The following is a 56,425-nucleotide window of genomic DNA, read 5'->3' on the forward strand; positions in this document are numbered from 1 at the left end:
GGGGGCATTATCCACATCAGTGTAAGGGGGTCATTTTTGGATGCCGATCACCCCGCTACGGGGTCAAAATTGCATGCCTGTTCACACGGCAAAACCCCTCCCGCCTTACGAGCTCTCTTTGCAGAATGGCCCCTTGTGTCTGCTCCAATGGCTGAGTCCCAGATTGGTTCCAGCCGCGCAGCCGTGCAGCGAAACCTTGCCTTGATGGAGGAAAAGGACTTGGTTCGTGAGGTGACAGGGCTGGGGCGGTTTCGAATGTGGCGGATTGCAACTTAGTATTTGCCTGGAATGTGGGCAGAAACACGCATAAGCGCGCTTATGGCAAATAATGCGCAGGGACCCGCTGTATGTTGTAAAAGCGAATTTTACGTCCCAGCACTTTGTCGATTGTGTTTTAGAGCTAGCTCCATCCATTCGCTTCCAAATTATGGGTGTTTGCATCAACCAGCCATCTATTTGGTCGGTGCGTTGGGTTTCGGGATCACTTTTTGAAATTCAATTCATTGGCGAGCTTTGAGGTTTCTCGTAATTCTGCCAGAGCTTCCTCTCTTTCTTTTATCTCGGCGCGAAGCTTATTTTCGAGGATTTTTGATATCCTTGCCCATTCGCGAAGCTGCGCTCTTGAGCCCCTGTTTTTATATATTTCTAACCAAACTCTTATATCTTCAAGCTTCATTCCGAACCGACGACCTCGCAAGATCAGCTTGAACCGCGCGATCTGTTTGCGATCATAACTTCGTTCACGCCCTTGTAGCGTGGGTTTGAGAAGTTCGAGATATTCGTAATACCGCAGGGTTCGGGGGGTGACGTCGAATTTCCCGACCATCTCTTTGAAGGTGAGCGTTTCGTCATCGGACTTGTTCATGGCGTCACTCCGTTCTGATATATGGTCGTGTTAGCGTCTCGTCGTCTAATCCTAACGTGAACTGGCGAATAACCCTTTGCTGGTTTTTCGATATGCGGACGGCGAATCCCCTGAAACCCGCCGGAAAAATCGCGACAGGCTGGCAGTTTCCGAAAAACCGAGGCGATCTGCAACTTCAGCCAGCGGTAAGTCGGATGTATCAAGAAGCTCCCGTGCGCGGCGCAAGCGCACGCTATCGATAATCTGGCGATAGCTCATCGACTGACTGGCAAGTTTTCGATGTAAAGAGCGTTCTGACAAATGAAGCGTTTCGGCCACTTCCGGCGCATTGGGAAAAACGCCGCGCACCTGCATCAACACCTGATAAACCGAATTTGCTGTTCCGGTATGCTTGGGGCCGGTTTCAAGCATATTCTCGCACAAAACACGATAGTTTACCGCAAGAAGGGCATTCGCCAGCGGCAGTTTCAGCGCGCCTGTTCCAGGATGAAAGTGAATGCAACTGCGCGGTGCGCGATACACGATTTCGGTTTGCCAGCGCGCTTCTAGGTTCATCCAGCCTTTCGGGCGGTCCAACGGGCATTCGATCAGACGGATGGGCAGGTTTTCTTGACGCAGGTCCCGGAAGAAGGTCGGGCCGGACCCAAGCAGCCGTTCATGAACAAAATCCAGAAGATCGGGCGGTACATACTGGTCGTCGGCAACAAACCCTGTTGCAAAACCTTCATCGTCCTCTGTGATGTCATATGCCAGCAGTGCGTATCCCAGCCCCTGCATTTGCGTGAAAACCCTCAGCCCCGCTGTCACATTCTCTGAAACTAGCGTGGCAAGCCCGATAGGGCCATACGAGATCAGGCTGTAACGCAGACCGGTGACAAAAGCGACACCTTCAATATGCGCTGTACTCCGGCAAAAGGCACGCAGGAATGTGAGTTCCTGAATACCGTCCAGCGTGCCCCATGGATCCGAGAGAAGGCTGAGCTGCAAACCTGCTTCTTTGAGCAATGGGTCAGGATCAATGCCGTGTTCGATCAGCACGTCACACATGAACTGGATGCTATGTTTGGGAAGACGCAGGTTTTGGAGCAAGCCCACCTTCATGACGATGACCTCAAAATTCTACTGATGGGTAAATAATATCGATTTGGCAGAAAATGTCAAATTTGTGGCGTTTTCGGACATTCCCTGCCAGTCCTAACCCTGCGATGCTTGATGCAAGAGATGGGGGAGGGTTAGGGACACGGTCGCGATCAGATGCACTTTTGCGCCATTTGCAAATCCATGATTTGTTACCGCCCGATTGCTGATCCGACGTATGATAAAACCCGCCAAACTTGCTGATAGTATTCTGCTTTTCCGGGAACGATTTATCCCGGGCAGCGCATCATTCGCCTTGCAGGAGAAACTTCTTGGGGCGTGAAACCGGGAGGAAAACTATGAAACGTCGGAATTTTCTACGCAGCGCCGGGGCGCTAACTTTGGCCAGTACCTTGCCTGCGCCAATGGTTCTGCGGGCCGCAACGCCCGAAGATTATCACATTGCGGGCATTCTGTCTTTCTCGGGCGCATACGGCTTGATCGGCAATGACATGCGCAAAGGCGCGGAACTTGCCGTGGCCATGCGGGGTGGCGAATTGTTGGGCAAAAAAGTCCGCTTCAGCTGGGAAGACGATGAAACCAAACCCCAGCCCGCCGTACAAAAAGCAAGCCGGCTGTTGGCGGAAGGCACGCAATTGATGTTTGGCGCGGTCAGCTCAGCGTCGACTCTGGCACTGCAAAGCCTGTCCACACAGCGCAAGGTGCCGCATCTGGTCACGATTTCCGCAGACGACAGCATTACCAAGATGGACGGTGCGCGTTACTCATTCCGTACGTCCAACACGTTGGCCATGGAAATGAACATGTGTGTTGAATTCGTAAAGAAACGCGGGATCAAGAGAGTATACGCGGTCACGGCTGATTATCAGGCCACGCGCAGCGCCTTTGACGACTTTGCCGCAAAAGCAAAAGCCGCCGGTGTCGAGATCGTCGGGAATGACTTTGCCCCGCTTGGCAACCGCGACTTTTCGGTCATCATCGACAAGATGGCGCGTTCGGACGCCGATGGTATTCTGGTTGTGGCAACGGGCAATGACGGCGTCACCTTCTGCAAGCAGGCAGGTCAGGTTGGGATGGGTCAGAACAAAGTGCTGTTCGGCCCCGTGCTTCAGGATGAAATCTTTGCAGCCGCGACAGGCGAGGCCGCATTGGGCGTGAACTCCGGCGTGCGTTATCACTTCTCGCTCGACAATCCGGCAAACGCCGAATTCGTGACGGCCTACCGTGACGCAAACGGTGACTACCCTTCGGCCTTCGCGGGCGAGGCATTTGACGGTCTTCGCTGGTGGATGGATGTCATCGAAGCGACTGACAGCTGGGATGTGGAAACCTGGGTCGATGCATTTGAAACATCGGTCTATGAAAATTCGGTCGAAGGGCGCAAGGAAATGCGCGCTTGTGACCATCAGGCCAAACAGGTCGGTCTTTGGGGTGAAGTTGTGAAGGGCGAGGCACCATTGCCGGACCTCACCATGAAAATCACCGAAGAGTTTTCGGCAAATAGCCTGTTTAGCGACTGTTAATCGATCCTCCCTGAACTGGGCGGCGCTGTTCCCTCGCGACATGCGTCGCCCGCTTTTTTGGGGTGAAACTGAGGAACCCTGAATATGTCCATTATCGTGATCGGGCTGAGTCTCAGCTTTCTGCTGTTTCTGCTGGCAGCGGGCTTGACCCTTATTTTTGGCATGTTGGGGGTGATCAACTTTGCCCATGGCGCGCTTTATATGCTTGGCGCGTTTGTCGGGTATCAAATTGTTCATATGACCGGATCGTTCTGGTTGGGACTGCTGTTTGCGCCGCTGATCGTCGCCTGTGTTGGTGCGCTGATCGAAATTTTGGCGCTGAAACAGGTCTATGACCGCGACCACATTTTTCAGCTTTTACTCACTTTCGGATTCATTCTGGTCATCGACGACGCGACAAAGATGATCTGGGGATTTGACTATAAGCAAGTGCCGACACCAGAAATCTTCATGGCACCGATTTCCATGTTTGGCAGTCAAATACCGTCATACCGGCTTTTTGTAATCGGTTTTGGTGCAGCGGTTTCTCTGGCACTGTTCTTGCTGCTGGACCGTAGCAAATGGGGCATGATTATTCGCGCCGCCAGTTCCGATCCGGAAATGGCTCAGACACTCGGTGTAAATGTAAACCGGGTTCGCACCGGCGTCTTTGCGCTTGGTGCGTATCTTGCGGCTCTTGGTGGCGTGGTTAGCGCACCGTTGGTGCCGATCGAACTGGGCATGGGATTCAGCGTTATCATCGACTGTTTTGTCGTGGTGATTATCGGCGGGCTTGGGAACATTCGCGGCGCAATCCTTGCGTCGTTGCTGTTGGGCATGACGCGGGCGGCCGGATATACCTACGCAACTGAATGGGTCGAACTACTTACCTTTGCCCTGTTGATCGGAACGCTGATGTTCCGGCCTGCGGGCTTGTTTAGCACAAAGGGGCGTTCGGCATGACACGCAGGATTATCGGTCAGGCCCTGATGGGCATTATTATCGCAGTTATGATTATCGTTCCGTTTTTTGTGCAGGATGAGCAATGGGTGAACCTTGTCAGCCTGATCCTGATCTGGGCCTTGTTCGCAATCGGCTTTGATCTGGTCTTCGGGGTGACAGGTATGCTGTCATTCGGCCATGCGGCGTTGTTCGGGGCAGGGGGTTATGCGCTCACAATCCTCACCCTCAGCTATGGCGTCGGTTTTATACCGGGCCTTTTTGCAGCGGCGATTGTCGGAGCGGTGCTGGCTTACCTGATGGGGCTTTTTGCGCTTCGGGTTTCGGGGCTTTTTTTTGCACTGCTGACACTGGCCCTGGCGCAGATGATGTACATCCTTGCGTCCAACAAGCTGCGCGCAATCACCGGCGGATTGGACGGTATTCCAGGCGTGCCGCGGCCTGACTTGTTCGGGATCAATTTCTACGACAACCACAACTATTATGGGTTTATCGTGGCGGTTTTCCTGATCGGACTGGCGCTGATGGCATTGCTGCGTGGGTCGCCATTCGGGCGGGCATTGCGCGCGGTACAGGCGAACGACGTGCGCGCCGCGCAACTCGGATACAACGTCCATAGCTTGCGCCAATCGGCGTTTATCGTTTCGGGTGCGTATGCAGGTGTTGCAGGAGCCCTGCTGGCATCGTTGATCTTCTACATCTCTCCGCAAATGCTGCATTGGTCCACATCGGGCGACGTTTTGATCATGACCGTGCTGGGCGGCAAAGGCACATTGCTAGGTCCGATTCTTGGCGTGGCCTTGTTTGAATTACTGAAAGAAGAACTGAGCCAAATCACCCAATATTGGTACGGCATCCTTGGTCTGGTGTTCATTTTTGCCACCATCTTCCTACGCAACGGTATTGCCGGAATGTTCCAAGGTGATCAGGACGAAGGAGACATGCAATGACTGCCGGATCATTGAGTTGCAACGATATTCAGGTCTCCTTCAGCGGGTTGAAAGCTGTCAACGGTGTGACGTTCGACTTCCAGCCGGGTCAGCTTTACGGGATTATCGGACCTAACGGTGCGGGCAAGACCACGTTGATGAATGCGCTTTCGGGTCATGCCAAGCTAAGCGGTGGTCAAGTGATGCTGGACGGGCGCGATGTAACGGGCCTGTCGGTGCATAAACGGACCCGCATCGGTCTGGGCCGCAGTTTCCAGATCACCAAGATCTTCGCCGGCATGTCGGTGCTTGAGAACCTTCAACTTGCTGCTTTTGCGCATCTGTACAGGTTGCAGCCCTTCTGGCTTCCGGCGGGCCGCTTTCCTGCAGTCAGGGAACGGGCCGAAAGCGTTCTCGAAGAGATCGGCCTGACGGTGATGGCGCACCGCCCCGCCGAAACCTTGTCTCACGGCGATCAACGCGCATTGGAAGTCGGGCTGGCATTGCTGAGCAACCCATCGGTCCTGTTGCTCGATGAACCATTGGCCGGTGTTGGACATGACCAGATCGGGCCTGCGATGGAGCTGATAAAACGGATCGTCAAGGGCCGCACCGTGCTGCTGATCGAACACAACATGGACGTTGTAATGCGGGTCTCCAGTGCTTTGGTCGTGATGGTTCAAGGGCAAATTCTGGCGTCTGGCAGCCCTGAAGAAATCCGCGCAAACGCCGAGGTGCGAGCGGCTTATCTGGGAGAAGAGGAATGAAGCTGCTTGCGTTGGAAAGCTGCAATGTCACTTATGGCAAGGCGCAGGCGTTGCATAGCGTGTCGATCGAAGTCGCACAGGGCGAAGTTGTTTCGCTGATCGGGCGCAATGGCGCAGGCAAAAGCACCATTCTCAAGACGATCATCGGTTTAAAGCAACCGGTTTCAGGGCGCAGAGTCTGGAAAGGGGACGACGTTACCGCGCGACTCCCGAACCAACTGGGCCGTCTGGGCATTGGGTATGTCCCCGAAGACAGGCGCATTTTTGACAATCTGACAGTGCATGAAAACCTGCGCATCGCAACCGTCATGGGACGCACTGGCGCATGGACCGAAACCCGGATTTTTGAAATGTTTCCGGTGCTGCTTGATCGCGCGTCACAGGCGGGAAACACGCTTTCGGGCGGCGAACAGCAAATGCTGGCGATTTCGCGCGCGCTTTTGACTAATCCGGAACTGTTGCTGCTGGACGAACCGACTGAAGGCCTTGCCCCGCTGATCGTTGATGAATTGGTCGATTCGATGCGGCGGATCAACGAAGAAGGTATGACGCTTTTGCTGGTTGAACAGAACCTGCGCGTGCCGATGAAATTGGCCCATCGACAGTACGTTGTCGACAACGGGACCGTCCAGTGGAGCGGCACGACAGCAGATTTGCTGGCCAACCGCGAAGAGATCGAAAAGCTCATCAGTGTATGAGTTCAGACTGGCAAGGCGGGAAAATCCCGGAAACCAAGATAGGAAACCGTTATGCGTGTGATCGATTTCTTCGACAGGGGTGTCGCAATCAACCCTAACGTGATCGCTTTGGAAGATGCTAAAATCGGCCGGAGTTACGGCGAAGTTCAGGAACGCACATATCGTTTCGCCAATGCCATCACTGCCGAAGGGTACGGACGCGACAAGATGGCCGGCGTTTACAGCCCCAACTGCGTGAGCGGCCTTGAAGTTATGCTGGGCTTGTTTCGTGCCGGCACGATCTGGGTTCCCGTCAATGCCAAGAACGGCGTAGAAGAAAACGCGTATATCCTGGATCATAATGATGTGGAGATTCTGTTTTATCACAGCGATCTTGCACCGGCGCTGGAACAATTGCGTGAACTTTGCCCAAAGATACAAAAATTCATCTGTCTGGATAAACAAGACGGCGCGGCACCATGGCTGGAAGACTGGATGGCCGCGGCCCCTTCAACCGATCCCGATGTGCCGCTTGGCCCTGATGATCTTGTCGGAATTTTATCCTCTGGTGGGACAACGGGGCGGCCCAAGGGGATCATGCTGACGCAGTTGAACTGGACCACGCTAATCGCGAACTATTATGCCAGTTTTGATGCCGGACCTGACCCTGTGCATTTGCTGATCACGCCTATGACCCACGCGTCAGGGGTGCTTGCCATTGCGTTGATGGCCGCTGGTGCGCGCAGCGTCATCCTGCCGGGATTTGATGCCGCCAACGTTCTAGACACAATTGAAAGCGAGGGAGTGACCCATCTGTTCCTGCCGCCGACCGCCGTTTACATGCTGTTGTCGCAACCGGAAGTTGCGCAACGTAGCTTTCCGTCATTGCGGTTCTTTCTTTATGCCGCCGCACCTATGGCCATTGACAAGCTGCGCCAATGCCTGAAGATTTTTGGGCCGGTCATGGCGCAGTGTTTCGGACAAGCAGAATCGCCGATGTTCTGCGCGCTGCTGACGGCAGAGGATCACAATGTTATCGGAGATCCGGCCCGCGAACACCGGCTTGCAAGTTGCGGCAGGCCCGCACTTTTGACACCGATGGCGATCATGGATGATGACGGTAACATTATGCCGCGTGGTGAGCATGGTGAAATTGTTGTGCGCGGAAATCTGGTGATGAAGGGGTATTACAAAAACCCCGAAGCAACCGCAGAGGTTTCCCAGTTCGGTTGGCACCATACCGGCGACATCGGGTATCTGGATGACGAGGGTTACCTTTATATCGTGGACCGCAAGAAAGACATGATCATTTCGGGCGGCTTCAACGTTTATCCCTCGGAAGTCGAGCAGGTGATCTGGTCGCATCCTGCCGTGCAGGATTGCGCGGTGATCGGTGTGCCTGACGAAAAATGGGGTGAAGCGATCAAGGCGGTGATCGAACTCAAACCCGATGCAACGGTGGAACCCGAAGCAATCATTGCATTGTGCAAGGAAAACCTTGGCAGCGTAAAGGCCCCCAAAACGGTTGACTTCTGGGATGAACTGCCGCGCAGCCCCGTTGGGAAAGTGCGCAAAAAGGACATCAGGGATACGTTCTGGCAGGGGCAAGCGCGCAGAATTTAGGGAGCAGAATTATGAACATCGCGTACATTTTGACACAGTCCGCGCGCGCCTATTGCGATCGACCTGCCGTCTGCTTGGGGTTGTCGACGTTCAGCACCTACACCCAATTACAGGACCGCAGCGCGGCCTTGGCCGCTGCGCTGAAACAGCGCAATCTGGTAAAAGGTGACCGTGTTCTGATCTTCATGGGCAACCGGCCCGAATATATCGAGATCCTGTTTGCCATCTGGACTGCCGGATGTGTTGCCGTTCCGTTGAATGCCAAACTGCACCCTAACGAAGTGACCTATATCCATGCTAACTGTGATGCCGCACTTGCCTTTACCGACCGGCCGGAAGACGTCGAAGGGTTTTCAGCAGTCATTGCGGTCGGTGGACCGGAATATAATGCGGCGTTACAAGCGTCAGCGGATTTGCAGCCTGCACACGCTGCGCAAACCGATCCGGCATGGATTTTTTATACCAGCGGCACGACGGGCCGCCCGAAAGGGGCGATACTGACCCACCGCAACCTCTGGACCATGACCACGAGTTTTCTGGCCGATATGTGTCCGGTTACGGAAATGTCGGCGGCGCTGCATCCGGCACCGCTGTCTCATGCGGCAGGGCTGTTTATGCTACCGTTTGCGCAGCGGGGCGCGGCGAATGTTGTGCCGCAAAGCGGTGGATTCGATCCGCATGAAATCGTGACGTTGCTGCATGAATATCCCCATTCATCTTTTTTTGTCGCACCCACGATGCTGACGCGTCTGACGGCCTGTCCTGCGCTTGACACGGCGGCCATCGAAAACCTTGATCTGTTGTTCTGCGGCGGTGCGCCGATTTATGTCGCAGACCTGCGCCGGGCGATGGCGCTGTTGGGCAACCGCATCTGGATCGGATACGGACAAGGCGAGGCACCATGTACGATCACTTATCTACCACCGCATATATTGAGCTGGGAAATTCCGGATAGTTGGCTGGGATCCGTCGGCATTCCACGCACCGGCGTCACGGTCTGTGTGGTGGATGAAACAGGCACACAATGCCCCCCAGATGTCGCGGGCGAAGTGATCGTCAGTGGCGATGTGGTGATGGCGGGATACTGGGGCAATGAAACGGCAACGGCGTCAGCCTTGCGGGACGGCTGGCTCCATACCGGCGACATTGGCAGCGTGGACGCCCACGGTTTCCTGACGCTCAAGGACCGGTCCAAGGACGTGATCATTTCTGGCGGGTCAAATATTTATCCGCGCGAGGTCGAAGAGGTGCTGCTGCGTCATTCCGGCGTGGTCGAAACTAATGTTGTTGGCCGCGAGGAGGCCGAATGGGGCGAGGAAGTCATCGCGTTTGTCGTGGCAGAGCCGGGCGTGACCGCACAGGCGCTGGACCGTTTTTGTCTGGATAACATAGCGCGGTTCAAGCGACCCAAGGCCTATTGCTTTGTTCTCGAACTGCCCAAAAGCAGCTACGGCAAAATACTTAAGACAGAGTTGCGCCAGATGCTGACCGACCCCGATACACAATTCGAAAAACCATAAAAAAGGAGACCCAAAATGACTGCCATTATTGCCGGTGTCGGCATGATCCCTTTTGCAAAACCGGGCGCATCGGCACCTTACGACGAGATGGGCGAGGTGGCGATCCGTCTTGCACTGGATGACGCCGGTATCGCGTTCGAAGACGTGCAACAGGCCTATGCCAGCTATGTTTACGGCGACAGCACAAGCGGGCAGCGTGTGATTTACCGCGTGGGCATGACGGGCATCCCGATTATCAACGTGAACAACAATTGTTCGAGCGGTTCAACAGCGCTTTTCCTCGCACGGCAGGCTGTCGAAAGCGGTGTGGCAGAATGTGTGCTGGCGGTGGGTTTTGAACAGATGGCCCCCGGTGCGTTGGGTGTTGTCTTTCCCGATCGCCCGTCACCGCTGGCGGAATTTGATGCCGCCACGGACCGGCTGATAGGGGACGTCGATCTGCCGATGACGCTTCGGTATTTCGGCGGTGCGGGCAAGGCGCATATGGAACGATTTGGTACGAAGATGGAGACATTCGCCAAAATTCGGGCCAAGGCTAGCCGCCATGCCGCGAACAACCCACTCTCGGTTTTCCGCAAGGAGATGACCACGCAGGATGTAATGGGTGCGCAGGTGATCTGGCCCGGTGTAATGACACGGCCAATGGCTTGTCCGCCCACCTGCGGCGCTGCGGCGGCGCTTGTGGTGTCCAAAGGGTTCGCTGAAAAAATGGGCCTTGATACAACTGTACAAATCCGCGCGCAGGCAATGACAACGGATAAACTGCTGGACCCTGAAACCGGCGACATGATCGAAGTGGTTGGCGCCAGGCTGAGCCGTGATGCCGCGCGCATGGTCTATGAAAAGGCGGGCGTGGGTCCTGACGATATCGACGTGATCGAATTGCATGACTGTTTCGCGCAGAACGAATTGATTTCCTACGAGGCCCTGGGGCTATGTGCCGAAGGTGATGGCGAAAAGTTGGTCGATGATGGCGACAACACCTTTGGCGGGAAATACGTCACGAACCCGTCTGGTGGTCTGCTGTCAAAGGGGCATCCACTGGGTGCTACGGGGCTGGCACAGTGTTTTGAGTTGACCAACCAACTGCGTGGAAAGGCAGAGAACCGGCAGGTCGATAATGCGCGGCTTGCCCTCCAGCATAACGTTGGGCTGGGCGGTGCGGCGGTTGTTACACTTTATGAAAGGATTACAGCATGACAAAACCACCAATGAGAGATCGTGACGATTTCGGCGTGGCACTTGTCACCGGTGCAGGTTCTGGCATCGGACAGGGGATTGCTTTGCGGCTGGCGGAGTTGGGCGCGAGGGTTGTTGTCACTGATATTGCCGAAACAGGCATAGCCGATACGGTCAAGCAGATCGAAGCGGCAGGTGGTACAGCGCTTGGGCAAAAGCTTGATGTGTCGGATCCGGCATCGGTGAATGCGGCATTTGACGAGACGGAACGCTGGGACAAATGCGTGGATGTGCTGGTGAACAATGCGGGTATCGTCGGGATTAATCCGTTCCTCGATTTTCCTTTGGAAGACTGGAACCGCGTTATGGCTATCAACCTGACAGGCAGCATGTTGTGCGCGCAACTTGCTGCGCGTGAAATGGTTCGTCAGCGATATGGCAGGATCATCAATATCACGTCGGTCAGCGGCATCCGCGCAGGGGTCGGGCGCACGGCTTACGGCACGTCCAAGGCGGCCTTGGTGGGGCTGACACGCCAGATTGCGCTTGAAGTTGCGGCGCATGGCGTCACGGCAAACGCGATTGCACCGGGCGCCATTACAACTCCGCTCACCGAAAGCACCTATACCGAAGAAACGGTTGCGCGCCTGTTGCCGATGATTCCGGCGGGTTACATGGCCGACCCTGCGGATATCGCGGCGGCAGTTGCCTATCTGGGCTCGCCTGATGCGCGATATGTGAACGGTGAAACACTGGTCGTTGATGGTGGATATGTCTGTGGCGGCATGATGCAGACTGGCTCGCTGGATCTGGGCACAAAAAGTTCGTCCTGAACACAAGGTGTCGCGCGGCGAGGCATTTTTTCATGTCGCGCGCATCATCGGGGAACGCACTATCTTGATGTCGCCGGATTGCTGATTCTCCGATCAAATCGGACGGGAGAAACCGACAACCTACAAGCCTATGTAACCTAACGTAAATTAGTTCTTGATTTGATTATATATTTTTGATTACTTACTGGTAAGTAAATAGAAAGACGCACGCATGACTCAAGCGAATGTACTGGTCGAATACCGTGGTCCGGTTGCGTGGCTGACGTTGAACAGGGCCAACAGTCTTAATGCACTTTCTGTCGACCTCATTGGGGAACTGCGCGCCGCGATAAGAGAGATCGCTGTGGCAAAACAGGTGCGCGCAATTGTGCTGACGGCTGCGGGGCGTGCGTTTTGCGCCGGTGCCAATCTGAAGGAAGTCCTCGCTGGTCTGGATGATGCCGATACGCAAAAGGGTGATTTTCTTGACGCTATCGGCGCGACGTTTCAAGCGCTGCGTGATTTGCCGAAACCGGTGATCGGCGGGCTGAATGGCATTACCGTTGCGGGCGGGCTGGAACTCGCGATGTGTTGCGATGTGCTGATTGCGGGCGAGAGCGCCAGAATTGGCGATGCTCATTCGAATTTTGGTGTGTTCCCTGGCGCAGGCGGCGCTGCTGTCTTGCCGTGCCGGATCGGACTCGCAAACGCGAAATACCTCTTGTTTTCGGGCCAAAGTCTACCAGCGCGCGAATTGATGCGCATGGGGCTGGTGCAGGAAGTGGTTGGTGATGACGCGCTTGAAGCGCGGCTGCACGAGTTCAGCCAGTTGCTGGCGACCAAAAGCCCGCTGGTCCTGTCGCAGATGAAGCGGGTAGCCAATGCATCCATCGAAATGACGCAGGTGGAGGCGCTGAAACAGGAACTTGCCGTGCTGCGCGAACATCTGAAATCCAACGATGCGGCCGAAGGACTTGCCGCATTCGGTGAAAAACGAAAGCCGGTTTTCACCGGCACATGAGCGGAGATTGAAATGACAAAAATTTACATTGCCGGGGTCGCGATGACCAAAATGGGACGCCTCGACGGGGCAACGGTAAAGTCGCTGACCTGCGAGGCTGTCGATGGCGCGATGGCGGACGCCGGCATTGGCAAGGATGACATTCAGGCTGCCTACTACGCGAACACAACACAGCGACATCTTGAGGCGCAGTTGATGATCCCGGGCCAGATCACCCTGCGCGAGATGGGATTTGAGGGCATCCCGATGGTAAACGTCGAAAATGCATGTGCCAGCGGGTCAACCGCGTTGAACCTTGCGGCTCAATTTCTCAAAGCAGGCGAGGGTGACGTGGCTTTGGCCGTTGGGGCCGAAAAAATGTGGACAGGTGACAAAGCTAAGATGTTCAGCTTTTTCGATGGCGCGTGGGATGTGTCCACCGTTGAGGAAAATACCGAAAAACTGATGGCGCTGGGCAAAGGCATCGACGTGCCGAATGACACCACTTCGGACAAGCCGTTTTCAGTCTTTATGGCGATTTACGGAGCGTTCGGGCTGGCGCATATGCGCACGTTCGGCACGACCCAAAAACAGATTGCTGCGATTGCAGCAAAGAACCACATGCATTCGGTTGAAAATGAAAAGGCGCAATTCCGCGCGCCTTATACCGTTGACGAAATATTAAGCGCACCACCGATCACTTATCCTTTGACCCTGCCAATGTGCGCCCCGATGAGCGATGGCGGTGCCGCTGCGGTTCTGATGACCGAGGCCGGATTGAAAAAGTTCGGGATCAGCCGGGATCGTGCCATCGAAGTGCGCGCCAGCGTGATCCAGACCGGATCAAACCGCGCGCCGGAGGATTATGAGAACCACCTGACCGCGATTGCGGCACGGCGGGCATATGAAATCGCCGGTATCGGTCCCCAAGACGTATCAGTTGCCGAAGTGCATGACGCAACAGCGGTGGGTGAGTTGATCCAGATCGAAAACCTTGGGCTGTTCCCATTTGGCGAAGGGGGTGCTGCATCCGAGCGCGGTGACACCTCCATCGGCGGGCGGGTGCCGGTGAACCCGTCGGGCGGGCTGGAATGCAAAGGCCACCCGATTGGCGCGACTGGGTTGGGCCAGGTTTACGAACTGGTATCGCAACTGCGCGGTGAATGTGGACCTAGACAGGTCGAAGGTGCGCGGATCGCCATCGCGGAAAATGGCGGCGGTTTGATCGGTATCGAAGAGGCCGTGGCCTCCATCCTTATTCTCGGGCGCTAGGAGCGAAAGATGTTCAAAACCGAAGAGCAGATAATGGCTTGCGATTCCTTGCGCCGGTTTCTGGATGACCAGATCGAACCGGAATACCTGAAGGTTAAGGATGCGCCGTTCGAAAAAGAAGTCATTCAGGGTTTCATGACGCGACTTGCCGAGTTCGGTCTGACATCGGCCCCGCATCCCGAAGAAGCGGGCGGTATGGGGCTGGATTGGACCACCCACCTGATGCTGTTCGAAGAGGTTGGTGTTACGGCAATAGATATCGCGCTGCCCATTCTGATCAACGTGGTGGCAGGTGAGATTCTGCTGAAGCTCGGGTCTGATGAGATTCGCAAAAAATATATCGGTCCGTTGCTTGCCGGTGAAATTACCGCGTCGATGGGCATATCGGAACCAAATGTCGGGTCCGATGTGGCCGCTGTCAAAACCCGAGCGCGGCGGGACGGCGATGACTGGGTGATCAATGGCGAAAAGACCTGGATCACCAATGGTCGCTTTTCGGATTTCCTGATATGCACCTGCGCCACCGATGAGGGCCTGACCCATATTCTAGTGGATCGCAAAGAGCATGGCTATGAAACCCGCGACATCAAAAAAATGGGTCTGAACGCACAATCCACGGCACAGATCTTTCTTGATGACGTGCGTGTGCCGATTGCAAACACGATAGGCGAGGTCGGCCGCGGCTTGCAGCAAACGCTTGTGGTGTTTGAACGGGCGCGCGTTCACATGGCCATGTGGGGAATCTCCCTGGCACGGCGCGCGTTGGAAGAGTCGATCAGATATGCGCAGGAACGCAACCAGCACGGCAAGCAGATAGCGGGTCACCAGCTCATCGCAGACAAGATCGCCGTAATGGCCACAGAGATTGATGCTGCGCGGCTTTTGACCCTCCGTGCCGCTGGCATGATCGACCGCGGCGAACGCTGCGACAAGGAATGTGCCATGGCCAAATGGTACGGCACGGAAATCGCAGTGAACGCAACGCGCCAAGCAGTGCAGATCCACGGTGGCAATGGTGTCACCACCGATTTTATCGTCGAACGGCTGGCGCGCGAGGCCATTATCGGGCCGATCCCGGACGGGACTACAGAAATACAAAAATTGCTGATCGCACGGACGCTTACCGGCGTGCAGGCATTCAAATAGGAGCGGTCATGGAAATCGAAGGCAAGACAATCATCGTCACCGGCGGGGCATCGGGTCTTGGCGCGGCGACGGCGAAATATCTGCGAGCACGCGGTGCCAAGATTGGTATTTTCGATATGTCGCAGGGCGCTGGCGATGCGCTGGTCAAGGAACTGGGTGCTTCAAACGCAATGTTCTGCAACGTCGATGTGACCGACGATGAAGGCGTGGACGCGGCAGTTGACGCCGTGGTTTCAAAATTCGGTGCGCTGCATGGGTGCATCAACTGCGCCGGGGTCGTCAGCCCGATGAAAGTGATCGACCGTGACGGCAAGGCCGCGTCGCTCGACACATTCCGCCGCACGGTTGATATCAATCTTGTCGGCACATTCAACGTAATGAGCAAAGCTGTTCAGCGGATGTTGTTGAATGAACCCGAAAACGGCGAAGAGCGCGGTGTTGTTGTCAACGTCTCCTCTGGTGCTGCGATGGAAGGGCAAATCGGCCAGCCGGCTTATTCGTCGTCAAAGGCGGGGGTGATGGGCCTTAACCTGCCTGCCGCGCGCGAACTGGGTGCCAAGGGCATTCGCGTCAACGCGATTGCACCCGGCCTGTTCGGCACGCCGATGGTCATGTCGCTGCCCGACAACGTGATCGCAAACCTCGAAGCCTCTGTCGAAGCGCCCAAGCGTGTCGGCCGGATGGAAGAATTCGCTCATTGCTGCGCCTTTCTGATCGAGAATTCATATATGAACGGCGAAACCGTGCGGCTTGATGCTGCCACGCGCCTGCAGGCGAGATAGGGCGATGCTGCAACGCTCAGGTCCCCTCAAAGGTGTACGCATTGTTGAAATGGCAGGTCTTGGCCCTGCGCCGTTTGCTGCGATGCATCTGGCTGATCTGGGCGCTGAAGTGGTGCGCATCGCGCGGCCCGGTCAGAAATTTCCGTTGCCGATTGATGCGAAATACAATCTGTTCAACCGCTCGCGCCGCAGCCTGACACTTGACCTGACAAAGGCCAGAGATGTCGACCGGCTCTGGCAGTTGATCGAACGTGCCGAGGTGCTGATCGAAGGGTTCAGGCCGGGCAAAATGGAAAAGCTGGGATTTGGTCCGGAACAGGTGCAGGCGCGCAATCCGGCCTTGGTCTATGGCCGATTGACCGGATGGGGACAGGAAGGGCCGCTGGCACATGCAGCGGGCCACGACATGAATTATGCCGCCATAACCGGTGCGGTTTGGGGTTTGGGCGATGCGGACCGCCCGCCACCTGCACCGATGAACCTGATCGCGGATCAGGGCGGCGGCGCGATGATGCTGAACGTTGGTATCCTTGCAGCCCTGACTCATGCGCGCGCCACGGGGCAGGGGCAGGTGGTCGATACGGCCATGACGGACGGGGTTAACCTGCTGATGACCATGCAGCACGGGTTGGTCGCATGTGGCGCTTGGTCTGATAAACGGTCTGGCGATTTTATCAACGGCGGCGTTGCGTGGTATCGTTGTTACGAAACGGGCGATGGCAAATATGTGTCCGTTGGATGTCTCGAACCGCAATTTTTTGCCGAACTTCTGGCACTTCTGGGCCTCACAGACGATCCGCGCTTTGCCGATCAATACGCACCCACCGCGCAGGCCAGTATGATGGACGCGCTTACGGAGATTTTCCTGACTGCGACCCAACAGGAATGGTGCGATATTCTGGAAGGCAGCGACGCGTGTTTCGCACCTGTGGTTTCTCTGGCTGACGCATCGGATCATGCGCATAATCGCGCCCGGGGCAGCTTTGTCACAGTAGGTGGCATCGAGATGCCGACGCCCGCACCGCGATTCTCGCGAACACAACCCGACACACCGACGACCGGAGATGCGGGAGAAATCAGCCTTGATGAAATCCTTGAACACTGGGGGAACAACGCATGACTGCCTTGTCTTTTGCCGATGCGATGCAGCTTTTTGTGGTCGGCCTGTCACAAGGGTGCCTTTATAGCCTGATCGCGATTGGTCTGGTGCTTGTGTATAAGGCGACTGAGCAGGTGAATTTTGCCCAAGGCGAATTCATGATGCTGGGGGCATTTGTCGGGTATCAGTTCATCGTGCTGATGGGGATGCCCTACTGGCTGGGTGCGATGTTGACATTGGTCTTCATGGGCGCATTCGGCTACGGCGTCGAAGCGCTTGTGGTGCGGCGCCTGACGGGCCAGCCGGTGTTCACTGTCTTTATCCTGACGCTGGCATTGGGTATCGCGCTCAGGGCGGTTGCAGGGATAATTTGGGGGTTTGGCAACTATTCGTTGCCTGCTCCGGTTGATGGCAATCTTACACTGGGCCCAGTGATCATTTCTTGGGCCAGCGTGTTGTCGATTGTTGTCACCGCGGTTGTCGCCAGCGCGCTGTACCTGTTTTTCCGTTACGCTCGGCAGGGTGTCGCCATGCAGGCGTTGTCCCTGAACCAGTTAGCAGCGTTCTACATGGGTATTCCTGTGAAACGGCTGACATCCTCGATCTGGGCAATGTCCGCGATCTTTGGCGGGATTGCCGGACTGCTCCTGGGGCCAATGACGTTGGTTTCGACGCAGATGGGTTTTATCGGGTTCAAGGCATTTGCAGGGGCAATTGTCGGTGGTTTCGGCTCCATCCCCGGTGCGGTGATCGGTTGCTTGCTGATCGGTGTGACGGAACCGTTTTTCGATATCATGTTCCCGACCCTCAAAGGAATTGGTGCCTACTTGATCATGTTCCTTGTGCTGTTGATCCGTCCGCAAGGCCTGCTGGCCCAAATTTATGCAAAGAAGGTCTAAGCCATGCGCGTAATTTTTCGCAAATCCTATGTTCAGGACATCCAGCTTTTCCGCGACCGTGGACAGGCATTCTGGTATCTGCTGTTTGCCGCGATCGCACTGGCCGCGCCGCTGTTTCTGGACGGCTATTTTCTGGATGAACTCTCATTCGTATTCATCTATGCTATCGCGGGTCTCGGGCTAATGGTGCTGACCGGATTTTCCGGGCAGGTGAGTTTCGGACAGGCGGCGTTTGTCGCAATCGGTGCCTACACTCACACGATCCTGCTGACCCGTTACAGCGTGCCGTGGCTTTTGTCGCTGCCGATAGCGGCGTTGGTGGCTGGGCTGGTCGGGTTGGCCGTCGGACGGATCTGCGGAAAGATGCACGGGCTGTATCTGGCGATTGCCACGCTTTCGATTGCGATTGTGACCGAACGGCTCATCGGTGGTGCGGGCGATTTCACAGGCGGTCATCGTGGCCTTTCGGTGCCGGAAATCAATATTCTCGGGCTGGCCATCGACGAAAGCTGGAAAGTTTATCTGCTGAATTTTGTCATCTTCGTGGGTTGTATCCTGATCGTTCGCAACCTGACACGCACAAGGTCGGGTCGCGCCATGATTGCGATCCGCGACTCCGAAGTGTCGGCGCGGGCGTTGGGAACCAATGTGGCCTTCTTCAAGGCATATGCGTTCTTCATCTCGGCAGTTTTTGCGGGCCTCGCGGGCGGGCTGCTGGCGCACGCCTTCTTCTACATCACGCCGGAAACCTTCGGAATGGGGGAATCCATCCGTCTGCTGTTGATGATCGTCGTCGGCGGGATCGGAACCATCCACGGCGCGGTTTTTGGGGCGTTCTTTATCGTGCTGCTGCCAACCGTGTTGAGCTGGGTCAAGATCGTGCTGCCCAGTGCAGTCGCCACGTCCGGCGGTTTCGATAGTCTTGCATTCGGTCTGATCCTGCTGGGGTTCATCCTGTTCGAACCTGACGGACTTTATGGACGCTGGACCAAGATCCATCACTATTTCAACGTGTTCCCGATGTACAAGAAGCGCAGTTTCCAGCGTCAGAAGACATTCCTCAAAACGGAGCGTTTAAGATGAACGGGTTGGAGATAGATAACGTATCGCTTTCCTTTGGTGGTTTGAAAGCGGTGGATGGCTTGAGCTTTTCAGTTGAACCGGGGTCGGTGTTCACCATCATTGGCCCCAATGGCGCGGGCAAAAGCACGGTGTTCAACCTCATCTGCCGGATTTACGATCCGTCGCAAGGCGACATCCGGTTCAACGGCAAAAGCCTGCGAAAAGCGAAATCCCATGAGGTAATCAACCACGGCATTGCGCGGACGTTCCAGAATATCGAACTGTTCGAACATGCGTCATTGCTTGATAACTTGCTGATCGGGCGCATCCGTCACGGCAAATTCGGGCCTCTGAGTGAGCTGTTTTTTACCCGTTCGCAGATGCGTCAGGAACTGGCCCACCGCCGCAAAGCCGAAGAAATAATCGAGTTTCTTGATCTCGAAGGCTACCGTCATGCACGGGTTGCGGATTTGCCGTATGGCGTGCGCAAAAAGACCGAAATGGCCCGCGCGTTGGTGTCGGAGCCAAAGATCCTGTTGCTGGACGAACCGTCAAGCGGACTGACCAGCGAGGAAACCGACGATACTGCTTTTGTGATTGAAGATATCCGCGAGGTCCTGGGTGTCACCGTTGTTATGATCGAACACGACATGAAACTGGTGAACAAAGTTTCGGACATGGTGCTGGCCATCAACGAAGGCCGGTTTCTTGCAAGCGGCAGCGCATCCGAAGTTCAAAGCGATCCCGATGTTCAGGCGGCATATCTGGGAGGGCAGGCAGCATGACCGAGGTACTGCGCGCCAGCAACGTCGAAACGATGTATGGCAGGGTGATGGCCATTCGCGGCATCAGCCTGACGGTCAAGGAAGGGTCGGTCGTTACGGTCATGGGCTCCAATGGGGCGGGCAAAACGACGATTTTGAAAACCATCTCCGGCGCGCTTGATCCGTTCAAGGGGCAGGTGGAATTTGAAGGGCGCGATATCACCGCGCTTGACCCAGATGTCATCGCGCGCGTCGGCATCGCCCATTCACCCGAAGGGCGCGAAGTGTTTTCCCTCTTGTCGGTCAAGGACAACCTGATGATGGGTGCCTATTGCCGCAAGGATCGCGATGAAGTGGCGCGTGACTTGGAAAAGGTGCTGGGCTGGTTTCCCGTGCTGCGCACCTTTCTGGAAAAGCAGGCGATCTATCTATCTGGCGGGCAACAACAGATGTTGGCTTTGGGTCGCGCGTTTATGCAGCGTCCGCGCGTGATGTTGCTGGACGAGCCGTCGCTGGGCCTGTCACCGCTCCTGATTTCCGAGATTTTCCAGATCATCAAACGGATCAACGTCGAAGAAGGCGTGACCATGTTGCTGGTTGAACAGAACGCCAGTGTTGCGCTGCCGGCCGCCGATTTCGGGTACGTCCTTGAAACCGGCCGGATCGTTATGGAAGGTGAACGCGACGTTCTCATGAAAAGTGCTGACATTCGCGAATTCTACCTTGGCATCAAAGCAGAAAGTGCGCGCGGCGACCGCCGCTGGAAAGCAAGAAAGACGTGGCGATGAACACAATGCAAGACCAATCCACCGCAGGATGGACGCCGCCGCCGGTCCAGATTGACGGCTGTGACACGTTCTCCAAACTGTTCCGGCAGAACTGCAAGAAGTTCGGCAACAAAATCGCAATCCGCGAAAAGGATTTCGGCATCTGGAAAGAATTCAGCTGGCTGGACTATTACGCATCCGCGCGCAGGGTCGGGTGTTCACTTATGGCGTTGGGCTACCGTGAAGGTGACGTGGCCGCGATCATTAGTGAAGACAACAAGGAGTGGGTGTTTGCCGACCTTGGCATCCAGTGCATCGGGGCCACGACTCACGGGCTATATCCTACTTTGCAGGAAAAGCAAGTTGCCTATCAGTTGAACGATAGCGGAGCGAAGGTGCTATTCGTTGAGGATGAAGAGCAGCTAGATAAGTATCTGGGTGTGGAGGACCAGCTTGATCATCTCGAAAAAGTTATCGTATTTGATATGGAAGGGTTGCGCAGTTTCCAGCATGACAAAGTCATAGGCTGGGAAGAATTTCTCGCACTGTCGGACGCTAAAATCGAAGAACTGAGCGTTGAATTTGAGCGCCGCGTTGATGCGGGCGATCCCGAAGATATCGCAACGCTGATCTATACGTCCGGCACAACCGGTGCTCCCAAAGGTGCCGCGATGTCGCACCGCTTCTTTCTAGCGCAATCGGATAATTACCCCGAATTGCCGCTCGGACCGGGCGATGAAGTTTTGACGTTCCTGCCGCTGTGTCACGCGGCCGAACGGATCCTGTCTGTCTGCGTGCCGATCCGTCACGGCATAACCATCAACATCGCGGAAAGCGGCGATACATTTGCCGCTGACATTCAGGAAGTCGCGCCAACATTCATCTTTGCGGTGCCGCGCGTGTGGGAAAAATTCTATTCCCGTATCAATTTTGTGATGAATGATGCCACCGCATTTGGCCGGTTTGCCTATGACCAAGCCCTGAAAACGGCTGGACGCAGGGAGGCATTGATTGCTGCGGGAAAATCTGTGCCGACGATGCTTAGGCTTAGGCATAAGGTGCTGGACTTTCTGGTGCTTCGAAATATCAGGGTCGAACTGGGACTGGCGCGCGCGCATACGATCGTATCGGGTGCGGCACCGATTTCAGCCCGACTGCTCAGCTGGTTCAATGCCCTTGGGGTGACAGTACAAGAGGCATATGGCCAGACCGAAACCGGCATTGTGACTGCAACCATACCGGGCAGATCACCGATCGGTTCCATCGGCCGGGCAATGCGCAATGTCGAAGCGAAACTGGCCGATGACGGTGAAATCCTCATTCGCTCATCCAGCAATTTTTCGGGTTATCTGAACCAGCCTGAAAAGACGGCGGAAACCGTGGTCGATGGCTGGGTCTATACGGGTGATGTTGGGACGATGGATGCCAATGGTGACCTAACTATTCTGGACCGCAAGAAGGACATCATCATCACCGCAGGCGGCAAGAACATTACGCCTTCGCAGTTGGAAAACGAGCTCAAATTCTCGCCCTATATTTCTGATGCGGTGATCATCGGGGACAAGCGCAAATACCTGAGCGTGCTGATCATGATCGACCACGAAAACGTTGAAAAATACGCGCAGGAAAAGCGTATCCCGTTTTCCAACTACAAATCCCTGTGCGCAAACACCCAAATCCAGGACTTGATCGAAGGCGAGGTGGAACAGGCGAACAGCGGTTTCGCGCCGGTCGAGCAGGTAAAGAAATTCCGGCTGATCGACGTACTTTTGACAGCCGAAGACGACGAGCTGACTCCGACGATGAAGCTTAAGCGCAACGAGATCGAGCGCAAATACAAAGACCTGATCGAAACGATGTATTGAAACACCAAAGGGAGAGACCAATGAAGAAACTAGCAACAGCACTTGCGTTTACCGCAATGACAGCCACCGGCGCGATGGCCGAGGGGCTGCAGGGCGTGACCGACGACATGATCACGCTTGGCACCTATACGGACCTAAGCGGGCCGTTGGCAGTCTGGGGTGTGCCCGAGGCGAATGGCCTGCGCATGCGCGTGGACGAGATCAATGCGGCGGGCGGCATTCACGGTCGCCAGCTTGAGATTATAATCGAGGACACGCAATATCAGGTGCCCCGCGCGATTCAGGTTGCAAACAAACTGATGCGCCGCGACCAGATTTTTGCGATGGTTGGCGCGCTTGGCACACCGATGAACCTAGCGATCATGCCGCAACAAATTGAAGCGGGAATTCCCAACATGTTCCCGATGTCGGCCGAGGTCGAGATGTATGAACCATTGGATCCGATGAAATACGCATTTTTTCGCAGCTATACAGACCAGTTTCGCGCGGGCGTTGCATACTTCAAGGAAAATGGTGATTTCTCAACACCCTGCATTGCGCAACTCGCAAATGAAGCTGGTGAATCAATGGCGCTTGGCGTCACGCAGCAATTGGCAGAGTATGACATGAAAGTCGCGGCCAAAACGGAGCATTCGGCAACCGAATCCGATATGCTCTCGTCTGTAACCACATTGAAAAACGCCGGTTGCGATATCGTGTTTCTGGCGGGTGGGGTGCGCGATACAATTCTAGTTGTTGCAACATCTAAAAAGCTTGGTTTTGAACCGACTTTCGTGACTGGAATGGTGTCCTATATGGATGCAGTTGCGACTGCCGCTGATGGCGCGATGGATGGTCTATATCTGGTATCGCCTTTTGTTTTTGCGAACGCAGGAGACTCCGAAGGGGAAGCAAAACGTATCCTGGAGAGTTACAGCGAAATTTACGGTGAAAAGATGGCCCCACAAGCGCAGCTTGGTTACGTTTTCATCGACCTGATTGCCGTGGCGCTCGAAGCTGCTGGTCGCGATCTGACGACCGAAGGATTTCTGGCCGCAACCGAAGCGATCACTAGCTATGTTGATCCGATCGGCGGCCAGTCGGTCAGCTTTGGCCCGGAAGACCATCAGGGCATCGAAAGTCTGATTATGGCAAAAGTCGAAGACGGTAAATGGACTATTGCGGCCCGCGGGCTCGACTACTAATCTGTCAGTGATAAATGCGGGCGGTGCTTCGGTTCCGCCCGTTGGTTTTGAAAGAGTAGCTTTGACTAGAATCCATTGGCACAAAAAAACCAAAGATGCCAAAGGCCAGCAAAAGCTGAAACGGCGGGCCATGCTCAATCTGGCCGCGCATTCGTTTTCAACAGTCGGATACAAACAGACATCGATGGATGACATCGCAGCGGCACTCGCAGTCACCAAGCCCGCGCTTTATTATTACGCCAAAAACAAAGAAGATATCCTGATGCAATGCGCCCGCATCTCGCTGGAGCGGGTCGAGCTATGCTTCACATCGGCAAAGGAAGTTCAGGGTAACGGGCTTGATCGTATCCGCGTATTCTTTAGAGTCTATGCGAACATGGTTGTGAGCGAATTCGGCTCTGCCTTGATGCGCGAAGCGCGGCGCAATCTGACCGGAGAAAATCAGAAGAATTTGCGTCAGACAATGATAGACGGTCAGAATTTTCTTGAAAGTATTATCGCAGAAGGGATCAAAGACGGTTCTATCCGCGATTGCGACTCAAAGCGCCTCGCACATGTGCTTTTTTCGGCCTTCAACCAGATGCCGATCTGGTATAATCCGAAAGGGCCGCTTAACCCAGAGAGTATTGCAGATGAAATGCTGGAACTAATCATCCATGGCGTGGGTGCGAAGAATACTTGATTCTAAATTTGTTGCCTATTCAAACAGCGCCGATTTTATTAAAGATTTAACATAAGATGGACTCTCGGATTTTTGAAGGAGCACTTTCATAATTAACATAAACTTCATTATGCGAATCTATCATGTACGCGGGTGCGCGCTACCCCCGACTGCGACTCTTGTTAGAAAACAAAAGGCGCAAGATAGAAGGTTGGCGGTACGCTGGGGTGCCGGTGAACGTGATGGCGCTCGACCATATTCCGCGAGTTCAAGCGCAATCCTTCTCCGATCCATGCATCCCGCTGGTCGAGGTGCCATAGAGTGTCACGCAGCATCTATTGCGGCATCTCCCCCGAAATCCGTTTGAGTCCGGCAGCGCGGGGATCATAGTGATAGCCCGTTATTGTGCCGTCCCTGATCTTTTCGACAGCGTCGTTGATTACAAAGAGAGGAACGAGGAACCATTCTCGCGGGACCACAGGCCTTCCAAAGCGATCCATGATCTCGATCTCGAGCCGTGCAGGTTCGAAAATGCGGTGGATCAGGTTCTCCAACTTGGACCGATTGATGTTGTAGAGCTCGTATGTCGCGACCACCTCGACATTCGCCATCAGAAACGTCGGCTGCAACTGCGCGCCGGCGATCCGCTTCTCGACGCTCATATTGGTAACGCCGATCTTGTGCACCAGTTCCCGGTTTTCCGTGACGAGTGGATGATCGGATTTGCTGCGAAGCACATAAATGATCCCGCTCGCCTCATCACCATCGATTGTCTGGTCCGAAAAAAGTGGGCCTGCCGATGGGTCAGTGATTCGGCGTCCCGCGCCGTCCTTGTTCAACGCGCGCTGGAGCGAGCGCATCAGCATGTTGCTCTCGGTGCCGTTGTCAAAAATCACCCGCAGACGAGCATCGGTACGACCTTGCTCATTCGTGATGGTCTCACCCTTTTCAGTAACATAGGCTTTCTGACCGCCGACGATGAAAAAGCGGCCCTTCTCAATCTCGGCTTTCATCTCGAAAGGGCGGGTCTCCCGCAAACCGCTATGCAGTTCTTTCTGGACCATCTCGAACAATGGCTTGAACTTCGAAAAATCTTCGCATTTTTCGCGATTGGCGACCTCGTCGGCGGCCTTTTTCTCGGCTGTAGAGCGGACATGCTTCAATTCTGTGAGTGGTGACTTGGCTACTTCTACGCCCAACTCAGCGAGCAGGGCATCGTCTTCTAGATCTTCGGCGCCCGACGTTGAGGCCGCAAAGGTTTCTGCAAGAAGACCTTGCTCGTCCAGTGGGGCAAGGAGATCGCGGCACTCCTGCAAGTCGCGGATCCGATCAAGACGCACGGCGTAGAGGCGTTCAAAGATATCAAGATCCTCCCCGTGTTGGGGAGGCTGGCCATGCTCCTCTGCAAATCGCGAGATTTCCTCAAAACCTGCGACGATGCGTTCTTCGCGTGGTGTGCGGCTGAGCTGCTTCTTGACTTCGACCTCGACGCCAAGCTCAGCAAGGAGGGCATCATCTTCGTCGGTGAAACTCTTAGCCATTGGCAGCTTCCTGCTTCATGCGCGCGAGATAAGCCACACCTTCGGCCATTTTCTTTTCCCACGGGTCCGGTGAAGTAATCGACGGCAGGCGGCCTCGCTCTTGCTTGAACTTGACGGCTCGCTTCGCAAGATCGCGCGCCTCATCCGGTGACAGTTGCACTTTTTTCGCCGAGATGACGGCCTGGACCTGCCGAAGGCTTTCCTCGCTCATAGTCTTTGCCAGAATCGAGTAGGCTTCGCCGAACGGGTTGATGCGATCAATCAGGTCGATGTCGAGTTCGCGCACGTCCATTGCGAATTTGCGCACCCCGTCGATCAAGGCGGTATTGCCGGTTGTTTCTGTGTCATCGCGGTTCGACAGCGCGATCTCTTTTGCCTTTTGGGTCAGGTTCAGCGCAGCAACTGCGTGTTGGCGCACCGCTTCCTGATCCTCTGCATCTAGCTCTGGGAACCTAGCACCGACAATCTTGCCCATGCGGACCTGCGTCAGTTCCTCCGGCACCAGCTCTTCGTCGAAGAGACCCCGTTCGATCGTAGTCTTGTCCTGAACGAAAGCTGTGATGACCTCATTGAGGTCCTCTTGGCAGATGCGCTTGGCTTCCTTGCTCTTGGGTTCGACCAGGCCTTTGATTTCGATCTGGAACTGCCCGCTGGCCTCGTCGAAGCCGACGTTTTCCTTGTTGGGATCATAGCCGCCCTCACCGTAATCAAACCCTTCGACAGGGCCACTTTTCACGGTCTTGGGTGTGAAGTTGAAACGCGGGGCCAGCACCTGTTCCATCAGCAGGCTCGCTGCGATCGCTTTCAGTGTATCGTTGACTGCCTCGGTCACGGCTTCGGCCGCGGCGTCGGGCTCCGCGATAAGGTTGGTGAAGCGCGCGCGCATCTTGCCCTCGGCATCGCGGGTGGCACGGCCGATGATCTGCACGATCTCCGTCAGGCTGGCGCGATAACCCACCGTCAGGGCGTGTTCGCACCAGATCCAGTCAAACCCTTCTTTCGCCATCCCGAGGGCGATGATGATGTCGACATGGTCGCGGTTGTTCTTATGCGCAGGGTCCTTCAGTGCGTTGGACACCTTGTCCCGCTTGGCCGGTTCATCATCGACCAGATCGGCGATGCGCAGCACCCGCTCCTCGGGCGTCTTGACCAGCTGAAAGCCTGTGATGGGATCCGCTCCCTGCCAATCGCCCAGGGCGTCAATGATATGCTCGACCTCGCGATGCTTGTCCTTGGTGCTTTCGCGCGAGTTCACGTTCGGGATGTGAAGGATCGTCTTCTCGGTCGGATCCAAAACCTTGAGAATGTCGTCCGCATAGGACCCGGAATAGAAGAAATAACCGATGTCAAGCGTCTTGAGGTATTTGTAGCCATTCAATTGCTGATAGTAGGTATAGGTGAAGGTATCGAACTTTGCCTCATCTTCGGGCGACAGAACGGCTTCGGCATCGCCGCGGAAATAGGACCCGGTCATCGCAACCAGATGCACCTTGTCGCGCGCGACAAGGGCGCCCAGATGCGTGCCCAGCTTATTATCAGGGTTGGCAGAGACGTGGTGAAACTCGTCTACCGCGATGAGCCGATCGTCAAACGCTTCAATCCCGAACTTGTCCACGGCGAACCGAAAGGTCGCGTGGGTGCAGACCAGAACCTTGTCGTCGCTCGCCAAGAACTTGCCGACAGCGCCCACTTTGCCATCATCCCCGCCGGGAGCGTTGCACAGGTTCCATCGCGGTTGCACGGTCCAGTCTGCCCAGAAGCCGTACTTGCTCAGTGGCTCGTCGTTGAAGCTGGACCCGATGGATTTTTCTGGCACCACGACGATGGCCTGACGCAGGCCCTGGTTGTATAGCTTGTCGAGTGCTATGAACATGAGCGCGCGGCTTTTGCCAGATGCCGGCGGCGACTTGATCAGCAGGTATTGCTCGCCCCGCTTCTCATAGGCACCCTCTTGCATTTCGCGCATGCCAAGCTCGTTCGATTTGGTCGAGCTTCCATTGGCCGCGTAATTGACAGAGACGGAAGGAACTTGCTTTGTCATGATGTTTTCCTTCTGAGGGGCGCAGAATCATTCGCTTTAGGGCAGGCAATCAAAACCCGATCAAGTAGCGATACCGCACCACGCCTATCGTAACAGTATGATTTATATGTATTTTCCAATTTACGCCCTCTAGCCCACATACGCACAATCAAAACCCGATCAAATGTTATCCCTGTCACGCCCATGAGGGGACATAGCCAGCACGAGGGCGTTCAGCATCCGCAGGACGGATCAGACCAGCATCCAGCGTTGCGCGAATAACCCGCGACGCCTGCGCAGCGTTCTGGTCGTCGATGCCGAGCCGCTCCCGAAGTGTCGCGTTCGTCATCTTCTGACCGCCTACGTATTTGAGCGCGGCATGTTGGTAACACGCTCGCACGGCTTCTTCCGGTGTCATGTCCGCAAAGCGGCGTGGTGCAAACAGAACCACGCGCACGGCGTCTCCCTCCATGCGGAAATCCGGTGGGGGCAACTGGTGTAGCTCAACCGCCGAGATCACCTTGTCGATGCCGGTGCCTTGTTCTTCGCAAAGTTTCATGCGCCGCATCAAGGAAGCAAGAGCTTCATTTCGGGAACGCGGGGGCGAGTCCAAAAACCGGTCGGGGCTAACCAAGGGGGCGCCCGGGTTCGTGATCTCCATGCGATCGCTGAATAACTCGATGAGTGGACCGGCACCGGTGATCGTCATGTCCTGGTGGATCAATGCGTTGGCGATCAATTCGCGGATCGCTATCGACGGGTAGAGCGGACGCTCCTCGCGGAATGCTTTACCAATCAATTCGTTGCGGGGCAGAAGGCCGTCGATGTAATCCACCAGCCCCTGAAATCCCGCTGCATAGCCGCGCTGGCCGTCCTGGCGGTGGCTCACGTCATCTGCACGTCCGGTGCCAGCATAGGCCACGAAACGAACCCCTTTGCGCTCTACAGAGGGGCCGAAATCGGAAAGTTTCTTGGCATACAGGATTGCGCCCAGATTGGTAATGTTCCAGCGGTCGCTTACATCTTTCTGGATCAGACGATCTGCCAATAGCTTGTCGAAGATCCCCTGCCTGTTATCCGGCAAGGGCTGGCCCGTAAGATCGAAGTAGTTGGCGTAATTCAGCCGCGCAAGAACGTCGTCGCCGGACAGGAACTGCGCCGCGACGCCTGTCTCCCAAGCGTAGGGCTGCAACTTGCTCCAGAGGGCACGCAGGCGTTCCGGATGGTCGGACAGGCGCGGCGTGGCACTGCCGATGCGCAAATAGGCGGTCCGGTCAAACTCTACCGGAGCGGTTGCGGCGGCGGGGATAGTCAGCAGGATCAGGCGCTGCCCGTCATGATCGACCTCTTCGAACCGGAACTCGATGCCCGGCTGGAGGTGGTTGGCCACCCACAGTTCGAGCGGCTGCCCCTTCTCCTTTTTCACGGTCGGCTCGAAACTCGTGCCGACAACCGCATGATCGCCGTCTCGCACCCCCCAGACCACATAGGCATAGTGCTGATCGGCCAGCCGTGCAGCATTGGACAAGGCAGAGATCAGCTTGCCGATCAACGGCCCGTCGGCATTGTTTTCCTTGAACTCGATCCATGTGGTTTCCGCTGGTTTGGCACGCAGATCGTCCACCAACCTGCGGGTGCGTTCCGCGCTCATGACAGGGTCAAGGGTCATAGTGTGTCCACTTTCTGACCCACCACGCCTGGGTAGCGTTTGTCGTAGGGGCATTCCTGTATTGCTCGCCGGCCCAGGTCGTTCGGCTTGGCCGGGCTACCGTTGGTGGCATAAATAATCGAAATGGAGGGAAAACCTTTGATCATTGACCTCTCACCCGCTTATCAAAACGTCTTAAAAATATGCGGGCTGTGATCAGGATTATTTGAAACCGAAAAGCACAATCTTCTTCATCTGACAGGCCCGGATGGCTGCCGTGCGGATGCAATCTTGCCCACAACCCCAATACGTACGCAGGTTTGCCTCTGTCGTTCTCCCACTCATTGTATTCGTGAAGTAGGAACGGTCCCGATTTTGTATCTGCAAGATATTGCCTCTTTGCGTCATCGCTAACCTTAGGATCACATCCAAAATACTCCGCAATTTTGTCCAGCAGTTCCTGATAGAAATCTCTGATCATCGCGTTGGCGGAAGACCAGTTCCCTTGCGAAAAGTTCTGAATCGCTTGATCCAAATGCCCCTTGGCGGCGCCCAACCCGTGCCGACCAAGTAAGGCCTCAATTTCGCTGGTCGCCTCTCGAAAATCTGTCTCAGGTACATCCTCAGGCAGCATCCGCCTGAGAACAGTCTGTGTAATGACCCTTGGAGCGTCATCGAAAATGGAAGATCTGCCCATTGGGTCTGGAACCTCCTCTTCCACAAGTGTGAAGCCATCCATTTTCAGACCAGCAAGAAGACGCAACCAGACATCTGGCTTGTTGCGCTTGCTTTGCTCGGATGCCGTAATTGCATGCTCAATCATGGCTCTGCTTAGGTCACAGTTTCCGTTGACCGTCGGAACAGAACGTCCCCCCATACTGCTTCTTGCGAACCGAACCATTTCAATGGCCTTCGATGCTACCGATCCAGAACCACAGAATTCGTCAACACCCCACCCTAGGGTGAGAGACGAGAAAGCGGTTTGTGTCGACATTTCAGCAATCATCTCGCCCGCTGCCATCAACGTCATGCTGTTAAAGTCGCTCATGCGCTCACCTTCGTCGTCATCTTCGTGTACATCTCGAACAGTTTTTCCAGCCGTTCGGTGTCGTTGCGGAAACGGCGGCCGATGTAGATGCGTTCCAGCACCTCGTCGTTGTGGTCATGCGCTGCGCGGAGGTTGGCGGGCATTTTTTCGGGGTCGTAGAGGTCGGCGATGGTGGCGGGGAAATGCGCCTCGCGGGCCAGAAGGATACCTTCGGCCGCCGCTGTCAGGTCGGCGCGGTTCTTTTCGGTCAGTTTCGGGACGGGGAAGGTGTTCCAGCCCATGGTGTTAGAGTAGCGATATCGAGTTTCCAGCTTCCCGCAAACCGTGGCGATCCAGACCAGATGCAGGCGCGAGGCGATCAGCGCCATGTTCCAGAGCGGGGCATCGTATAATGCGAGAGCGAGATTGGATACGCGAACGTCACTGGGCATCAAGCCACACGGCAGGTATTCTCGACGTTCAGAGGATACGCTTGGAACGACGATGGAATTTACTTCTCCAATGATTGTTCGCTCGAACTTGTACGGCGTCAGCAAGCCCGCTTTGCCGCGCTCGCTCCCACCCTGTCGGTAGATTCGAATGCGCTCCAAACGTTCCGCAATCGGAGGTATTGAGAATGCAAGTTCTGCTTGGTGATCTTCAATCCAAAGACAATATCTTTGTTGCCCATTGATGAACTCGCTCGATCCTACAATTGGCTTCACGAGAGGAGATGCCTGAGGGAAACCTTCCAAGAGATCGTTCGCTTCGTCAGGCGACAGTAACAGGTTGCCCTGATCCCGCGGTATGTTGCCGCCGAACATTGTCGCTATCTCTGCAATTGGTTCAGAGGCACGTTCAACAATAATATTGGCCCCTTCGGTGAGGTATGCATTTATGGCTTCGACTGACTTCATGAAGTCAGCTCCATAAATAGCTTTGGACCGTTCACCAACAGCGGCGATCCCAACGATCACACAGGTGACCTGAGCATTCTTGCTCGCATTATTGCCCCAAAGAAAGTTCTGATGTCCGAAAAATATTTCTTGTCCGTTCTGAAAAATTCGGGGCCAGATCAACGGAACTTGGACACCTTGGCAAATCGAGTTTGTAGAAACAAACGCGAAACAGCCGCCATACTTGATGAAGTCCGATGCCTTCCAGAACCAACCCGCGATGTAGTCAATTGCACGTACTTTTTTGTTTCCTGGTAGCAGCGCGTTCAGATCGTCCTTTTGCTCCTTGGTCTGATATTTGTCGCCGACATAAGGCGGGTTTCCGCAAACATACGTCTCGCCTCCTTCATTCGCGAAATCGATCTGCGCCTGATCCAGCGGCGACATGAACAAGTCATCCGCTTGAAACTTCACCCCCGTCCCCGTGGGCGGGCAGACCGACAGCCAGTCCAGCCGCAGGGCGTTGCCACAGGTGATCCAGTTCTGCGCGTCTAGCGGCAGGAACTCGGCCAACGCCTCTTTCTGGCCGCGATAGGTCACGTCGCATTGATATTCCGCGATGATCAGCGCCAGCCGCGCGATCTCGGCCGAGAAGTCGCGTAGTTCGATCCCGCGATAGTTGGTCAGGGGAATGTCGGTGCGGCGCAGCGGCTCGCCCCGGCGCTTGTTGATCTCATACTCGATCGCGCGCATTTCCTTGTAGGCGATCACAAGGAAGTTGCCCGACCCGCAGGCGGGGTCGAACACGCGGATCTTGGCCATGCGGGCGCGCAGATTGGCCAGCTTGCGGGCGTTGTCGCCCGCCGCCTCCAGTTCTGCCCGCAGATCATCTAGGAAGAGCGGGTTCAGCACCTTCAGAATGTTCGGCACGGACGTGTAGTGCATGCCGAGGACCGAGCGTTCCACCTCATCCGCGACGGCCTGGATCATCGAGCCGAAAATATCGGGGTTGATCTGTGTCCAGTCGAGGCTGCCGATATGGGACAGGTAGCGCTGCGCGATCTTGGAAAAGCGCGGCACATCGGTGCTGCCCGAGAAGAGGCCACCGTTCACATAGGGAAAGGTGTCGGCCCAGCGGGGCAGCTTGGCCTCGGCCCGTTTGGGGATGGCGGTGTTCATCGCACGGAAGATCTCGCCGATGACTTCGTGCGTGTTCGACCCGTCGCGGTTCGCCATCTGGTCGATGGTGGCGGTGAACAGGTTGTCGCTGACGAAGATGTCGGTGTCTTCGGCGAAGAAGCAGAAGATCAGCCGCGCCATGAAATGGTTCATGTCGTGGCGTTTTTCGGCGCTGCCCCAGTCGGGGTTGTCCTTGATCAGCTCGACATAGAGCCGGTTGAGGCGGCTGGTGGCGCGGATGTCAAACGCACTTTCGCGGATCTGCTTGACGGTAGAGATGCCGGCGAGCGGCAGGAAGAAGCCGAAGTGATCGGGGAAATCGGTGTAGCGGCAGGCGATGGTCTCGCCGGTGGTGATGTCCTCGGCCTCGAGGTCGATGCCGTCAGTGGCGAGGATGAACTTCGCCTTGGCGCGGGAGGTGGCAGGGCTTTCGCGCAGGGCGGCGAGGGTTGCCGCGATTTCGCCCGGGACGCAGGTCGCAAGGTGGATGTTGTTGGTCTGCAGGACGCCGCCGATGTCGGACTTGTTCGATGCGCCGGTGCGCAGGCGCTTGATTGTCGTCTCCTTGTTTCCGAAGGCCATGAGGAAGGCATAGGGGAACTCTGCCGCATCAAAGGGCTGCTCGGCGAGTTCGGAAACGGCTTGTTCAATCTCAACGGCGTTCATGCGGTAGTCCAGGGGTTGATCAGGTCGATCTCGCAACCCTCGAAGTCAGGCGTGTTGCGCGTGGCGACGGAGGCACCACGGGTGTGGGCAATTGAGGCAATCTGGCAATCGGCCTGGGTGATCGGTCGCCCGGCGGACCGTCGTGCGGCGGAGATGGCGGCATAGGACTGCGCGGCGGCGCTGTCGAAAGGCAGAATGCGCCCCGCAAGGTCCTCACGCAGGATGCTGTCCACTGCATCAACCAGCGCGGCGCGCCGCTTGCCGTTCCCCATGATCGCGAGGCCGTAGCGCAGTTCCGCTTCCGATATCGAGGTCAGGTAGACGTTGAGCCCGTCCTGCGCCGACAGCCATTGCTCGACCCTCGGCTCGGGAGCCGGGCGCAACAGCTCAGAGAGGACATTCGTGTCGAGGATGATCATGCGTCAGGCCTGGTCGAACGCGGGCGGTTCACGCATGGCTTCACGCTGCGGAAGGTCGAGATCAACGCCACCCAGAGGCGCGACCCGCTCGCGGATGGCCGCGGCAAGATCGTGGGATGGCTTCGCTTCGCCGACAACATGGCGCAAGATCTCGCGCGCCTCCTCTTCCATCGAACGGCCGTGCTCAGCCGCACGGATGCGAAGGCGGCGCTTCACGTCATCGTCAAGGTTCCGGATGGTAATGCTTGCCATGATCTCCTCCTGATAGGAGTGTAATCATCGCAATCAATGCGATCAAGGCTAATCGCTGGAACGCATGGTTTCCTCAGGGTGGGCAAGCCGACGCTGTCAGCTCGCGATCTTGCTGATCACCGCAACTGTTATACGCATCATCAATGTTGCAATAGTATATTTTCGTATGTATGCTGGGTGAAGATTGTCAAGGGTCCTTGCCATGCGTTTCGAATTCAAAAACCTCGCTCTGGCGGCCTTTTTAGCTCTCGCCTTGTCCGGCCCAACAGTTCCCACGCAAGCCCGCGCCCAAACCTATCCGATCGACTGCGCCATCTTGCTGTGTTTGTCCGGTGGCTGGCCGGCTTCTGTGCCATGCGCACGCGCGCGGGCCGAGTTCATCCGGCGCATCACACCTTGGCCGGTGGAGCCGCCGCTTCAGATTTGGCGCTGCCCCATGGGTGCGTCTTACGATGGTCCTGCCAGGTCGCGCCCCACGGACCGGATCTTCGATGCCCTATATGGTGGTTCAGGAACCCCACCAAACTCTTCAACCCCGCTTTTTGATCAGGCAGCCGAGGCAGGCGGAATGCTCGGGCTGAAAGGCTCCAACGCGGCTTGGGACAACCTCGTAAGGGCTGATTACGCCCTCCAGCTCGTAGAAGACCGCGCCGACATCGATATCAGCGGGCCGGAATTCAATTTCGTGCGCTCTATTCGCGTCTTTGACGTTCGTTATGCTCGCCAGCACGAATCCGGGCGAGATGGCGACTGCAACCGCAGTGCCGTCGTTGTCCTCGGCACCTACGGGATCCAGGGCGATTTTTCCTGGAGGGCGTCGTCACCCGCAGCGCTGCCTGCTGCGCATGCCGGTCTCGAGCGATGGGGCGAGCACTGTCCGAGCATTTATCACAGATCCGTCTTCGCGGAGTGGCGTGACTATAGCGGGAATTACGGCTTCGAGCAGGTCAATTACTGACTGTTGAGGCGCCGCGACGTCGCACAGAGCCTTGTAAAGATTAAACCTGTAACGCAGGCACAAGCACACAATCGACGGCCATAAAGGCCATAGTCTTCCATGTCAGTCGTCGCGACAGGGCAGCTGCGTGAGAGACGCGAAGTCGATTTCAGCTTTATCGGCATCGCTAAGATCCGGGTAAATCCTTGAGACGCGCTGTGGGCCATGCATGTCCCACCGGATTGCCAGAGCACCTGTGTTCCAGCGATATACCCAGCCGACAATGGTTTTTTCATCGGCTGCGATCAAATTGGCGATCGCGACGCCTTCGACCTCATTTTCGTTCACTGTTTACTGACTTCCTGCAAATTGGCGTTGCGGATAGCAGCTCAGATCCAAAGCGTTTGCTGCAACCATATGCCGGGCCTCGTTAAAATCGGTTACTGTTCGTCCTCGCGGTAACGAATTCACAACGGGAGAAGTCAGCTCCCGTGCTCTCGATTGATGAAATTGCTTAAATCCTGTGGTCGGGCTCCGTGGCGGCTTCGACGATCGCCAAAACCTCGAAGGGGTCAAAGCCGATGGCGCGCGCCAGAACGACCAGTTCGACGACGTCGATCCGGCGTTCACCGCTTTCGAGGCGTGCCACGAGAGATTGATGGCACTTGTCGCGTAGCCCTTAATTGTGAGATGGGAAATCCAACGAAATCAACGGCTGAGCTTTGCCCTTAAATATGAGATTTTGCCTTTAATTCTGATATTTTTGCCCTTAAACCTGAGACAGGGTTCACAGACATTTGCGGCAAATATCGATGAATGATGATGGCGAAGACTCCGTTGCCGTTGGTGCTGAAGAGGCGCGCAGGGCCGCGGTGCTGCGCCCTCTTGTTCAGGCATATCTCAATGGGACTGGCAGCCTGGAACGTGGCATCAATGACGCCGTTTGGGAGCTTGGTGTCAGCAGGGCGACGGTCTGGCGTTGGATAAAACGGTTGGCGGAAGAGGGTGGGCGCACCAGCGCTCTGGCTCCGCGGAAACGGGGCCGCCCGACCGGGACGATGTTAATATCCAGCAAAGTCGAAGCGGTAATCGAGGAGCACCTTCGCCGCTATTTCTTGCGCCGGGAGCGTTCGAGCTTGTCGCGCGTCGTGACAGAAATCCGCAGCGCTTGCTGGCAGGAGGGCTTGCAACCGCCGACACGGCGAACGGTTCAGCGTCGTCTGGATGCGATGGATGCCCGCGAAGTTGCGAAGGCACGAGAGGGCGCAAAGGCGGCCCGCCAGAAATTTGCGCCGGTCACAGGTGAGAACAAGGCCAGTATGCCACTGGAGATCGTCCAAATTGATCATACACCGGCGGACATCATTCTTGTCGACGGCTTTGAACGCAAACCAATTGGGCGGCCTTGGGTCACGCTGGCGATCGACGTCGCAACGCGGATGGTGACCGGATATTACACCTCTCTCGAGGCACCTTCGCGTCTGTCAGTGGCGCTTTGCCTGACACAGGCGGTGGCCCTCAAGGAGGAACTTCTTGCGGAATTGGCGTGCGATGTTCCTTGGCCGGCACAGGGCAAACCGCACAGCATCCACGTCGATAACGGTCGCGATTTCCGGTCGCGCGCCTTTCGGTCGGCCTGTGCGGATTGGGGGATCGATCTGGTCTATCGACCGCCAGCAAGTCCTCACTTCGGTGGTCACATCGAACGGTTGATCGGCACCATGATGGGGGCCGTTCACCTGTTGCCGGGAACAACGCAATCCTCGATCGCGGCAAAGGGCGACTATGACGCCGAAAGCAAGGCCACGATGACGTTGAGCGAATTCGATCGCTGGTTTGCTCTGGAAATCTGCCGTTACAACAACAGCATTCATTCAAGTCTTGGCTGCACGCCCGTTGCCAAATGGGAGGCGCTCTCAGAGCAAATGACAGGCGACATCCCCTTCGAGATGGAAGCCTTTCAGGTGAGCTTCCTGCCGAGAGAACTGCGCAAGATCAGGCGTGACGGCATCCATCTGTTCCAGATAAGGTACTGGTCCGATGCCCTTGCAGGCCACATTGGGCGCGGGGATGGAAAGGTGGTCGTTCGCTACGATCCTCGCGATATCTCAATGATCTGGGTCGAACTGGACGATGGCCGGTATGTTGAGGCGCGGTACAGAAACCTGGAAATTCCGCCCGTCTCGCTCTGGGAATATCGCGAAGCGATGAGGAAGGCCCGTGCCCTTGGCAAGTCCGGGTCTAATGAGCTGGTGCTGGCTGAGCTGATCCGACAGCAACGCCAGATCGAAGCTGAAAGCCGGGGCCTGACGAAGGCCGAACGCAGAACCCGTGAAAGAAAAGGGACATTGAAGGGCACGAACTCGGCCGTCTCGACAACCGAAGGGCTGCGCCCGATCAATACGGGTGATACATCGCGCCCATTGTTCAAGGTGGAGAGATGGTGAATTGAGGGCAGGGACAACTGAAGAAGACGGCCGGATCGCCCTCATTCAATCGGATATCTGGATCGGCTTTCCTCGGGCGGAACAGGTGTTGGACCGCTTGCAGGGCATGATCGAAGCGCCACGACAAACCCGTATGCCTGGGCTTCTTGTGCATGGCGCCTCCGGGATCGGAAAGACGATGATTGCCCGAAACCTGTCGCGCAAGTACGCACCAGAATACGATCCGGCGTCGGGCATCACCCGCACACCGCTTCTGCTGTTGCAAGCGCCGCCCGCACCTGATGAACGGCGGTTTTACCTGCACATCCTGGCCGCCGTCGGCGCCCCGGCGACGGCTCTTAGCGCCCGCGCTCAAAATGTGGCTTCCCTCGAAGTCCGTGTCATCGCGCTCTTACGCGACCTTGGCCTGCGGATGATCATGATCGACGAGGTCCACAATCTCTTGGCCGGGACCCACCGCGAACAGCGCCGATTTCTCAATGTCCTGCGGTATCTCAGCAATGAACTCGAGGTGTCACTGGTCTGCCTTGGGGTCAGCGAGGCCGTCGATGCTATTCGCGGTGATATCCAGCTTGCCCGACGGCTGGACGAACATCATCTGCCAAACTGGCGCGACGATGCCGAGTTCTCGGACATGATCCAGACCCTTATTGCTGCCATGCCACTGGAAAAGAAGTCCAACCTGAAGGTCAAATCTCTCAAGCAGGTCTTGGCACTGACCGGTGGGGTGACCTCGCGCATCTTCGCTCTGGTCAAGGATCTTTCCATCGACGCCATTATCACAGGCGAGGAATGCATCACCGATGACGCAATCGCAAAATGGACGCCGGTTTGGTCGCGCCATGCGAACCCCCATCGGCGGCTCCAGAAGTCCCGGGTGTGAAGCCGCACCCGCTGCCCAAGACTGTCGCGCCGCTGCCAGACGAGTTGTTGTCAGGTTGGTTGTCTCGGCTGGCGGCGGCCAACTACTGTGATGATGCGGAACTACTGGCTCATCTCAGAATCGATACCGCGCATGGCACCGCCTTGGACTTCAACGTCGACGCGGCTGCGGCGGCGAAGATTGCCAACGCCGCACGGGTTAACCCAGATGTTGTTCGATCTTTGACCTTTCCGGCAATGACGCCACGAGAAGCCTCGCTGACGGCTCAGATGCCATTCCAGCATTGCATGCAATGCGCCAGAGAGGGTCTTTCGCTCAGGCATTGGAGGCGGGCCTGGGCATTTGACTGCCAAGTTTGCGGGACGAGACTTGTGCAGACCCTTGGCAAACTCCGTGAGGAACAAATATCTGGAAAACTGATATACCGAGCGCGCCGCGGGGCAGAGATGCTTGAGTGCGCCGCGCGCTCGCGCGGCCCCAAGCAACTTCGGCGCGCAATGCGCGCAGTCACCTTTGCCATGTCACTCAAAACCTTCCGCGGGGATCCGTCGTTCGCTGTCCAGAACCCCAGATCGGAAGTTAGGCTGTTCTGCCTCGCCGCAATCGCCGCCGCTCGATCTCATCCCTTGGCTAAGGCAGCCATCGTCAGCAAAAGCATCGACGACTATGCAAGGGTTGCTCTCTTGCGCGCCTTCGAGAAGGAGCCTCGATTGCTTGCCGCGGTTGATCACATCGCGCAAAGGTGCGCGAGAAACAGGGGCCCCATGACAGCCGTATCTCACAATTAAGGGCAAAAATTGTCGCCAAACGCGTCGCGTCTCAGATTAAAGGGCAACGCGACAATAAGGTGTGCAGGCGCACTCTGACAAAACACTTTGGTAAAATGCAAAAGTGCCGTATTTTGCATACATGAAGACTCAAGTATCTATGCAGTATGATATTTTTTACGATCCTCTTGTGGATGCGGAGGGGCTGGAAGAGACGTCTGAGGACGACCTGTGGTTCCTGCCCGGTCCGATGGACGAGGAGCCAGATTATCTACCGCCCGGACCTAGGGCAGAGCTTCGTGAAACCGCAGTCCTCGACGATTGGCGGAAGGCAGAGGCGGGCAATGCCGCGCGTCTCGCCCGTGTGGCTGGCCGGATCGGCGCGCTGGACGACCGGCTGCGCCGTGGCCCGAAAGGTTGGCGGCACAGGCTCGCGCTGATGGAGGCGGCAGACCTCAGCTGGTTTGTAGGCGACCGAATTGGCCCGGATCGGCTGGCGCTCTGGAAATCCATGCGTTTGTCCGGCGTGCAGGACGACACCGCGGCGCTCGCGCGTGTCGGATGGGCAGTGCGGCGTCTTACAGGCGGCCCTGGACCGGAAGTGGACCTGTCCGCCTTCCTCGACCGCCGCGACCCCGAGAACCTCGGCGTTGAAGCCGAACCGTTCGCGGATCGCGCGGGCGGTTGGCTCGATCTCATGGCGCAAGCCGCCGATCTTCACCCAATCACGCGCGCTTGCATGGGCTTCCATCTCTGGAGTCTCGCGGGCCTCGGGCAGCACGGCGACCGGATGGAAGCGGCGGTCACAGCTGCACGGATCGTGGCCAGTGAGGGCAAGGGGGCGCTCTTCGTGCCTTTGGCCATGGGCGGGGCAGGGGGATTGCGCTCCGGTGGCCCACCCGCTGACCGTCTGTCTCGTTGGCTTGACGGGATGGAGACCGCATGCCTGACCGCAATGCGTCACCTCGATGATATCGAGGCATGGTCGGCGAGGGCGGAAGCCGAGATGAGCCCGCTTTCCGGCCGCACGCCCCCGGCCTTGTGCGCGGTACTTACCGAATGGCCGCTCGTGTCCGCTCCGATGGCCGAGGCCCTGATCGGCGCCAGCCGGGCTGCCGTCCAGCGCAACCTTGCTTGGATGGAAGCGCGTGGTCTAATCCACGAGATGACCGGGCAGGGGCGGTATCGGATGTGGAGGGTCGCAACTTAGGCCGTCCTTATTGTCGGGGGGCCGACAGTTTAGGCTAGAGTCAACGCCTCTGTCCGCCAAACTTGCAGAGAATTCGCGCATCTAGCCCAGTTTGACGAATGTTGGTCGAAGCACGAATGTCCGCACAGATGAAAACGAACCGCCCGTGTCCAGTCTTCGTCTCTTGCTGCGATTTATAAATGCGTGGCCCAGCGAGGATGGCTCTCGTCAATGATCAAGGCATGGCTGTGCCTGCGATGTCCCCTTAGGTGGGGATGGTCGAGTGGCAAATTTTTGTGGGTGTGCTCAAGCTCAACGGGATCGCCGGACGGCCAGAGTTTCAGCGCTGCGAGCATACCGAAGGCGGCGATGAGGGCCAGTCCGATCAGTGCGGGAACGACACCATAGACCGTCAGCAGCCATCCCGACAGCGGATAGGTCACAAGCCAGCAGGCGTGGGACAGCGCGAATTGCGCCGCGAAGAGTGCCGGGCGGTCCCCGGCGTGGGCGGAACGGCGCAGCAACCGGCCCGAGGGGGTGAGAACGGTGGAATACCCCAACCCCACTAGCAGCCAGGCTGTCAGAAGGATGGACCAGCCAAGGCCTGCTCCAAGGACCGTCAACGCCAGACCGACCAGAGTAGCCACCATCAGCGCGGCTCCGCCGAACATAACGGGCCGGTCCGGCAACACATCGAGAACACGCGGCAGGACCAGCGCGGCGATCATCGACCCTGCGCCGAAGGCGAACATCGTCCAGGCCAGAGCACTTTCCGAAAGGCCGAGCGAGCCGCGCACAAGAACGACGGTATTGACCAGCACCATCGCACCTGCCGCCGCCGCCGCGAGGTTCAATGCCAAGAGCCCGCGCAAGCGCGGCGTGGCCAGATAGATGCGGATGCCGCGCGTTGTGCGGTCATAGACACCGCGCGGCTCGGATGGGCGGGGACTCGGCAGCACGATCGAAGCAACCAGAAGGGCCGATGCGGCGAAACCGAGGACCGTTCCGAGGAAAAGTGAATTGTAGGACATCACCGCGAGCAGAAGGGCCGCCAGCGTCGGGCTGACGATGTTTTCCAGATCGTAGGCCAGCCGCGACAGCGACAGCGCGCGGGTATAGCGCGCCTCTTCGGGCAGAACGTCCGGGATCGTGGCCTGAAAGGTCGGCGTGAAGGCGGCGGAAGCCGATTGAAGAAGGAAGATCAGGACGTAGACCTGCCAGACCTCGGTCACGAAGGGCAGTGCGAGGGCGACACCGGCACGCACCAGATCGAGCATCACCAGAAGCGCGCGGCGCGGCACGCGGTCTGCGAAAGCCCCTGCAATGGGCGCGATGCCCACATAAGCAACCATCTTGATGGTGAAGACTGTGCCGAGGACCAGCGCCGCCCCGTCGCCCGAAAGATCAAAGGCGAGCAGGCCGAGTGCGACTGTGGCGAGTCCGGTACCCAGAAGGGCTACGACTTGCGCCAGAAAGAGGTGCCGATAAGTGCGGTCGGAGAGAATATCGAGCATGGTCGGCCTCAGAGATATCGGGCGATCGCCCGCAACTCTGCGCGATCAGTTTCAGAACTTTCAACGTCAATACAATGGTCCATGTGATCATGGATCAGCGCACGCTTGGCGTTCGTCACGGCCTTTTCGACCGCTTGCATCTGCTGAGCAATCTCCAGACAGGGTTTGCCCGCCTCGATCATTTCGATCACGGCGCGCAAATGGCCGTCAGCGCGTTTCAGCCGGGCGACAAGGGCGGGATGGGTTGCATGGACTGGATGTTTTGTCATAAAGTAGTTCTATCCCCCCCGGGAGGATAGAACAAGATGGTGCCACGACGCACCACGCTAGAGACGGGCAGACGGGCAGAACCTATGGAAACCTTGAGGACAGTTGTAAACGCCGCGTTTGCGACACTCTTATGTTTAGCCGTACTTCTCTGGTCTGTGGTGCCCGCAACCTCGCACGCGTCCTCAGTCTTCAGCGTCCTCCAAGAGCACGCAGAAATGATTGCTGAGCACGGTCATTCGCATGGACTGGAAGAAGACCTTGCCTGGGCCATGCATGGACACAACCATGACAGCGTCGATCACGATCACAGTCAGGCGGTTGTGCCTGGCCCCGACCGATCGCCGCACCCGCTCGATATTTACAGAGCCGCATGGCCTTTGAGGTCGGCCACGTCGAACACCTTACAGACATACCAAATCGAACGACCTCCGCGCGTCTGACCGACTGCGTGCCAACAGCGCGCTGCATTCGATCATCAACACATATGCGGAGTCAAATCCATGAATATAGTCCACCGGGGCTGGACCGATCCCGGCATACGCCGGATCGTGATCCTGTCCTTAATAACGCTGTCGGCACTCGTTCTGAGTGCAAGCCACGCGTTTGCCCACAATGTCACCGAAAGTGACGCGGGCTACATCCAAGAAATCTGGGGGATCAACATCATTCCCTTCATGTATCTCGGCGCCAAACACATGGTGACGGGATACGACCACATCCTGTTCCTGCTCGGCGTCGTCTTCTTCCTCTACAAGATGAAGGATGTCGGCGTCTACGTCAGCTTCTTCGCCCTCGGGCACTCGTCCACTATGCTGGCCGGTGTCTGGTTCGGCTGGGGCATCAACGCCTACATCATCGACGCGATCATCGGCCTTTCGGTCGTCTACAAGGCGCTCGACAATCTCGGGGCGTATCAGCGCTGGTTCGGGTTCCAGCCGAACACTAAGGCCGCAACGTTGATCTTCGGCTTTTTCCACGGCACGGGCCTGGCCACGAAAATCCTAGAGTATGAAATCGCTTCGGACGGGCTGCTGGCCAATCTTCTGGCGTTCAACGTGGGCGTCGAGCTTGGCCAGATCATGGCGCTTGCCGTGATCCTCATCGTCATGGGATTCTGGCGGAAATCCCCAAACTTCTTCCGCCAAGCCTACACCGCCAACGTCGTCATGATGTCCATGGGATTCATCCTCATGGGCCTGCAAATCACCGGCTACTTCGTAGCCACCTGAGAAGTTAGGAGACCAAAATGTTTAACGCAAAAAAACCGAGCCTTGATGAGCTTCCCAGCTCCGCGCAGCTTATCCGTTCCACTGCCATTGCGGCGGCCAGCGCCGTTGCGATCCTTGTGACCGTCGTGCTGCCTGCCGAATACAACATCGACCCGACCGGGATCGGCGGGGTTCTCGGGCTGAGCGAGATGGGGGAGATCAAAGCCCAGCTTGCGGAGGAGGCCGAAGCCGACAGGCTGTTGGAGATCGAAGCCGAAGAGCAGTCGAGCCTTATGAACGATATCTTTGGACTCTTTGTCGGCACGGCACATGCACAGGAGGCCGAAGTCTGGCGCGACGAAACCACCTTTACGCTGGCACCCGGCGACAGCGCCGAGTGGAAGCTGGTCATGGAAGTGGGCCAGACAGTGGAATACCGAATGCTGGTCGATGGCGGTCGGGTGAATTTCGACATGCACGGCCACGGCGGCGGTCAGTCGGTGACCTATGAAAAGGGCCGCGGTTCGACCGGCGACGAGGGCGAGATCATCGCGGCATTTGACGGCGAACACGGATGGTTCTGGCGGAATCGGGACAGCCAGCCCGCAACCGTGACTGTCCAGGTGCGCGGCCAATACACCGAATTCAAAGACGCAAGTTGACACAAGGGCAGCCACCCGCATGAAAAGATGCGGGTGGCTGCCTGGCTCCGAAACAGACCTTGGATGAGTCCGCAGTCTCGCCTCAGATTTTCCCTTGAAACCAACCTCGGGCATCCGTTGGCCAATCAGTGAGTACCCACGTGGCAATGTCACGCCTATGTTACAGGATACTTCTTGACCTCCCCCTACTGGAAGCTTGCATAAGAATTGCATGATCCGCGTTTTTCGCCTCATTTTGATTCTTGCATTGAGCTTCGGTGCCGTGGTTGCGCCGGATGTATCGGCAGCGAATGCGGCTGAGGCAGCAATGGTTCAGATGGTGGGCGCCGAAAGCGCGGACGACCATTGCGGCGGATGCGATCCGATCGGATTTGCTGACGGGATATCCTGCGAGGGTGGGTGTACGGTCCCATGTGGCGCGGGAAGTTCGGCCGGTATCGTAGCTCGTACGTCAGCGATGACGCTTGAGATGGCCTTCGGTGTTGTCATCCCGGTCGCGGGACCTGTGATCCCGATTGGCGCGATTCCCTCGCTTGATCCATTCCCTCCCAAGCTGCCTGTCTGAACCTGATAACGGCCTAGCTTATTGCGGGGCCTGACCGTTGCCTTGGCCGAAGCTGGCTGAGCGCGACCCCTTCAGATCAAGGCAGAAGTGATGACCCTCAACAGACTGATTTCACGACGGCACGTGCTGCGCACCGGTGCCGCTTTCACGGCCATATCCGCTCTGTCACCGGCTCGAGTAGCGATGGCAGGTCCGACAGAGGACCCATTCTTGCTACGCGCTGCGGCCGGACAAGCCGCCCTGCGACCGGCACCCTACGGCTCTACCGACGTCTGGAGCTACAATGGATCCCTCCCCGGCCCCGAGATCCGGGTGCGGCAGGGAGACCGAATTCGGGTTCTGGCCCGGAATGGGCTAAATGAGGGGACGACGGTCCACTGGCATGGCATTCGCACACCCAATGCGATGGATGGTGTGCCGTTCCTAACACAGGACCCGATCCCCGTCGGTGGCGATTTTCTCTATGAATTCGATGCACTGGATGCTGGCACGTTCTGGTATCACCCGCACCAACGCAGTTCCGAACAGGTCGGACGCGGGCTTTACGGGCCGCTGATCGTCGAGGAAGCAAACCCGATCCGCGTAGATCGCGATCTGACCTGGATGCTCGATGACTGGCGGATGACCGGCGACGGACAGATTGCGACAGATTTCGGAAGTCGGCACGACGCCGCGCACGGCGGGCGTATCGGCAATTCCGTGACCATCAACGGCCAGATACCGGACCGCATCGCCGTGCGATCCGGAGAACGCATCCGCCTGAGGTTGGTCAACGCAGCCAATGCCCGGATATTCGGGCTGGATTTCGGGGGGCTTGCGCCGGTCGTGGTCGCTCTGGACGGTCAACCCGTGGCACCTCATGCACCAGACAGTGACGCCGTGGTGGTCGGCCCGGCCATGCGTGTCGATCTGGTGATCGACATGACCGGCAAGCCCGGAGAGAGCGTGACCGTCACCGATGTCTTCTACAGGGATCTGGAATACCGTCTGGTCGATCTCGCCTACGGGCCTGACAGGCTGCGGGACAGTGTGCCGGATTGGTCGATGGACCTGTCGCCCAACCCGCTGGCCGAACCGGATATGGCGTCGGCTGCGCGGCATCAGATCGTCTTCAACGGCGGCATGATGGGGCAGATGATGATGGGCGGCGGCATGGGGTCCATGATGGAGCAGATGCGCGAAGGCAACATGTGGTTCATCAACGGCAAAGCAGCAACGGGGCACATGATGGATCCCTTGCTGGTCCTGCCGCAGGGCACGTCGCATGTGCTGCAGATGGACAATCGCACCGCGTGGCATCACCCGATGCATTTTCATGGACATTCGTTCCGTGTGATCACACGGAACGGGCAACCGACACGGCACCGCGAATGGCAGGACACCGTCCTGATGGCGCCCGAGGAACGGGTCCAGATCGCCTTCGTGGCGGACAATCCGGGAGACTGGATGTTCCATTGTCACATCCTGGAGCACCAGGCGGCCGGCATGATGGGCATCATACGTGTCGATCCTGGCACGACCAAAACCTGAAACAATCTCACGTAACGATCACCACGAAAGGAAAGAACCGATGAAGAAACTAATTGGACTTGCCAATCTTGGCACCGCAGGTGCTGCCGCTATACTTGCAATGAGCCTGAATGCCGCGCCTGCCGCAGCGCAAGAGGCCACGCTCTACAAGAACCCGCAATGCGGATGCTGCGAGAGCTATGCGGACTACCTGCGCGAGAATGGCTTCACAGTCGAGGTGAAGCCGACCCACGATCTGGCTCAGATCAGCCGTGATGCAGGTATCCCGGACGATTTTCAGGGCTGCCATACGACCTTTCTGGAAGACTACGTCGTCAGCGGTCATGTGCCGGTCAATGTCGTCAACAAGTTGCTTGATGAGCGCCCGGACATTGTCGGCCTGACACTTCCCGGCATGCCGTTGGGATCGCCGGGTATGGGGGGTGCGAAGCAGGAACCGTTCAAGATTTACACCGTCGAAGAAGGTGTGAACCCGACCGTCTATGCGGTCGAATGATCAATTGCGCGGTCTGGTGCGATCCCGTGCCTGACCGGTTTCAAGGGAAAACAAAGGATGAAGTGCATGATGATGGATGGTGGAATGATGGGTGGCGGCATGATGATCGCGATGGGACTGGTTTGGTTACTCTTCGTGGCGGTGCTGGTGCTCGCGGCAATCGCCTTGGTCAAATACATCCGCTCGGACAGCGGAAAATAGAAATGCGCCAAGATGCGGAATGAGGGCGACAGCAACGGCGACGGCCTGTTGTCGATGGGGATTGGTCTGGGGGCGTCCGTCCTGCTTGTCGTGGCATCGATAGTCGCACTCTCGTTGTATTTGGATAGCCAGAAGAAGGCACAAGCGACATGAAAATTACCATTAGGCTCGCAGCACTTTTGCTGGCTGCAACGGTCTTGCCCGTTTCGGCGCAGGATGACTCGCTCGCGGGCGAACGCCTTTATCAGGAGAATTGCGCCAGTTGCCATGGCGCAAACCTGGAGGGGCAGCCCGATTGGCGCTCCAGATTGCCGAACGGCCGGTTGCCTGCCCCGCCGCATGACGCCTCGGGCCATACTTGGCACCATACGGACCGCGTGCTTTTGGACATCGTGAAGCGCGGAACGGCGGCGATTGTCGGGAATGGCTATGAAAGCGACATGCCCGGTTTCAAGGAGGTGCTGACGGATGAAGAGATCACGGCGATCATCGATTACATCAAGAGCACATGGCCCGATCGGATCCGCGCTTCGCAGGAAAGCCGTACCCTTGCGGATGAGCAGGTGCAGCCATGACGCAAGAGGTCGTCAGCAAAATCGACCCCGTACCGCGGCGCAGGATCTCCGGGTTTGTGCTGGTGCCGCTGATAGCTTTTGCCCTCATGGTCTTGTTCGGCTGGGGGCTTTTCAGGGGCGGCGACGACTTGCCATCGGCGCTTCTCGACAAACCTGTGCCGGAGTTTGCGCTTGCTCCGGTGCTCCGCCGCGAGGAAGGTCTTTCGACGCAGGACCTGATCGGCCATGTCTCGCTGGTGAACGTCTTTGCCTCGTGGTGTGTGCCCTGTCGGGCCGAACACCCGCTGTTCATGGAGCTGAGCGCCACCGGTGAGGTGCCGCTCTACGGGATCAACTACAAGGACCCACCCGAGCAGGCGCGCGCCTGGCTCGACGAATTGGGCGATCCCTACGCGCGCATCGGGGCCGACATCGACGGACGTGCTGGCATCGAATGGGGCGTTTACGGCGTGCCCGAAACCTATGTCATCACGTCCGACGGCACCATTGCCTACCGCCATGTCGGCCCCATCACGCGAGCGATTCTGGAGGAAACCCTTTTGCCGATCGTCCGTGATCTGAAAACCCAAGCTGGCAAGGAGCCAACGCCATGAAATATCTCAAAACGGCGCTGCTCGTCTGGGCATTGTCCGTCGGCACGGCGTTTGCCGGGCCGCAAGGCTTCGCACTGCACGACACGCCGCAGCCGGTGATCAATGTGCGCTTCGAGACCGAGGACGGCAGCCGTGGGGACATGGAGGATTTTCGTGGCAAGGTGATCCTCGTGAACGTTTGGGCAACCTGGTGCGTCCCCTGCCGGGAAGAGATGCCGACGCTGGATGCACTTCAGGCGGAACTTGGCGGCGACCGTTTCGAGGTCGTCGCCCTGTCCATCGACAGGGCCGGGTCGCCCGTCGTGCGGCGGTTCTACGACGAGATCGGTGTCAACAATCTCAAGATGTATGTCGACAAGACCATGCTGTCGATGACCGCGCTGCGCACCGTCGGTCTGCCGACAACGATCCTGATCGACGCGCAGGGGCGGGAGCTTGGGAGACTGGTCGGCCCGGCCGAATGGGATGATCCCGAGATGGTCTCCTTCTTGCGAGGCTTTATCGAATAAGCGCCCCTGAAAGAGCGCCGCCCGCCCTTGACCGCCCAGTTATCAGAATGACCAGTACTCAAACTTCAGAAGGATTTTCCGGATGACCGACATATCATCTTCCAACGATGCGGGTGCCGCCGACATCGAAAGCGCAGGCAATTGGCCCCGGTGGTTGACGCGCAGACGACTGCTGTTCGTCGGTGCGGCAACCGTTATGGGCGGCGGCATGGCGCTGAACTGGGGATGGCTCACCGCGATCGGTCTCGCGCCTGTCTTGGTTTCGCTGGCACCCTGTGCCGCGATGTGCGGGCTTGGTCTGTGCATGAAGGGCGGGTCTGGCGGGAAATGCGACGATGCGGGTGGTGGCAAGCCCCATCAATCCGAAAGGTGATGCAGTTGATTGTCTATCTGACCCGGCGCGCCGCCTTGGCGACATTTGCGGCCACGATCTCCTTTCCGGCCTCCGCCGATCATCCGGGTGAAAATCTGGATGCGCGGATGTTCGAGATGGAGCCATACTTCCAGGCCATCGACGCAGCACAGGCCCCGGATTTCGAGTTGCAGGATGCGGAGGGCAATCCTGTGCGCTTGGCGGATTTCAGCGACAAGGTCGTCATCCTGCATTTCATCTACGCCAACTGCCCGGACATCTGCCCGCTCCATGCGGAAAAGATCGCGGCGGTCCAGGCTTCGATCAACGACGGGCCGATGAGGGATCTGGTGCAATTCATCTCGATCACAACCGATCCCGTGAATGACACGCCTGACGTTCTGCGCGGGTACGGGGACCGGCATCGGTTCGATCCGACCAACTGGGTCATTCTGACCAAACGGCCTGATCAGGCTGACGACGCAACGCGCCTTCTGGCGCGGAACTACGGGCTGGAGTTCACGATAGCGGACGACAGCGACATGATGATGCACGGTGCGGTCACCCATGTCGTGGATATCGGGGGGCGGTTTGCCGCAAAGTTCCATGGCATGGAATTCAAGAATGTGAACCTGATCCTCTATGTCAGCGAGTTGATCAACAATGCCCAGCACCGACGCCGGGAACGCGGTTGGTGGGACCGGCTGACGGGGGCGTTTCAATGAGTAATGCTGCGATTGGCGTCATGCAGTCCGCGCCGGATAGAATTTCCCTGACAGCACTCCGTCGATATTTTTCGGTGATCATCCCGGCTAATCTGATCTGGGAGTTCGCCCACATGCCGCTCTACACGATCTGGAACGAGGGCACCTGGGGTGAGATCGCCTTCGCCGCGGTTCATTGCACGGGTGGCGACATCCTGATTGCCATGAGCGCGCTGATGCTTGCCTTGATGCTGACCGGCCGCGGCTGGCCCTTCGTGGCGCCGACACGACGATCGGTGACCGTCCTGACAATATTGTTCGGTTTGGGATATACGCTGTTCAGTGAATGGCTCAACATCGTGATCCGCGCGGCTTGGGCCTATTCGGACCTGATGCCGATCATTCCGGTCCTCGATGCAGGGTTGTCGCCGGTACTGCAATGGATCGTAATCCCGCTGATTGCCTTCTGGTGGGCATCACGGCCCTTCAGCGGACATGGTAACGCATGATGGATATTTCCGGCATCGGCATCGTCGCGGCGTTTCTGGCGGGAGCCATTTCGTTCCTGTCGCCCTGCGTCCTGCCGCTGGTGCCGGGCTATGTCTCCTATATTGCGGGCCAGCCGGATTTGCGCACGACACGGTCGGTCGGTCTGCGGGCACGCGCCGGGGCACTTGGGCTAAGCGCCTGTTTCGTTTTGGGATTTTCCACGGTCTTTGTCGCGTTGGGTGCCGGGGCCAGCGCGCTCGGGTCGCTGCTTCTGTCCTGGCGCACTGAGCTCAACTATCTGGGCGGGGCGATCATCATCCTGTTCGGACTGGTCATGCTGGGTGCCTTCCGTCTGGAAGCGTTCTCGCGTGACACCCGCTTCACACTCGACATTCCGGGGGGTCGCCCGCTCGGAGCCTACGTCCTGGGCTTGGCCTTCGCGTTTGGATGGACGCCGTGCATCGGACCGATCCTTGGCGCGATCCTGACACTCAGTTCGACTTCCGGCGGCATGTCGGACGGCATTTGGCTGCTGTCGATCTATTCCGCCGGGCTAGGCGTGCCGTTCCTGCTGGCCGCGCTGTTCACCGACGCCATCGCCGCGCGGGTCAGACAGATCGGCAAGGCCGGTCGCTGGCTCTACAAGGGCGCAGGCGTCGCCATGATCATCATGGGCGTTGCCATCATGACCGGCCAATTGTCCCGGTTTGCCTACTGGCTTCTGGGAACCTTCCCATTCCTGGCTTCAATCGGTTAATTTTCCTTGGCGTTTCTGAGGTGAAGCCAGATCAGTATTGCCCCGATGACGAGAAATATCAGGTTGAGGAAGAACGTGTAGTCGATGCTGAACCGGACCATTTCCTGAAGCGAGGGCCGCTCGGTCGGGATCATCCCTACGAGAGCAAACAGGTAATGCACCGTAATTCCCGCAGCGACCATGCACAGGTACAGCAAGCCTGAAAGATAGAGCGCATACTGCCAGCCATAATACTTTGCGTGCACCCATATCACCGTGGCAGCAACAAGATCGGCTCCGAGAAAGGCGATCACGCCTCCGAACGACGCATCACGCGACCAGAGCATCGCGGCCAGGGGGACATTGCCCATCGACCCGATGAAGGTGAAGAAAGCGACGACCGGTGCCACCAGCGCGTTTTCGAGAACGATCAGGAAGCCCGGCGCGTCCTGCGCACCGCCATCTGCGACCAGGAAGATCGCGTTCCAGAAGCTCTGCGGCACAAAGACGGAAATGAATCCCGCGACCGTGAAGCCGAAGAGGATCTCCTTCCAGACCATCTTCCATTCCATGAAGAAAACGCGGGCGATCCGGTCCCATCCTTCGCGGGACAGCAGTTTGTCGCGGAACGATCCCTTCATGGTCTGGTCGGTGTCCATACCTTCGTCGGACTGGGCCTTCTCCGCATGCTCTTTTTCGCTTTCGACAAACGACCTTGGAAGCCACATCAGGGAGAGGGCATAGGCGTAGATCGTCATCAGGATGCCAAGCAGGAAATTCGCCACCATGAATTTCCAGCCCAGCAGGACCAGAAGGACGATTCCAAGCTCGATCACCAGATTTGTCGATGAAATCAGGAAGGCGATCGAATTGACCGGATGCGCACCTTTCACGAGGATCGAACGCGACGCGGCAAGAGCCGCGAAGGAACAGGACGACGACACGAAACCAAAGGAGCCGGCAATGCTTGGCTTCCTGGCACCACGATCACCCAGAACACGCGCCATCTGATCCCGTGTCACGAAGATTTGGATGCCTGCGGAGATGATATAGCCGAAGATCAGCGCCCAGAGCGCCTTCCAGAGCATGCCCGCCCCGGTCGTGAATGCTTCGACTATCTGGTCCATTCAGCTTGACCTTTTTCGCAGTGCTGTCTGACCTGCGCACCTGTCGGGAGAACGGGTCTGAGGGATGTGAAAAAGGCACCCGCCTTTCAGCCGATCAGATAGACCCTGATCGGCATCCAAATCCCCATGACCATCATCATCAGGTTCTCCGTGAGCGAGACAAAGCCAAGCGGCACATTGCTGTCACCGCCGACACAGGCGCATTTCAATTCACGCTTGTCGATATAGACCGCCTTGAAAACCGATACTGCGCCAACAGTGCCGATGAACAGGGCCACCGGTGCCGAAAGCCAGGTCAGCGCCCCGGCGACCATGAGGATGCCTGCGAACGCCTCTCCGAACGGATAGATCTTGCCATATCGCACCCACCGACGCGCCAGCAGGTCGTAGTTCAGGAACATGGTCGAAAAGCTTTCGACATCCTGAAGTTTTTGTACGGCCAGAAAGCACATCGAGATGGAAATGAACCATTCCAGGGCGCGCAGGGTAATAATGGTCTCGAAGCTGTACCACGACAAACCGAGCGCCATCAGGAACGCGACGGCAAAGATCGCAATCACCGGCTGATAGGATGTGTCCGAGCGTTCGTCTTCGGGCGCATCCATGCCGAAATGGACCCGAAGGTCGTCATATCCGCCGATCCGCTCGTCGCCGATCCAGGTTTGCGGGGTGGTTTCGACGCCGTGCTCTTCCATGAACGCGTCGGTTTCCTCACGCGTGGTCAAAGGGTGATCCTTGACTTCGAAACCCTTGCGCTCCAGCAGGTCCTTGGATTTGAGCCCATAGGGACAGAGGTGGTCGGGCATCACCATCCGGTAAAGCTTGGCTGTCTGGGTTGTGTCTCTTGGCAGGTCATATCCTCCGTTTCAGGGTTCAGGCGTCGCAGCCATAATAGCCGCGATAGCCTGCCCGCAGGCCGGCATCGAGCTCGAGCACGAGGTTGGCGTCCTGCACTTCACCACTGTTTTCCAGCGCCGCAGCCCCGTCCGGCGCACTGAGGGCCACGGACATTCCTTCGGTGCGCAGGGTGCCGGTTCCGTCGGTTGAACCAAGACGCACCAGATCGCCGCTGATCTTTGCCAGCGCCGCCGGGGCGCCATCGATCTGTCCTGCGGCAAGCACAGGTTTGCTGGTCGCGGTATACTTGAAGGTGCAGATGGCCCCATCCGGGAAAAGCTGCGCGATCTCGTCGCCGGTCAGGAATTCCAGATCGAGGATAGCGATTTCGGCGGATGAAAGCGCCTCGTTCAGATCGACGATGCGGGCCGGACCATCCGGGCTCTCATCGGCCGCGTCACCATTCGCGTCGATGTCATTCACCAGATACCGCATCTCGGCGATTTCCTTGTCCTGGGCAAAGATGATCTCGTCAGCCAGTTTGCGCACCCGCGGGTCAGAAATGTTGGCGCGGCTCGACGTCATGATCGCGATCGAATGGTGCGGGATCATCGCGCGCATGTAGCTGGTATCGCCAACGGTTACCTGGCTCCGGACCAACCAGAGGGATCCGGCAAACACCACAGCGCCGCCAATGAAGATGGCAGCGTTGATCGCCTTGCTGGAGTACATCGACAGCATGAAGCCCAGCATGATGATCGACATTGTGGCCCCCATCAGCACGGCCATATAGGCGCGTGTTTCGGACCAGAAGATATGGCTCAGCAGATAGGTGTTGAGATACATTAGGATGAACATCACCACCGTGGATGTGGCGATCATCGCGAAAAAGCGTATGTATGTCATTGGAAACCTCCAGTCTCGAAAAATTGATGTCCTATAGAAGGAACAACATTGCTGCGCTGGAATGTTCCGTAGTTTTCGGGAAAGTTCGGCTTTTGCAGACGTCAGAGCTATCCGGACGCCTTGCTGATACTGCCCGCCTTTTGTTCCATCGCCAGATCGGCCAAGATGGGGCAATCGGGGCGGTGATCACCCGCGCATGCATCCACAAGATGCGACAGCGTCGCGCGCATTTCGGTTAGTTCAGCGATCTTGCTGTCAATCCGATCAAGATGCTCTTCGGCAATCTGCTTCACCTCGGCACTGGCGCGGTCAGTATCGGCATAAAGCTTCAGCAGGCTCCGGCAATCCTCGATGGTGAACCCAAGGGCCCGTGCCCGGGCGAGAAAGGCCAGCTTGTGCACGTCGCTTTGCCGAAAGCTGCGATAGCCATTTGAACTGCGCAGCGGTTCGACAAGACCGATGTCTTCGTAGTAGCGGATCGTTTTGGCGGGAAGGCCGGAAAGGTCGGCCACATCTCCGATGTTCATAATCGTTTCCTCCTTGAGTTCATTCAGCTGGAATCGGGGATGCCGAGGCTTCGGAGACGGGGCGCGCCGTTTCGTCCATCGCCGGGCGCACGCGGCGCAGCCGCAGCGCATTCGTCAGCACGAAGACAGAGCTGAGCGCCATCGCACCTGCTGCCAGAACAGGTGAGAGCAGAAGTCCTGACACCGGATAAAGCACGCCCGCCGCAACCGGGATCAGGGCGACGTTGTATCCAAATGCCCAGAAAAGGTTCTGGCGGATGTTGCGCATGGTGCTCCGCGACACCTCGAGGGCGTTCACGACGCCGCGCAGATCGCCGGACATCAGCACCACATCTGCGGATTCGATGGCCACGTCGGTGCCGGTGCCGATAGCGATACCCACGTCCGAATGGGCGAGCGCGGGTGCGTCGTTGATCCCGTCGCCAACGAACGCGATGCGCTGGCCGGTGCCCCGCAGATCGTCCAGCGCCGCCACCTTGCCGTCGGGCAGAACGCCCGCGATCACATGGTCTATCCCGGTTTCGCGGGCGATAGCCTCTGCCGTTTCGCGCTTGTCACCGGTGATCATGGCCACCTTCAGTCCCTGTGCGTGCAAGGCGCGGATTGCAGCGGCGCTGGACGGCTTCACCGGATCGGCTACCGCGATGACGGCGGCGACACGACCGTCGATTGCCGCGAAAAGTGCGGTGCGGCCCTGTTCGGCCAGTCGGCGCTCCTCGTCGGCCAGGTCGCCGATCTTCAGCCCCTCGCGGGTCATCAGGCGGTCGGCCCCGACAAGCACCTCGCGGCCCGCCACCCTGGCCCGCACGCCGTAGCCGGTGATGGATGCGAAATCCATGACGTCATGCCGCGCGACGCCCTCGACCTTTGCCGCGCGCACGATTGCCTCGGCGATCGGGTGTTCCGATTGCGCCTCGACAGCGGCGACCAATGCCAGCACCTCGGCGCGGTCAAAGCCGTCCGCAAGCACGAGATCGGTCAGTTCCGGGCGGCCCTGGGTAACCGTTCCGGTCTTGTCCAGCGCCACAACATCCACGCTGGATAGCTGTTGCAAGGCATCGCCCTTGCGAAAGAGCACGCCCATCTCGGCGGCACGTCCCGTGCCGACCATGATCGACGTCGGCGTGGCGAGCCCCATCGCGCAGGGGCAGGCGATGATCAGCACGGAGACGCCGGCCACCAGCGCAAAGGACAGCGCGGGCGAAGGACCGACCAACAGCCAGACAATCACCGTCAACAGCGCCAATGCCATGACCGCGGGCACGAACCAGAGCGTGATCCGGTCCACCAGGCCCTGGATCGGCAGCTTGGCGCCCTGTGCCTCTTCGACCATCCGGATGATCTGGGCCAGTGTCGTGTCGGCACCCACACGCGTCGCGCGGAAGTGGAAGGCACCGCTGCCGTTGACGGTGCCGCCGGTGACGGGATCGCCCACGGATTTGGCGACCGGCACCGGTTCGCCGGTGATCATGCTCTCGTCGACACGGGCACTGCCTTCGGTCAGTTCGCCATCCACTGCAATCCGCTCGCCGGGGCGCACGATCAGAATGTCGCCCGCGACGATGCGGTCGATGGCCACATCCTGCGGCTCGCCGTCAACCAGCACACGGGCTGTCTTGGCCTGAAGGCCGAGCAGTTTCTGTATCGCAACCCCGGTCCGGCCCTTCGCGCGGGCCTCCAGCCAGCGGCCCAGAAGGATCAGCACCACGATGACTGCCGCCGCCTCGAAATAGACCGCGCGCGATCCCGCGGGCAGCAGCGTCGGTGCGAAAAGCGCCACGAGCGAATAGATATAGGCCGCCGATGTGCCAACCGCGACAAGACTGTTCATGTCCGGCGCGCCTTTTAAAAATGCCGGGAAACCGCGTGTGTAAAACGTACGTCCCGGCCCAAACAGGACAGCCGTGGTCAACACGAACTGGATCATCCAGCTGGCCCGATGGCCAATGGTGTCGCCGATCAGACCGTGCATGCCGGGGATCAGATGTGCGCCCATCTCGAGCAGGAACACCGGCAGGGCGAGGGTCGCCGCCACGACTGTCCGGCGCGCCAGATCCCGCGCTTCTTCGTTCTTGCGGGCTCCTGCGTCTTGCGATGAACTGTCTTCGGCCTGCGTGGCGGGGTAACCCGCGTCGCTGGCCGCCTTGATGAGGTCGGCAACCGCGACCGCGCCCTCCAGGTAGGTGACCGTAGCGGTTTCCGATGCCAGGTTGACGTTCACGTCCAGCACGCCCGGCAGCACTGCCAGAGCCTTGTCCACCCGACCGACGCACGAAGCACAGGACATGGATGCGATGTTCAGACGAACGCTTCGGGTACG

Annotated in this window: 55 protein-coding genes and 2 pseudogenes (1 of these 57 cut by a window edge); 39 read left to right on the forward strand and 18 right to left on the reverse strand. The window is 57.5% G+C overall.

Features of this window, described 5'->3' with window-relative positions:
• Positions 1-87 precede the first annotated feature (87 nt).
• Positions 88-276, forward strand: a pseudogene (locus tag PVW51_RS16130) (helix-turn-helix domain-containing protein); the annotation flags it as partial.
• Positions 277-481: 205 nt separating this feature from the next.
• On the opposite strand, the gene PVW51_RS16135 reads toward PVW51_RS16130, so the two are convergent.
• Both PVW51_RS16135 and PVW51_RS16140 read right to left on the reverse strand, forming a co-directional pair.
• Positions 482-865 carry a MerR family transcriptional regulator gene (locus tag PVW51_RS16135; protein WP_064223622.1) on the reverse strand — a complete coding sequence of 128 codons (384 nt, stop codon included), beginning with the start codon at positions 863-865 and terminating at the stop codon, positions 482-484.
• Positions 866-916: 51 nt separating this feature from the next.
• Entirely contained in the window at positions 917-1,966 is a 1,050-nt protein-coding gene (locus PVW51_RS16140; protein ID WP_089423652.1) for an AraC family transcriptional regulator, read from the reverse strand.
• A 233-nt stretch (positions 1,967-2,199) separates the two neighbouring features.
• On the opposite strand from PVW51_RS16140, the gene PVW51_RS16145 reads away from it, so the two are divergent.
• From PVW51_RS16145 to PVW51_RS16245, 21 genes are all read left to right on the forward strand, one after another.
• Positions 2,200-3,486 (forward strand): ABC transporter substrate-binding protein, encoded by a 1,287-nt coding sequence (locus tag PVW51_RS16145; protein ID WP_269367618.1) that lies wholly within the window; start codon positions 2,200-2,202, stop codon positions 3,484-3,486.
• Between the two features lie 84 nt (positions 3,487-3,570).
• Complete coding sequence (locus tag PVW51_RS16150) at positions 3,571-4,428, forward strand: branched-chain amino acid ABC transporter permease (protein ID WP_064223625.1); 858 nt, start codon at positions 3,571-3,573, stop codon at positions 4,426-4,428.
• On the forward strand, positions 4,425-5,375 hold the full coding sequence (locus tag PVW51_RS16155) for a branched-chain amino acid ABC transporter permease (protein ID WP_082894733.1): 951 nt from the start codon (positions 4,425-4,427) through the stop codon (positions 5,373-5,375). Before PVW51_RS16150 ends, PVW51_RS16155 begins: the two co-directional genes overlap by 4 nt.
• A complete protein-coding gene (locus PVW51_RS16160) occupies positions 5,372-6,121 on the forward strand; it encodes an ABC transporter ATP-binding protein (RefSeq protein ID WP_064223626.1) in 750 nt (249 codons plus the stop codon). The genes PVW51_RS16155 and PVW51_RS16160 overlap by 4 nt, the downstream gene beginning before the upstream one ends.
• Positions 6,118-6,819: an ABC transporter ATP-binding protein gene (locus PVW51_RS16165; protein WP_176832926.1), complete on the forward strand. Its 702-nt coding sequence runs from the start codon at positions 6,118-6,120 to the stop codon at positions 6,817-6,819. Before PVW51_RS16160 ends, PVW51_RS16165 begins: the two co-directional genes overlap by 4 nt.
• A 51-nt stretch (positions 6,820-6,870) precedes the next feature.
• Positions 6,871-8,421, forward strand: coding sequence for an AMP-binding protein (locus tag PVW51_RS16170; protein ID WP_067296559.1), 1,551 nt, complete (start codon positions 6,871-6,873; stop codon positions 8,419-8,421).
• 11 nt (positions 8,422-8,432) lie between these two features.
• Positions 8,433-9,941 carry a class I adenylate-forming enzyme family protein gene (locus tag PVW51_RS16175; RefSeq protein WP_074647007.1) on the forward strand — a complete coding sequence of 503 codons (1,509 nt, stop codon included), beginning with the start codon at positions 8,433-8,435 and terminating at the stop codon, positions 9,939-9,941.
• Between the two features lie 15 nt (positions 9,942-9,956).
• The gene (locus tag PVW51_RS16180; RefSeq protein WP_009808028.1) at positions 9,957-11,141 is read left to right on the forward strand and encodes a lipid-transfer protein; all 1,185 of its coding nucleotides are present in this window, start codon (positions 9,957-9,959) and stop codon (positions 11,139-11,141) included.
• Between the two features lie 35 nt (positions 11,142-11,176).
• Positions 11,177-11,953, forward strand: a complete 777-nt coding sequence (locus PVW51_RS16185; protein ID WP_269347655.1) for an SDR family NAD(P)-dependent oxidoreductase — start codon at positions 11,177-11,179, stop codon at positions 11,951-11,953.
• Positions 11,954-12,164: 211 nt separating this feature from the next.
• A complete protein-coding gene (locus PVW51_RS16190) occupies positions 12,165-12,953 on the forward strand; it encodes an enoyl-CoA hydratase/isomerase family protein (protein WP_009808030.1) in 789 nt (262 codons plus the stop codon).
• A gap of 12 nt (positions 12,954-12,965) precedes the next feature.
• Positions 12,966-14,204, forward strand: coding sequence for a thiolase family protein (locus PVW51_RS16195; RefSeq protein WP_009808031.1), 1,239 nt, complete (start codon positions 12,966-12,968; stop codon positions 14,202-14,204).
• A gap of 9 nt (positions 14,205-14,213) precedes the next feature.
• Positions 14,214-15,350 carry an acyl-CoA dehydrogenase family protein gene (locus tag PVW51_RS16200; RefSeq protein ID WP_009808032.1) on the forward strand — a complete coding sequence of 379 codons (1,137 nt, stop codon included), beginning with the start codon at positions 14,214-14,216 and terminating at the stop codon, positions 15,348-15,350.
• Between the two features lie 8 nt (positions 15,351-15,358).
• Positions 15,359-16,132, forward strand: a complete 774-nt coding sequence (locus PVW51_RS16205) for an SDR family NAD(P)-dependent oxidoreductase (RefSeq protein ID WP_009808033.1) — start codon at positions 15,359-15,361, stop codon at positions 16,130-16,132.
• Positions 16,104-17,252, forward strand: a complete 1,149-nt coding sequence (locus tag PVW51_RS16210) for a CaiB/BaiF CoA transferase family protein (RefSeq protein ID WP_274576058.1) — start codon at positions 16,104-16,106, stop codon at positions 17,250-17,252. The genes PVW51_RS16205 and PVW51_RS16210 overlap by 29 nt, the downstream gene beginning before the upstream one ends.
• Positions 17,249-18,130, forward strand: a complete 882-nt coding sequence (locus PVW51_RS16215) for a branched-chain amino acid ABC transporter permease (RefSeq protein WP_009808035.1) — start codon at positions 17,249-17,251, stop codon at positions 18,128-18,130. The genes PVW51_RS16210 and PVW51_RS16215 overlap by 4 nt, the downstream gene beginning before the upstream one ends.
• Positions 18,131-18,133: 3 nt before the next feature.
• Positions 18,134-19,213 (forward strand): branched-chain amino acid ABC transporter permease, encoded by a 1,080-nt coding sequence (locus PVW51_RS16220; protein ID WP_009808036.1) that lies wholly within the window; start codon positions 18,134-18,136, stop codon positions 19,211-19,213.
• Positions 19,210-19,977: an ABC transporter ATP-binding protein gene (locus PVW51_RS16225; RefSeq protein WP_009808037.1), complete on the forward strand. Its 768-nt coding sequence runs from the start codon at positions 19,210-19,212 to the stop codon at positions 19,975-19,977. Before PVW51_RS16220 ends, PVW51_RS16225 begins: the two co-directional genes overlap by 4 nt.
• Positions 19,974-20,744, forward strand: coding sequence for an ABC transporter ATP-binding protein (locus PVW51_RS16230; protein ID WP_009808038.1), 771 nt, complete (start codon positions 19,974-19,976; stop codon positions 20,742-20,744). Before PVW51_RS16225 ends, PVW51_RS16230 begins: the two co-directional genes overlap by 4 nt.
• Positions 20,741-22,588: an AMP-dependent synthetase/ligase gene (locus PVW51_RS16235; RefSeq protein WP_009808039.1), complete on the forward strand. Its 1,848-nt coding sequence runs from the start codon at positions 20,741-20,743 to the stop codon at positions 22,586-22,588. Before PVW51_RS16230 ends, PVW51_RS16235 begins: the two co-directional genes overlap by 4 nt.
• Positions 22,589-22,608: 20 nt before the next feature.
• Complete coding sequence (locus PVW51_RS16240) at positions 22,609-23,772, forward strand: ABC transporter substrate-binding protein (protein ID WP_039965744.1); 1,164 nt, start codon at positions 22,609-22,611, stop codon at positions 23,770-23,772.
• A 61-nt stretch (positions 23,773-23,833) separates the two neighbouring features.
• A complete protein-coding gene (locus tag PVW51_RS16245) occupies positions 23,834-24,454 on the forward strand; it encodes a TetR/AcrR family transcriptional regulator (protein ID WP_074647008.1) in 621 nt (206 codons plus the stop codon).
• Positions 24,455-24,768: 314 nt separating this feature from the next.
• Here PVW51_RS16245 and PVW51_RS16250 read toward each other — a convergent pair whose 3' ends face one another.
• From PVW51_RS16250 to PVW51_RS16280, 7 genes are all read right to left on the reverse strand, one after another.
• Entirely contained in the window at positions 24,769-25,974 is a 1,206-nt protein-coding gene (locus tag PVW51_RS16250) for a GIY-YIG nuclease family protein (protein WP_274576059.1), read from the reverse strand.
• Positions 25,967-27,940, reverse strand: a complete 1,974-nt coding sequence (locus tag PVW51_RS16255) for a pseudomurein-binding repeat-containing protein (protein WP_274576060.1) — start codon at positions 27,938-27,940, stop codon at positions 25,967-25,969. The genes PVW51_RS16250 and PVW51_RS16255 overlap by 8 nt, the downstream gene beginning before the upstream one ends.
• A 250-nt stretch (positions 27,941-28,190) precedes the next feature.
• A complete protein-coding gene (locus tag PVW51_RS16260; protein WP_083351912.1) occupies positions 28,191-29,663 on the reverse strand; it encodes an ATP-binding protein in 1,473 nt (490 codons plus the stop codon).
• A 142-nt stretch (positions 29,664-29,805) separates the two neighbouring features.
• Positions 29,806-30,690 (reverse strand): hypothetical protein, encoded by an 885-nt coding sequence (locus tag PVW51_RS16265; RefSeq protein WP_064223261.1) that lies wholly within the window; start codon positions 30,688-30,690, stop codon positions 29,806-29,808.
• On the reverse strand, positions 30,687-33,410 hold the full coding sequence (locus PVW51_RS16270) for a class I SAM-dependent DNA methyltransferase (RefSeq protein WP_074647014.1): 2,724 nt from the start codon (positions 33,408-33,410) through the stop codon (positions 30,687-30,689). The genes PVW51_RS16265 and PVW51_RS16270 overlap by 4 nt, the downstream gene beginning before the upstream one ends.
• Positions 33,407-33,829, reverse strand: a complete 423-nt coding sequence (locus PVW51_RS16275; protein ID WP_074647016.1) for a type II toxin-antitoxin system VapC family toxin — start codon at positions 33,827-33,829, stop codon at positions 33,407-33,409. The genes PVW51_RS16270 and PVW51_RS16275 overlap by 4 nt, the downstream gene beginning before the upstream one ends.
• A gap of 3 nt (positions 33,830-33,832) precedes the next feature.
• Complete coding sequence (locus PVW51_RS16280) at positions 33,833-34,081, reverse strand: FitA-like ribbon-helix-helix domain-containing protein (RefSeq protein WP_064223258.1); 249 nt, start codon at positions 34,079-34,081, stop codon at positions 33,833-33,835.
• A 202-nt stretch (positions 34,082-34,283) separates the two neighbouring features.
• Between PVW51_RS16280 and PVW51_RS16285 the strand changes: the two genes are divergently transcribed.
• Positions 34,284-35,039 carry a hypothetical protein gene (locus PVW51_RS16285; RefSeq protein ID WP_229678647.1) on the forward strand — a complete coding sequence of 252 codons (756 nt, stop codon included), beginning with the start codon at positions 34,284-34,286 and terminating at the stop codon, positions 35,037-35,039.
• 102 nt (positions 35,040-35,141) lie between these two features.
• Here PVW51_RS16285 and PVW51_RS16290 read toward each other — a convergent pair whose 3' ends face one another.
• Positions 35,142-35,366: a hypothetical protein gene (locus PVW51_RS16290; protein ID WP_074647017.1), complete on the reverse strand. Its 225-nt coding sequence runs from the start codon at positions 35,364-35,366 to the stop codon at positions 35,142-35,144.
• Between the two features lie 166 nt (positions 35,367-35,532).
• A pseudogene (locus PVW51_RS16295) lies at positions 35,533-35,685 on the reverse strand (helix-turn-helix domain-containing protein); the annotation flags it as partial.
• 145 nt (positions 35,686-35,830) lie between these two features.
• Here PVW51_RS16295 and PVW51_RS16300 point away from each other — a divergent pair.
• The 4 genes from PVW51_RS16300 (at position 35,831) to PVW51_RS16315 (ending at position 40,325) form a co-directional block, all read left to right on the forward strand.
• Positions 35,831-37,465, forward strand: a complete 1,635-nt coding sequence (locus tag PVW51_RS16300; protein WP_274576066.1) for a Mu transposase C-terminal domain-containing protein — start codon at positions 35,831-35,833, stop codon at positions 37,463-37,465.
• Position 37,466: 1 nt separating this feature from the next.
• Positions 37,467-38,348 carry a TniB family NTP-binding protein gene (locus tag PVW51_RS16305; protein ID WP_038147410.1) on the forward strand — a complete coding sequence of 294 codons (882 nt, stop codon included), beginning with the start codon at positions 37,467-37,469 and terminating at the stop codon, positions 38,346-38,348.
• The gene (locus PVW51_RS16310; protein ID WP_038147409.1) at positions 38,345-39,136 is read left to right on the forward strand and encodes a TniQ family protein; all 792 of its coding nucleotides are present in this window, start codon (positions 38,345-38,347) and stop codon (positions 39,134-39,136) included. Before PVW51_RS16305 ends, PVW51_RS16310 begins: the two co-directional genes overlap by 4 nt.
• Positions 39,137-39,275: 139 nt before the next feature.
• On the forward strand, positions 39,276-40,325 hold the full coding sequence (locus PVW51_RS16315) for a hypothetical protein (RefSeq protein ID WP_274576073.1): 1,050 nt from the start codon (positions 39,276-39,278) through the stop codon (positions 40,323-40,325).
• 173 nt (positions 40,326-40,498) lie between these two features.
• Here the strand turns inward: PVW51_RS16315 and PVW51_RS16320 are convergent, their stop codons facing one another.
• Complete coding sequence (locus PVW51_RS16320) at positions 40,499-41,818, reverse strand: MFS transporter (RefSeq protein ID WP_067293074.1); 1,320 nt, start codon at positions 41,816-41,818, stop codon at positions 40,499-40,501.
• Positions 41,819-41,826: 8 nt separating this feature from the next.
• Positions 41,827-42,087 (reverse strand): metal-sensing transcriptional repressor, encoded by a 261-nt coding sequence (locus tag PVW51_RS16325; RefSeq protein WP_007120627.1) that lies wholly within the window; start codon positions 42,085-42,087, stop codon positions 41,827-41,829.
• A 501-nt stretch (positions 42,088-42,588) separates the two neighbouring features.
• On the opposite strand from PVW51_RS16325, the gene PVW51_RS16330 reads away from it, so the two are divergent.
• The 12 genes from PVW51_RS16330 to PVW51_RS16385 all read left to right on the forward strand — a co-directional run bounded on the left by PVW51_RS16330 (position 42,589) and on the right by PVW51_RS16385 (position 50,729).
• Positions 42,589-43,317 carry a HupE/UreJ family protein gene (locus PVW51_RS16330; RefSeq protein WP_274576078.1) on the forward strand — a complete coding sequence of 243 codons (729 nt, stop codon included), beginning with the start codon at positions 42,589-42,591 and terminating at the stop codon, positions 43,315-43,317.
• Positions 43,318-43,334: 17 nt separating this feature from the next.
• Positions 43,335-43,958: a transmembrane anchor protein gene (locus tag PVW51_RS16335; RefSeq protein WP_274576080.1), complete on the forward strand. Its 624-nt coding sequence runs from the start codon at positions 43,335-43,337 to the stop codon at positions 43,956-43,958.
• A gap of 775 nt (positions 43,959-44,733) precedes the next feature.
• Complete coding sequence (locus tag PVW51_RS16340) at positions 44,734-46,053, forward strand: multicopper oxidase family protein (RefSeq protein WP_274576083.1); 1,320 nt, start codon at positions 44,734-44,736, stop codon at positions 46,051-46,053.
• Positions 46,054-46,093: 40 nt separating this feature from the next.
• Entirely contained in the window at positions 46,094-46,549 is a 456-nt protein-coding gene (locus tag PVW51_RS16345; RefSeq protein ID WP_037929510.1) for a DUF411 domain-containing protein, read from the forward strand.
• 66 nt (positions 46,550-46,615) lie between these two features.
• The gene (locus PVW51_RS16350; RefSeq protein WP_263481059.1) at positions 46,616-46,750 is read left to right on the forward strand and encodes a hypothetical protein; all 135 of its coding nucleotides are present in this window, start codon (positions 46,616-46,618) and stop codon (positions 46,748-46,750) included.
• Positions 46,751-46,899: 149 nt separating this feature from the next.
• Positions 46,900-47,325 carry a c-type cytochrome gene (locus tag PVW51_RS16355; RefSeq protein ID WP_037929512.1) on the forward strand — a complete coding sequence of 142 codons (426 nt, stop codon included), beginning with the start codon at positions 46,900-46,902 and terminating at the stop codon, positions 47,323-47,325.
• On the forward strand, positions 47,322-47,918 hold the full coding sequence (locus PVW51_RS16360; RefSeq protein ID WP_037929514.1) for a DsbE family thiol:disulfide interchange protein: 597 nt from the start codon (positions 47,322-47,324) through the stop codon (positions 47,916-47,918). The genes PVW51_RS16355 and PVW51_RS16360 overlap by 4 nt, the downstream gene beginning before the upstream one ends.
• Positions 47,915-48,427: a TlpA family protein disulfide reductase gene (locus PVW51_RS16365; protein ID WP_037929516.1), complete on the forward strand. Its 513-nt coding sequence runs from the start codon at positions 47,915-47,917 to the stop codon at positions 48,425-48,427. The genes PVW51_RS16360 and PVW51_RS16365 overlap by 4 nt, the downstream gene beginning before the upstream one ends.
• Before the next feature lie 82 nt (positions 48,428-48,509).
• Positions 48,510-48,800: a hypothetical protein gene (locus PVW51_RS16370; protein ID WP_037929519.1), complete on the forward strand. Its 291-nt coding sequence runs from the start codon at positions 48,510-48,512 to the stop codon at positions 48,798-48,800.
• Entirely contained in the window at positions 48,800-49,504 is a 705-nt protein-coding gene (locus PVW51_RS16375; RefSeq protein WP_037929522.1) for an SCO family protein, read from the forward strand. Before PVW51_RS16370 ends, PVW51_RS16375 begins: the two co-directional genes overlap by 1 nt.
• Positions 49,501-49,992, forward strand: coding sequence for a hypothetical protein (locus PVW51_RS16380; protein WP_081855445.1), 492 nt, complete (start codon positions 49,501-49,503; stop codon positions 49,990-49,992). The genes PVW51_RS16375 and PVW51_RS16380 overlap by 4 nt, the downstream gene beginning before the upstream one ends.
• On the forward strand, positions 49,989-50,729 hold the full coding sequence (locus PVW51_RS16385; protein ID WP_037929528.1) for a cytochrome c biogenesis CcdA family protein: 741 nt from the start codon (positions 49,989-49,991) through the stop codon (positions 50,727-50,729). Before PVW51_RS16380 ends, PVW51_RS16385 begins: the two co-directional genes overlap by 4 nt.
• On the opposite strand, the gene PVW51_RS16390 is transcribed toward PVW51_RS16385, so the two are convergent.
• The 5 genes from PVW51_RS16390 to PVW51_RS16410 form a co-directional block, all read right to left on the reverse strand.
• Positions 50,726-51,835 (reverse strand): permease, encoded by a 1,110-nt coding sequence (locus PVW51_RS16390; protein WP_037929531.1) that lies wholly within the window; start codon positions 51,833-51,835, stop codon positions 50,726-50,728. The two genes, PVW51_RS16385 and PVW51_RS16390, sit on opposite strands and share 4 nt — an antisense overlap.
• 86 nt (positions 51,836-51,921) lie before the next feature.
• Complete coding sequence (locus PVW51_RS16395) at positions 51,922-52,647, reverse strand: MauE/DoxX family redox-associated membrane protein (RefSeq protein WP_037929534.1); 726 nt, start codon at positions 52,645-52,647, stop codon at positions 51,922-51,924.
• A gap of 61 nt (positions 52,648-52,708) precedes the next feature.
• Positions 52,709-53,578, reverse strand: coding sequence for a DUF305 domain-containing protein (locus PVW51_RS16400; RefSeq protein WP_037929537.1), 870 nt, complete (start codon positions 53,576-53,578; stop codon positions 52,709-52,711).
• 107 nt (positions 53,579-53,685) lie between these two features.
• The gene (gene cueR / locus PVW51_RS16405; RefSeq protein WP_037929540.1) at positions 53,686-54,105 is read right to left on the reverse strand and encodes a Cu(I)-responsive transcriptional regulator; all 420 of its coding nucleotides are present in this window, start codon (positions 54,103-54,105) and stop codon (positions 53,686-53,688) included.
• A 19-nt stretch (positions 54,106-54,124) separates the two neighbouring features.
• A protein-coding gene (locus PVW51_RS16410) for a heavy metal translocating P-type ATPase (RefSeq protein ID WP_067293079.1) crosses the window boundary here: on the reverse strand, positions 54,125-56,425 show its 3' portion. Its footprint extends 207 nt past the window's final position; only the last 2,301 of its 2,508 coding nucleotides appear in the window; its start codon lies off the right edge, out of view — the gene reads right to left on this strand; its stop codon occupies positions 54,125-54,127.

The sequence above is a fragment of the Sulfitobacter sp. PR48 genome (assembly GCF_028807335.1).
Taxonomy (GTDB): Bacteria; Pseudomonadota; Alphaproteobacteria; order Rhodobacterales; family Rhodobacteraceae; genus Sulfitobacter.

What these genes read in the sequence shown, in the direction of transcription:
- PVW51_RS16135 (WP_064223622.1), bottom strand. Translation starts at nt 865, where the DNA reads ATGAACAAGTCCGATGACGAAACGCTCACCTTCAAAGAGATGGTCGGG.
- PVW51_RS16140 (WP_089423652.1), bottom strand. Translation starts at nt 1,966, where the DNA reads ATGAAGGTGGGCTTGCTCCAAAACCTGCGTCTTCCCAAACATAGCATC.
- PVW51_RS16150 (WP_064223625.1), top strand. Translation starts at nt 3,571, where the DNA reads ATGTCCATTATCGTGATCGGGCTGAGTCTCAGCTTTCTGCTGTTTCTG.
- PVW51_RS16155 (WP_082894733.1), top strand. Translation starts at nt 4,425, where the DNA reads ATGACACGCAGGATTATCGGTCAGGCCCTGATGGGCATTATTATCGCA.
- PVW51_RS16160 (WP_064223626.1), top strand. Translation starts at nt 5,372, where the DNA reads ATGACTGCCGGATCATTGAGTTGCAACGATATTCAGGTCTCCTTCAGC.
- PVW51_RS16165 (WP_176832926.1), top strand. Translation starts at nt 6,118, where the DNA reads ATGAAGCTGCTTGCGTTGGAAAGCTGCAATGTCACTTATGGCAAGGCG.
- PVW51_RS16170 (WP_067296559.1), top strand. Translation starts at nt 6,871, where the DNA reads ATGCGTGTGATCGATTTCTTCGACAGGGGTGTCGCAATCAACCCTAAC.
- PVW51_RS16175 (WP_074647007.1), top strand. Translation starts at nt 8,433, where the DNA reads ATGAACATCGCGTACATTTTGACACAGTCCGCGCGCGCCTATTGCGAT.
- PVW51_RS16180 (WP_009808028.1), top strand. Translation starts at nt 9,957, where the DNA reads ATGACTGCCATTATTGCCGGTGTCGGCATGATCCCTTTTGCAAAACCG.
- PVW51_RS16190 (WP_009808030.1), top strand. Translation starts at nt 12,165, where the DNA reads ATGACTCAAGCGAATGTACTGGTCGAATACCGTGGTCCGGTTGCGTGG.
- PVW51_RS16195 (WP_009808031.1), top strand. Translation starts at nt 12,966, where the DNA reads ATGACAAAAATTTACATTGCCGGGGTCGCGATGACCAAAATGGGACGC.
- PVW51_RS16200 (WP_009808032.1), top strand. Translation starts at nt 14,214, where the DNA reads ATGTTCAAAACCGAAGAGCAGATAATGGCTTGCGATTCCTTGCGCCGG.
- PVW51_RS16205 (WP_009808033.1), top strand. Translation starts at nt 15,359, where the DNA reads ATGGAAATCGAAGGCAAGACAATCATCGTCACCGGCGGGGCATCGGGT.
- PVW51_RS16210 (WP_274576058.1), top strand. Translation starts at nt 16,104, where the DNA reads ATGCTGCCACGCGCCTGCAGGCGAGATAGGGCGATGCTGCAACGCTCA.
- PVW51_RS16215 (WP_009808035.1), top strand. Translation starts at nt 17,249, where the DNA reads ATGACTGCCTTGTCTTTTGCCGATGCGATGCAGCTTTTTGTGGTCGGC.
- PVW51_RS16220 (WP_009808036.1), top strand. Translation starts at nt 18,134, where the DNA reads ATGCGCGTAATTTTTCGCAAATCCTATGTTCAGGACATCCAGCTTTTC.
- PVW51_RS16225 (WP_009808037.1), top strand. Translation starts at nt 19,210, where the DNA reads ATGAACGGGTTGGAGATAGATAACGTATCGCTTTCCTTTGGTGGTTTG.
- PVW51_RS16230 (WP_009808038.1), top strand. Translation starts at nt 19,974, where the DNA reads ATGACCGAGGTACTGCGCGCCAGCAACGTCGAAACGATGTATGGCAGG.
- PVW51_RS16235 (WP_009808039.1), top strand. Translation starts at nt 20,741, where the DNA reads ATGAACACAATGCAAGACCAATCCACCGCAGGATGGACGCCGCCGCCG.
- PVW51_RS16240 (WP_039965744.1), top strand. Translation starts at nt 22,609, where the DNA reads ATGAAGAAACTAGCAACAGCACTTGCGTTTACCGCAATGACAGCCACC.
- PVW51_RS16250 (WP_274576059.1), bottom strand. Translation starts at nt 25,974, where the DNA reads ATGGCTAAGAGTTTCACCGACGAAGATGATGCCCTCCTTGCTGAGCTT.
- PVW51_RS16255 (WP_274576060.1), bottom strand. Translation starts at nt 27,940, where the DNA reads ATGCGCGAAATGCAAGAGGGTGCCTATGAGAAGCGGGGCGAGCAATAC.
- PVW51_RS16260 (WP_083351912.1), bottom strand. Translation starts at nt 29,663, where the DNA reads ATGACCCTTGACCCTGTCATGAGCGCGGAACGCACCCGCAGGTTGGTG.
- PVW51_RS16265 (WP_064223261.1), bottom strand. Translation starts at nt 30,690, where the DNA reads ATGAGCGACTTTAACAGCATGACGTTGATGGCAGCGGGCGAGATGATT.
- PVW51_RS16270 (WP_074647014.1), bottom strand. Translation starts at nt 33,410, where the DNA reads ATGAACGCCGTTGAGATTGAACAAGCCGTTTCCGAACTCGCCGAGCAG.
- PVW51_RS16275 (WP_074647016.1), bottom strand. Translation starts at nt 33,829, where the DNA reads ATGATCATCCTCGACACGAATGTCCTCTCTGAGCTGTTGCGCCCGGCT.
- PVW51_RS16280 (WP_064223258.1), bottom strand. Translation starts at nt 34,081, where the DNA reads ATGGCAAGCATTACCATCCGGAACCTTGACGATGACGTGAAGCGCCGC.
- PVW51_RS16285 (WP_229678647.1), top strand. Translation starts at nt 34,284, where the DNA reads ATGCGTTTCGAATTCAAAAACCTCGCTCTGGCGGCCTTTTTAGCTCTC.
- PVW51_RS16300 (WP_274576066.1), top strand. Translation starts at nt 35,831, where the DNA reads ATGAATGATGATGGCGAAGACTCCGTTGCCGTTGGTGCTGAAGAGGCG.
- PVW51_RS16315 (WP_274576073.1), top strand. Translation starts at nt 39,276, where the DNA reads ATGCAGTATGATATTTTTTACGATCCTCTTGTGGATGCGGAGGGGCTG.
- PVW51_RS16320 (WP_067293074.1), bottom strand. Translation starts at nt 41,818, where the DNA reads ATGCTCGATATTCTCTCCGACCGCACTTATCGGCACCTCTTTCTGGCG.
- PVW51_RS16325 (WP_007120627.1), bottom strand. Translation starts at nt 42,087, where the DNA reads ATGACAAAACATCCAGTCCATGCAACCCATCCCGCCCTTGTCGCCCGG.
- PVW51_RS16330 (WP_274576078.1), top strand. Translation starts at nt 42,589, where the DNA reads ATGAATATAGTCCACCGGGGCTGGACCGATCCCGGCATACGCCGGATC.
- PVW51_RS16335 (WP_274576080.1), top strand. Translation starts at nt 43,335, where the DNA reads ATGTTTAACGCAAAAAAACCGAGCCTTGATGAGCTTCCCAGCTCCGCG.
- PVW51_RS16345 (WP_037929510.1), top strand. Translation starts at nt 46,094, where the DNA reads ATGAAGAAACTAATTGGACTTGCCAATCTTGGCACCGCAGGTGCTGCC.
- PVW51_RS16350 (WP_263481059.1), top strand. Translation starts at nt 46,616, where the DNA reads ATGATGATGGATGGTGGAATGATGGGTGGCGGCATGATGATCGCGATG.
- PVW51_RS16355 (WP_037929512.1), top strand. Translation starts at nt 46,900, where the DNA reads ATGAAAATTACCATTAGGCTCGCAGCACTTTTGCTGGCTGCAACGGTC.
- PVW51_RS16360 (WP_037929514.1), top strand. Translation starts at nt 47,322, where the DNA reads ATGACGCAAGAGGTCGTCAGCAAAATCGACCCCGTACCGCGGCGCAGG.
- PVW51_RS16365 (WP_037929516.1), top strand. Translation starts at nt 47,915, where the DNA reads ATGAAATATCTCAAAACGGCGCTGCTCGTCTGGGCATTGTCCGTCGGC.
- PVW51_RS16370 (WP_037929519.1), top strand. Translation starts at nt 48,510, where the DNA reads ATGACCGACATATCATCTTCCAACGATGCGGGTGCCGCCGACATCGAA.
- PVW51_RS16375 (WP_037929522.1), top strand. Translation starts at nt 48,800, where the DNA reads ATGCAGTTGATTGTCTATCTGACCCGGCGCGCCGCCTTGGCGACATTT.
- PVW51_RS16380 (WP_081855445.1), top strand. Translation starts at nt 49,501, where the DNA reads ATGAGTAATGCTGCGATTGGCGTCATGCAGTCCGCGCCGGATAGAATT.
- PVW51_RS16385 (WP_037929528.1), top strand. Translation starts at nt 49,989, where the DNA reads ATGATGGATATTTCCGGCATCGGCATCGTCGCGGCGTTTCTGGCGGGA.
- PVW51_RS16390 (WP_037929531.1), bottom strand. Translation starts at nt 51,835, where the DNA reads ATGGACCAGATAGTCGAAGCATTCACGACCGGGGCGGGCATGCTCTGG.
- PVW51_RS16395 (WP_037929534.1), bottom strand. Translation starts at nt 52,647, where the DNA reads ATGGTGATGCCCGACCACCTCTGTCCCTATGGGCTCAAATCCAAGGAC.
- PVW51_RS16400 (WP_037929537.1), bottom strand. Translation starts at nt 53,578, where the DNA reads ATGACATACATACGCTTTTTCGCGATGATCGCCACATCCACGGTGGTG.
- cueR (WP_037929540.1), bottom strand. Translation starts at nt 54,105, where the DNA reads ATGAACATCGGAGATGTGGCCGACCTTTCCGGCCTTCCCGCCAAAACG.